This window comes from Brevundimonas diminuta (genome assembly GCF_039673845.1).
Taxonomy (GTDB): Bacteria; Pseudomonadota; Alphaproteobacteria; order Caulobacterales; family Caulobacteraceae; genus Brevundimonas; species Brevundimonas diminuta_E.
On sequence record NZ_JBDJMK010000002.1, the window covers coordinates 279,840 to 324,614 of the forward strand.

The following is a 44,775-nucleotide window of genomic DNA, read 5'->3' on the forward strand; positions in this document are numbered from 1 at the left end:
ACGCCGTCGTCGGCGGCCTTCTTGACCGCCTGCATGATCGGGGCCTGCGCGGCCATCGCGCCGCAACGCAGATAGTCGCCATAGGAGAAACCGCCCGGCAGCACGATCAGATCGAGGCCCTTGGGCAGTTCGGTCTCGGCGTGCCAGACCATCTGGACCTGCTCGCCAGTGGAACGTTCGACGGCGACCTTGCAGTCGCGATCGCAGTTGGAACCGGGGAATACAATGACGGCTGCGCTCATGGCCGGGCCTCCTAGCACCCTTCGGCGGGAATGTCAGGCATCGCTTTGCGGCGCCTTGCGTCCGGTCGCCCACGCCACGACCCAGACCGCGAAACCGGCCAGCGACAGCGCCACCCCGACCCAGCCGGTCGAGGTCCAGCCCCAGCCCGCCGCCACGGCCATGCCCGCCAGCAGGGGGCCGATGGCGTTGGCCGTGTTGAAGGCCGAGTGGTTCAGGGCCGCGGCCAGGGTCTGGGCGTCGCCGGCCACGTCCATCAGCCGGGTCTGCAGCACTGAGCCCAGTCCGCCGCCGCCGCCGATCAGCAGCACCACGATCATCACCGCCCACAGATGAGGCGCGGCGAAGGGATAGAGCGCCAGCGCCGCCGCGCTCCATAGCAACAGACCGCCCGCCGCCGCCATGCCGAATCGGTCGGCGGCCCAGGCGCCCAGCAGATTGCCCGCCATCATCCCTACGCCGAACAGGGCGAAGACCCACGGCATGACTTCCGGTCCCACGCCCGTCACAGCCTTCAGCGTCGAGGCCAGATAGGCGTAGACCGCGAACATGCCGCCGAAGCCGACGGCGCCGACGCCCAGCGTCAGCCACACCTGACCGCGCTTCAGGGCGCCCAGTTCACGCCACGGGCTGGCGTCGGGATGGGCCGGATCGCGTGGCGCGAACAGGGCGACCAGCGCCATGGTCAGCACCGCCAGCACGCTGACGACGGCGAAGGTCCAGCGCCAGCCGAAATGGTGGCTGACGGCGTTGGCGACCGGCACCCCGATCACCGTGGCGACCGTCAGGCCCAGCAGAATGGTCGAGACGGCGCGCGTCCTGAGCCGCAGCGGCACCAGCGACGCCGCCACCAACGCCGCCACGCCGAAATAGGCCCCGTGCGGAATGCCGCTGAGGAAACGGAAGACCAGCATCCACTCATAGGTCGGGGCCAGGGCGCTGAGGGCGTTGCCGACGGCGAACAGGGCCATGAAGCCGATCAGCAGCAACCAGCGCGGCAGGCGCGCGCCCAGCACGGCCAGAATCGGCGCCCCGATCACCACGCCGGCGGCATAGGCGCTGATGACATGGCCGGCCTTCGGCTCGCTGACGCCCAGACCGGCCGCGAAGTCGGGCAGGACGCTCATGGCGGCGAACTCGGTCACACCGATGGCGAAACCGCCCATGGCCAGCGCCAGCAGCACCAGCGCCACCTTGCCCGGCTCGGCGACCCGCTCGACGGCAGGGGCGGGCGCGGCGCAGCGCGGATCGTCGATGCAGGGAGCGTCGGCAGGGGGCATGAATTGTCGCGATGCAGCAAGGGGAGGTTGGGCTGCAAAATAGGAACGCCGCCCGCGGCATCAACCGGGGGCGGCGTCGAAGCGGTCATCACGCTTTGTATCGGGCGATCAGCCCCGGTTCTCATAGGTCGCGGTGATCGACGCCTTGGCCAGCGTGTGGAAGTGCAGGTTGAAGCCGAACACGGCGCCTGAGTTGTCCGGCGTCACGTCCAGCTGCTCCACGTCCACGGCGAAGACGGTGAAGATATAGCGGTGCGGACCGTGGCCCGGCGGCGGGGCGGCGCCGCCGAAACCGGCGTCGCCATAGTCGGTGCGGCCCTGAACGGCGCCCCTGGGCAGGCCTGCGCCCCCGACGGCGCCCGCGCCTGCGGCCAGTTCGGCGACATCGGCCGGGATGTTGGCGACGGTCCAGTGCCAGAAACCCGAACCGGTCGGGGCGTCTGGATCATAGCAGGTGACGGCGAAGCTCTTGGTCCCCTCGGGCGCGCCCGACCACGACAGTTGCGGCGAGGTGTTTCCCAGCGCCTTGACCTGGGCGTCAGGCAGGACGCCGCCGTCGGAAAAGTCGGCGGAAGTGACGGTGAAGCTCATGGCGGGGCTCTCTGTTTGGCGAAGGTCGATCGGCTTTAAATGAACGTAAGACACGTCGCAGGTGTTGCGTCGCGACATTCTGTCCTTAGCTTGAGGTCAAGCTGTCTTGATGAGCGGAGGAACGGGATGCTGCAAGCCCTGTTGGACCGAACCTTTCAGACACGGTCGATCCGGGTGCGATTGCCGGACGGTCGTGAACTGAAGGCAGGGCCCGGCGAGCCGGAGTTGACGGCCGTGCTGACGGACATGAAGACCGCCGTCGCCATCGCCGCCAACCCCGATCTGGCGCTGGGCGAAGCCTTCATGGACGGCGCGTTCCGCATCGAGGGCGGCAGCATCTATGACTTCCTGCAACTGACGACCTCGCAGATGGCGCTGCGCCCGCGCGCGCCGAAAATGACCTGGATGCAGCGGCTCAAGCGCGGCGCCGAACAGGCCAACGACCGCCTGAACGCCCGCAGCAACGTCAGCCACCACTATGATCTGACGGTGGATTTCTATCGCCTGTTCCTCGACGACGACCTGCAATATTCCTGCGCCTTCTTCGAGCGACCGGACGCCAGCCTGGAAGAGGCGCAGGTCGCCAAAAAGCGCCGCCTGATCGACAAGCTGCTGCTGAGGCCGGGCCACAACGCGCTGGACATCGGCGCCGGATGGGGCGGTCTGGGCCTGTCGATGGTCGAGCGCGGGGCGCAGGTGACCGGCGTCACCCTGTCCACCGAACAGCACCGCACGGCCAATGAGCGGGCGACGGCGCTGGGCGTCACCGACCGGGTCGATTTCCGGCTTCAGGACTATCGTGATCTGAACCAGACCTTCGACCGCATCATCTCGGTCGGGATGTTCGAGCATGTCGGCGTGCCGAATTATCAGGAGTATTTCGACACGATCGCCCGGCTGCTGGATGACGACGGGGTGGCGGTGATCCACTCCATCGGCCGCAACTCGCCGCCCAACCGCACCCAGCCGTGGGTCCGCAAATACATCTTCCCCGGCGGCTATATCCCGGCCCTGTCCGAGGTGCTGCCCGCCATCGAGCGCGCGGGCCTTTGGGTCACGGACATGGAGGTGCTGCGGCTGCATTACGCCGAGACGCTGCGGCACTGGCGCGAGCGGTTTATGGCCCGGCGCGGCGAGGCGCTGGCCATGTATGACGAACGCTTCTGCCGGATGTGGGAGTTCTATCTCGCCGCCAGCGAGGTCGCTTTCCGCGAACTGGGCCATATGGTGTTCCAGCTGCAACTGACGAAGAAGCAGACGGCCGTGCCGCTGAGCCGGGACTATCTGTGCGGCTGACTTTCCTCCCTATGCAATGGGGAGGTGGCATGGCGCCGTCAGGCGACGTGACGGAGGGGGCGTCTCGACGGCGCGCCTGTGCGTCGCCCCCTCCACCGCTACGCGGTCCCCCTCCCCACAAGGTGGGGAGGAAATGAAAAAGGCCGCTCTTTCGAGCGGCCCTGATCGTCTGAACCATCATCGCCCTCAGGCGATCTCGATCCGGTAGCTTTCGATGACCGTATTGGCCAGCAGGGTCTCGCACATGCGCTTGACCTCGGCCTCCTTGTCGGCGACGGCGTCGTCGAGGTCGAACTCGATCAGCTTGCCGACGCGGGCGCCCGAGACGCCGTTCCAGCCCAGACCCTGCAGGGCGCCTTCGACGGCCTTGCCCTGGACGTCCAGAACGCCGGGCTTGAGGAAGACGTGAACTTTAACCTTGGCCATTAATGCAGCCCTCCCTGAATCACGGTCGGCATGTCCTTCATGATGCCGAGGCGGCGGGCCACCTCGGTGTAGCTTTCGATGACGTCGCCCATGTCGCGGCGGAAGCGGTCCTTGTCCAGCTTCTCGCCCGTGGTCGAATCCCACAGGCGGCACGAGTCGGGGCTGATTTCGTCGGCCAGGATGACGCGGGCGAAGTCGTTCTCCCACACGCGGCCGAATTCGATCTTGAAGTCGACCAGGGTGATGCCGACGGCGCCGAACATGCCGCACAGATAGTCGTTCACCCGCACCGTCATGGCCAGGATGTCGTCCAGTTCCTGCGTCGTGGCCCAGTTGAACGCGGTGATGTGCTCTTCCGTCACCATCGGGTCGTTCAACTCATCCTTCTTGTAGTAGAATTCGATGATCGAACGGGGCAGGGGCGTGCCTTCTTCCTGACCCAGACGCTGGGCCAGCGAGCCGGCGACGACGTTGCGGCAGACGACTTCCAGCGGAATGATCTCGACTTCGCGGATCAGCTGCTCGCGCAGGTTCAGACGCTTGATGAAGTGGTTGGTCACGCCGATCGAGTTCAGGCGCGACATGATGAATTCGCTGATGCGGTTGTTGATGACGCCCTTGCCCTCAAGCGTCGCCTTCTTCTGGGCGTTGAAGGCGGTGGCGTCGTCCTTGAAATACTGGATCAACGTGCCCGGCTCAGGCCCCTCGTAAAGGATCTTGGCCTTGCCCTCATAGAGCTTCTTGCGCTTGGTGTTCATCTTCGGGTCCCGGGCGGGAAGGAAAAGGACGGGCTCAAAACGAAAAACGCGCGGCCCGAAGGTCGGGGCGGCGCGGTCCCTGAATTGATAGCGGCCATATAGGGCCACGCGCCCTTTAACCGAAGGGCGTCTGTGACACAAATATCCTGAACCGCCCCCTGCGTCGGCGCCGACGATCGAAGTCTGGTTGCGTTCGCCCGCGCCGGGGGCCATAGAGCCGTTTGCGGACAGGACTTGGTCCGTGACTGGAGTTACGACGCGCATGACGACCTTCGACGATCGGGAACGGGCCTATGAGGCCAAGTTCGCCCTCGATCAGGAACAGGAATTCAAGGCCATTGCGCGTCGCAACAAGATGCTGGGCCTGTGGGCGGCCGAGAAGATGGGCCTGTCGCCGGAAAGCGCCGAGCAATACGCCGCCGCCGTCGTGCGCGCCGATTTCGAACAGCCGGGCGACGAGGACGTCTTCCGCAAGGTGGCGGGCGACTTCAAGGCCTCGGGCCTGACGGTGTCCGAGGGCGAGCTGCGCTCCAAGATGGACGAGTTCGCCTCCATCGCGCGTGAGCAGATCCGCGCGGGCGAGTGATCACCGCCTGACCGGCGAATCCTATTGCTGAAACGACATAAGGGCCGCGACCTGCGAAGGTTGCGGCCCTTATTCGATCGACGTTCCGCCGGGGGAAACAGAACGGACCGGCCGGGCGTCACACGCCCTGATTGCGCAATGCCCCGGCCGTTGAAAGGTTCCTCAGGGCCTATTTGGGCGCCAGGACCGTGTCGATGACGTGGATCATGCCGTTCGACTGGGCCACATCGGCCTGTTTGATGGTGGCGGTTCCGCCCTTGGCGTCGGTGATGCGCCATTGGCCGCCGCCTGCATCGGCGATGGTCAGCTTCTCGCCCTGAACCGTGGTCAGCGTCGCCTTGCCGCCGTTCGACTGGGCCTGTGCGGCGATGTCGGCGGCCGTCAGGCGGCCGGGCACCACATGATAGGTCAGCACCTTGACCAGATCGGCCTTGCGGGCGGGTTGCATCCAGCCTTCACGCGTGGCCACCGGAATCTTGTCGAAAGCCGCATTGTCAGGGGCGAAGACGGTGAAGGGGCCGGGTCCCTGCAGCCGCGTCGTCAGATCGGCGGCCTGAATGGCGCTGACCAGGGTGGTCAGGTTCGACGCCTTGGAGGCATTGGCCACGATATTGTCGGACGGGTTCATGGCGACGCCGCCTACGGTCGGCTCGGTCGTGGCGGGCGCGACGGAAGGGGCGGGCGTTTCGATGGGCGCCGGTTCCTTCTTCGGCTCATTCTGTCCGCAGGCGGCCAGGGCCATGACGGCCGCGGCGGAAGCGGCCGGTAATGCAAAGACGCGGGTGATCTTCATGGCTGTCTCTCCTTCGACGGCGCGCGTGGGGCGAGCCTTCCAACCGGAGAATTACGACTCAGGGCCGCAAAGGATGCGAACGGCCGCTGATTTTTCCGCCCGCACCCTTTCGATTCCAGAACCAGCCGGGATCAGTCCGCGAAGACGATGGTCTTGCCGTCGTGCATCAGGATGCGGTCGTTCAGGTGGTGTGACACGGCCCGCGCCAGCACGCGACGCTCGATGTCGCGGCCCTTGCGGATCAGGTTTTCGGGGGCGTCGCGGTGGCTGATGCGCTCGACGTCCTGCTCGATGATGGGGCCTTCATCCAGATCGGCGGTGACATAGTGGGCCGTGGCGCCGATCACCTTCACCCCGCGCGCATGGGCCTGATGATAGGGCTTGGCGCCCTTGAAGCCCGGCAGGAAGGAGTGGTGAATGTTGATGCAGCGCCCCGCCAGCTGCGCCGACAGGTCGTCGGACAGGATCTGCATATAGCGCGCCAGCACCACCAACTCCGTGCCCGTCTCTTCGATCAGGGCCAGCAGTTTGGCTTCCTGCGCGGGCTTGTCGCCGTTCATGGGCAGGTGGTGGAAGGGCAGGTCGCCCAGATCGACGTGGCCGATCATGTCGCGCGGGTGGTTGGAGACGATGGCCGTCACCTGCATGGGCAGTTCGTCGATGCGCCAGCGATACAGCAGGTCCGCCAGACAGTGATCGAACCGCGAGGTCAGGATCATCACCTTGCGCGGTTCCGGCCCGCGCAGCGTCCACTCCATCTCGAACTGCGCGCCGAGGGCGGCGAAGGCGTCGCGGATGGCCTGTTCGGAATCGCGTTCGGACGGCTCGAACACCACGCGCATGAAGAACTGGCCGCTCTGGGCGTCGCCGAACTGCTGGGCGTCGGAGATGTTGGCGTCCCGTTGCAGCAGGAAGGCGGAGACGGCCGCCACAATGCCGTGGCGGTCGGGGCAGGACAGGGTCAGGATCATCAGGTCGTCGGCTTAGTCAGGGAGGAAGTCGCCCAGTATGGCCCAGCTTTGCGCCTTTGCCGACAAGGATATTGCGTGCGCCGGGCTGGAAGACGGCAAATCGACCAGAGAAAGCCCCTCTCGCCCGCCCAGAATGCGCCGCCCCAGCCGTGCCGCCAGCCCGCCGTTGAAGGCGACGGCGCGCAGGTCGGGGAGGCTGTCGGCCAGACGGACCAGATCGGCCGCTTCGGGCGAGCGTATGGCGGCGTCCAGACTGCCCGACCGTTCCGCCGAGGCGATGACGTCCCACAGGCCCACGCCGCGCGCCCGCAGCCGCGCCAGCCGGGCGTCATAGTCCAGCGCCGGCAGATCCTCGCCCAGAACGCCGCCGACCAGAGGCCAGAACCCGTTGCGCGGATGGGCGTAATACTGGGCCGCCTTCAGCGAGGCGTCGCCGGGCAGGCTGCCCAGGATCAGCAGCCGGGTGCGCGCGTCGACAACAGGATCGAAGCCGACGCTGCGCATGGGGTCAGCCTCGCCTGTGCGGCGGGTCGTCGCGCAGCCAGCCGGTGACCGTCAGACGTGGTTTGGCTGCGTAGTTGGCGACCTGGGACACGGAATGCAGTTGCGGCGTCCGGAACAGCGTCCAGGCGTTGAAACGCGGTTTGAAGCCGCGCAAAACGTCGCCGCCTTCATCATGAAACAGAAGCTGGCCGCCCCAGTCGGCGCGCCACTCTCGTGTCAGGCCAAGAGTATAGGCGGCGCGTCGCTCTCCATCCCCGGTGTCGTCGTGCAGGGTCAGGAAATTACCTGGCTGGAAACAGGTCGCCTGGGCGTCGATCTTCGTCAGTCCGCTTTCGCCGGTCACGGTTCGGGCGAAGGCGATAAACGCCGGACTGTTGAAAAATTCGACCAGAAGGTGGGTCGGATGGCCGGCGTCTTCGCCATCCAGCATGGCGCTGATGATCGGATAGGCCTGATAGACGAAGGCGAAACCGGCGGCGGCTTCAGCCGCTGCGGCGCCGACCCGTCTTTGCATCTCGGCGGCGCCCAGAGCGCGGGCCTCGTCCGCCTTCAGTATCTGGCCCTTGCCCTGCTGCGATAAAGCCAGCCGCCAGGGCGTGGCCCGTTCCAGGGTTGTCGCCAGCCATTCGGCGCTTTCCTCGGTCAGGAAGTCGCTGATCTGCACCATGCCGTCGCGGGCGTAGACCTCCGCGTAGTCGGCGGCGACCAGCGCGGGGTTGAGCGCCAGGCCGCCTGCCGGAATCATGCCCCGAACACCCGGTCGAAGATCACGTCGACGTTCTTGGTGTGGTAGCCGAGGTCGAACAGGGCTTCGAGCTGGTCGTGGGGCAGGGTGACGCGGGCGTCGGCCTTCAGGAAGTTGATGAAGGCGCCTTCGCCGCGCCAGACCTTCATGGCGTTCTCCTGAACCGCCGCATAGGCGTCTTCACGCGAGACGCCCGCCTGGGTCAGGGCCAGCATGACCCGTTGCGAGAAGACCAGGCCGCCCAGACGGTCGAGGTTCTTCTGCATGTTTTCAGGATAGACGTTCAGGCGCTCGATCACGTTCGCCAGACGGTGCAGGGCGAAATCCAGATGGATGGTGGCGTCCGGGCCGATGCCGCGCTCGACCGAGGAATGGCTGATGTCCCGCTCGTGCCACAGGGCGACGTTCTCCATCGCCGGGGTCACGGCCGAGCGGACCAGACGGGCGAGGCCCGTCAGGTTCTCGGTCAGGATCGGGTTGCGCTTGTGCGGCATGGCCGACGAGCCCTTCTGGCCCTTGTCGAAGAACTCCTCGGCTTCGAGGACCTCGGTGCGCTGAAGGTGGCGGATCTCGACGGCTAGGCGCTCGACCGAGGAGGCGACGACGCCGAGGGCGGCGAAATAGGCGGCGTGACGGTCACGCGGGATGACCTGGGTCGAGACGGGCTCGACGGCGAGGCCCATCTGGTCGGCGACGTATTGCTCGACCGCCGGATCGACGTTGGCGAAGGTGCCGACGGCGCCCGAGATGGCGCAGGTGGCGATCTCTTCACGGGCGACAGTCAGGCGGCGCTTGGCGCGCTGGAACTCGGCGTGATAGCCGGCCAGCTTCAGGCCGAAGGTGACGGGCTCGGCGTGGATGCCATGCGAGCGGCCGACGGTCGGGGTGTATTTGTGCTCCTTGGCGCGGGTCTCCAGCGCGGCCAGAACCCGGTCGACGCCGCCCAGCAGCAGGTCGGTCGAGCGCGCCAACTGCACCGCGAAACAGGTGTCCAGAACGTCCGAAGAGGTCATGCCCTGGTGCAGGAAGCGGGCTTCCTCGCCGACGATTTCAGCGACGTGGGTCAGGAAGGCGATGACGTCGTGCTTGGTGGTGCGCTCGATCTCGTCGATGCGGTCGGCGTCGAAGGTCGCATCCTTGCCGTTGGCCCAGATGGCCTCGGCCGATTCCTTCGGAATCACGCCCAGCTCGGCCATCTTGGTGGCGGCGTGGGCCTCGATCTCGAACCAGATCTTGTACTTGGTCTCTTGCGACCAGATGGCGACGGCGTCGGGGCGGGAATAGCGCGTGATCATGGTTGGGTCGTGTCGGTCCAGAGGGGCGGGGAGTCAAGACGGCGGGCGGCGATGTCGGTGTTTAAGCCCTTCTCCCCTTGTGGGAGAAGGTGGGCGCCGGAGGCGCTCGGATGAGGGGGGGCGACGCGGTGGTGCGAAAAAGAGGCGCGGGCGGCTGAGGCGAGAAATTCGGCTGTGGCGCTGACACCCCCTCATCCGTCTGGCTCCGCCAGCCACCTTCTCCCACAAGGGGAGAAGGAGAAAAAAGAGAGTCCAATTCGTCTGAAACGTCTGAAATCCCCTGTGGCGGACAGGGCAGTCTGGCACAGGCGCAGGGGCAGGCTGGCCGATTGTCGGAAAAATCAGAGCGCGCGCATCAGGAAGGCGGTGAAGCCCGCCTCGTCCTCGAACCGGGCGGCGACAGGCCAGGCGGCGATGGCGGCGCGCTGTTCGGGCGTCAGGCGCACCCAGTCCTTTTCGGTGGTGACGAGGCCCGCCTCATAGACGGCGGCGCGGTCCTTCAGGAAGGCGTAGTCGCGGTCGGACAGGGCGGCGTGGTCGGGGAAGGGGACGAAATCCTTCAGGTCGCAGCCGGCGGCGATCAGGGATCGCTCGACCTTCCACGGCTTGGCGATGCCGGCGAAGCCGACCTGAGGGCCGGGCGGGGGCGGGGCGGCGGGTTCCAGCCGGGCGATGAAGACGGGCAGGTCGCCGAAGACCTCCAACAGCTCGGGATCGGCGGCGTCCATGTCGGTCGGCAGCATGACGATCACGCCGTCGGCGCGCGCCAGCCCGGCCTTCAGCGGCTCGCGCATCGGGCCGGAGGGGAAGACCGAGCCGTCGCCGAAGGGCCATTCGTCGCCGCGCGTCTCGCCATCGACCACGATCAGGCTGAGGGTCTTTTTCAGCGCCGGGTTCTGATGGCCGTCGTCCAGAACGAGGGCGGCGGCGCCGTCAGCCGCGGCGGCGCGGGCGCCCGCCACGCGGTCCCGCGCGATCCATGCGGGGGCGTTTTGCGCCAGCATCAGGGGTTCGTCGCCGACGTCGGCGGCTGTGTGTTGGGTCAGGTCGACGCGGACAGGGCCTTCCAGCCTGCCGCCATAGCCGCGCGACAGGGCGGCGGCCTCGACGCCTTGAGCGCGCAGCAGGCGCAGCGTTTCGCGCGCGACCGGAGTCTTGCCCGAGCCGCCAACCGTCAGATTGCCGATGGAGATGACCGCCGCGCCCGGATCGACCGGCGTGGCGCGGGCGATCTTGCGCGCCGTGACGCTCGCCCACAGCCATGAGGCGGGCTTGAGCATCATTCGCGTCATCGGGGCGTGGCGGCGGTCGCGACTATACCACCAGCGGGGGGTGTTCAGTTTCATGGGCGCCTGCGTGAAGGAGCGGCGGGCAGGTGGGTCTGAAGCGCCAGCCACAGGCGGTCCAGCCCGGCGGCGGCGGCCTCGGCGGAGCGGCGGGCGCGCTCGCCCATGTCGCGGGCGGCCTCGGGGTCGGCCAGCATGGGACCGACGACCGAGGGCAGTTCGGCGGGCGACAGGACGGAGACGAGGCCGCCCGCCTGTTTCAGCATCCGGGTCACGGCCTGCCAGTTGCTGGCGTCGGGGCCGGTGACGATAGGCTTGGCGAGGCGGGCAGGCTCCAGCGGATTGTGGCCGCCGACCGAACCGCCGCCCAGCGCCGGGGCGAAGGAGCCGCCCATGACCACCACATCGGCCAGCCGAAGGAACAGGCCCAGTTCGCCCAGCGTATCGGCCAGATAGATGTCGGTCTGGTCGCAGATCGGCTGGCCCTGACTGCGCCGTGCGAAGCCGTAGCCGTCGCGGGTCAGGGCGTCGGCGATGGCGTCGCCGCGTTCCGGGTGGCGCGGCGCGACGATCAGGAACAGGCGGTCGGCCAGATGGTCCAGCGCGCCGACGATGGCCATTTCCTCATGCTCATGGGTGCTGGCGGCGACGACGACGGGGCGGTCGTCGATCAGGGCCGACAGGCGGGCGAACTCGCCCTTGTCATAGGGCAGGGGCTCGCCGGACAGCTTCAGGTTCACCTGACCGTCGACGCGGGCGCCCAGCGCCGTCAGGCGGTCGGCGCTGTCCTGATCCTGGGGCCAGACGTGCTGGAAACCGTTCATCAGGGCGCGGGCCATGCCGGGGGCCTTCTTCCAGCCCTGCGCCGTCTTGTCGGTGATGCGGGCGCTGACCAAGGCGAGAGGCACGCCGCGTTTGCGGGCTGTGGTCAGAAGGTTGGGCCACAGCTCGCTCTCGACGAAGACGCCGACGTTGGGTCGCCAGTGGTCGAGGAAGGCCGCGACCGCCGAGGGGGCGTCCACCGGGGCGAACTGATGGATGACGCCGCGCGGCAGGCGCGTCGCCAGCACCTGAGCCGAGGTCAGCGTGCCGGTGGTGACCAGCACGGTCACGTCGGGGCGGTCCTTACGGATGCGCTCGGCCAGCGGAAGGATGGACAGGGCCTCGCCGACGCTGACGCCGTGGATCCAGACCAGAGGCCCGTCGGGGCGCGCCATGCCGGGCAGGCCCAGCCGTTCGTCGACGCGGGCGGGGTCTTCCTTGCCCTTCTTGACGCGGGCGTCCAGCAGGCGCGGGGCCAGCGGCTCCAGCAGCCGGGTCAACAGCTGATAGACGATCAGGGCGGGGCTGAAGGACACGCTCAGACGCGCTCCAGCCCGGTGAGGGCGTCGGCGCGGGCCTCGACGGCGGTCAGGCGTTCGCCCCATTCGGCGGCGACCTCGGCCAGATCGCCGCCTTCAGGCCAGTCGACCCGGTCCCAGACGACGGCGCCCTTGCCGAAGGGCAGGGGCAGCAGGGCGCGGTCCCAGCTTTTCAGCCGGATCGCCGGATTGCACGACATGCCGATCAGCAGCACGGGCGCGCCCGAAATCTTGGCCATCAGGGGCAGGCCCTCGGCCATCTGGCGGGCGGGGCCGCGCGGGCCGTCGGGAGTCAGGGCCAGGGCGCCGACCTTCAACTGTTTCAGCCCGTCGCGCAGGGCCTGGGTGCCGCCCTTGGCCTTTTCCGCCTTGTCCTTGTTGGTCGAGGAGCCGCGCACGGCTGGGAAGCCCTGACGCGAAACGGCCTTGGCGATGAACTCGCCATCGGCGGACAGGGAGATCAGCACCTTGGCGGGCTGGGCGCGGTCGCGCGGCCAGCAGGACGGCGCCAGAGCAATGCGCGAGTGCCAGAAGGCGCACAGCACCCCGCCGCCGTCGCGCCAGATCTCTTCGGGTAGGTGCTGGTTCTCATGGGTCCAGCGGGTGGTGGCGATGCAGAAGCGCATCCACTGGGCCAGGGTCCAGGCCAGGGCGTTCTGGATGGCGGGGTTGCGCAGGGGCCTCATGCGCCCGTCTCGTCAGGCAGTTCGGCCAGAGGGGGCAGGCTGTTGAAACCGGGCAGGGCGGCCGCCCGATCACTGGCCCGATCACTGGCCTGCTCGCCGTCCAGCGACTGTTGGCGGGCCAGACGGGCGTAGAGGCCGCCGCGCGCGACAAGGGCGTCGTGGGTTCCTTCCTCGACCACGCGGCCGCCGTCGATGACATAGATGCGGTCGGCGTTCTTCACCGTCGACAGGCGGTGGGCGATCATCAGGGTGGCGCGGCCGTCCATAAGCCGCTCCAGCGCCGCCTGCACGACGGCCTCGCTCTCGGTGTCCAGCGCGCTGGTGGCTTCGTCCAGCAGCAGGATGGGGGCGTCCTTCAGGAAGGCGCGGGCGATGGCGATGCGCTGGCGCTGGCCGCCGGACAGCCGCAGCCCGGCTTCGCCGACGCGGGTGGCGTAGCCTTCGGGCAGGGCGGCGATGAAGTCGTGGGCGGCGGCGGCGCGGGCAGCGGCCACGATGTCCTCGGCCGAGGCGCCGGGGCGGCCATAGGCGATGTTGGCGGCGATGGTGTCGTCGAACAGGAAGGGCTCCTGCGTCACCAGTCCGATATGGTCGCGCAAGGACGGCAGGCTCAGCTCGCGGATGTCGCGGCCGTTCAGCGTCACACGCCCCGCCGTCACATCATAGAAACGCGGCAGCAGGCTGAGGATGGTCGACTTGCCGCCGCCCGACGGGCCGACAAGGGCGATGGTCTCGCCCGGCCCGACGTGCAGGCTGACGTCCGACAGGGTCGGGGCGGCGCCGTCCTCGCCCGCATGATAGGCGAAGCTGACGTGATCCAGCGCAATGGTGACGGGGCCGGGGGCGACGACGGCGGCGTCGTTGGCCTCGCGGATCTCCGGCTCGATATCCAGGGCGGCGAACAGGCGACGCGCGGCGGCGAAGCCTTCGCTGAGCACCGTGGTCAGGTTCGTCACCTGACGCAGGGCCTGACCGGCCAGCAGCAACATGCCGATGAAGGAGGCGAAGGCGCCGACCGTCATCCGCCCCTGACTGGCGTTCCAGCCCGCATAGGCCATGACGGCGGCGACGATGGCGTAGGCGACGATGTCGCTGGCCGGACCGGCGAAGGCGCGGCTGTCGGCGCCCTTGATGATGTGACGCTGGCGGCGGTCGATGACGGTGGAGACGCGGGCTTCCTCGGCCGTTTCGCGGTTCTCGATCTTGATGACGCGGACGCCGTCGAGGTTTTCCATCAGGGCGCTGGACAGGGCTTCGGTCTCGACCATGGCGCCGTGGGCGGCCTTGCGCGACTTCTTGCCGAAGCGGCCGATGATCCAGCTGACCAGCGGCACGCCCAGCAGAACGATCAGCGTCAGCGGCAGGTCGATGAAGCCCATGGCTACGACGACGCCCAGCAGCATCAGGGCGTTCTGGGTGTAGTTGACCACGCCCGAGGTGAAGGCCTCGCGCACCAGATTGGCGTCGAACAGGACGGAAGAGATAAACGTCCCCGAATGCTGGCTGCGCAGGCGCGACAGGTCGGCCCGGATCATGCCCGAGAACAGCTGTTTCTGGATGTCGCCGACAATGCCGTGACCCAGCCGGTTCACCAGCGCCGCCTGACCCGCCATGGCCAGCGACCGGATCACCGCCACGACGATGATGAACAGGGGAATGGCGATCAGCACCTTGTCCGCCGGAAGGGTGACGGTGTTCCAGATCGTCACCGGCCCGTCGTGCCGGCCGAACAGCAGGTCGATGGCCGGTTCCAGGAACTTCAGCAGCAGGGCCGTCAGACCGCCTGATACGCCCGCCAGCAGCATGGAGCTGAAGAAGGCCGGCTTGTGCCGTGACAGATATTCCCGCCAGATGCGGGCGAGCAGGGGCCGCAGCGGCTCGCGGGCGTCGTCATGGGGTGCGGGAACAGTCATCGGCCTTCGGTCGAACGGCTTGGGCGTCAAGTCAAGCGGCCCCACGCAACCGGGACGGCGCCGGACGGGTGACGCCGGAGGCAAACGGCGCTATCCCCGCCGTCATGGGGCGCTACGATCTGACTACGCCATTCGGCCGTTTCAAGGCGCACTGGTCCTATTTCTGGGCGGATCACGCCTTCCTGCGCACGGCGTTCACCAACGCCCACTGGCTGGACCCGGACCTGGTGCGGACCAATCAGCCGTCGCCGCGCCAGCTGGCCTGGTGGAAGCGGCAGGGGATCAAAACCATCGTCAACCTGCGCGGCGAGAGGGACGAGGCCTATTACTGGCTGGAGAAGGACGCCTGCGCGCGGCTGGGCCTGACGCTGATCGACGCGCCGCTGGATTCACGCGATGCACCCGGCAAGGACCGGGTGCGCCGGGCCAGGGAACTGTTCCAGACGATGGAGTATCCCGCCCTGATCCACTGCAAGTCGGGGGCGGACCGGGCGGGGATGATGGCGGTCTTCTATCGCCACTTTCATCTGGGCGAACCGATTTCGGCGGCCATGTCGGAGCTAAGCAAGCGCACCCTGCACAGCCGCGAGGGCATGACCGGCGTGCTGGACTATACGCTGGAAAAATACGTCGATGAGATCGAGCCGACGGGCGTCAGCTTCGAGGACTGGGTCGAGAGCGACGCCTATGACCCCAAGGCGATCCGCGAAGAGTTCAAGTCGGGCTGGTGGGGCAGGCTGATCGTCGACCGGCTGCTGAAACGCGAATAGGACGGTTCAGCCCCAGGGGCCGGTTCCGGGTGAAGGGGGCGTGGCGGCGGCGGCTTCGCGCGCGGCCTGTTCCTGTTGCAGGCGTTTCAGGTCGCGGGCGTGGCGGCGCTGGCGCGACAGGACGGCCAGCCACAGCCCCAGCATGGCGATCAGCGAGATCAGGCTGAACAGCTGCTGGGCGTCGATCGTCTGGCCGAACAGGGTCAAGGTCCGGGTTTCCTGTCGGATGAGGCCATCGGGTCGTTCCACGCCGTGTCCCGGTCATGGGGGCGGCGGTCGATATGCGTCGGCCCCTTGCGCACGACCCAGACGATGGCGGCGATGGCGACGACCACCAGAAGCAGGACGATGAGCGATGGCAGCATGGCTGATCCTGTTCATGACAAAGGCGACTGATACGAAAGCGCATCAGCCGCCCCTGCGGTTCCGGAACGGCGGCGTGACCCTGCCGTGATCGGACGATCAGACGTCGGTGCGCGGGTCGATCAGCTTGTGCGCATGCAGGATGAAATAGCGCATGTGGGCGTTGTCGACGGTCGCCTGGGCGCGGGCCTTCCACGCCTTCTTGGCTTCGTCATAGCTGCCGAAGGCGCCGACGAACTCGACCTGCGACAGGTCGCGGAAGACGGGCTCGGCCGGGTGGCGCATTTCGCCGCCGATGACGAGGTGAAGCAGTTGGGGGTCGTGAGAGTCGGCCATGGAGAGGGGGTCCATTGCGGGAGGAATGTCAGATGGCCAGCGGGATAGGCGCTGTGCGCCTCACGATCAACGGGTGAAGGGCCGGTGCGGCGCATATCAGGCTGGTTTGACGCGGATCGGGGCGATTAAAGCGCCACGGACGGCCCATATGGTCGCTGACCTTCGCCCCTGCCTCCTCGGCGATCAGGCATCCGGCGCAGACGTCCCAGTCCCATTTGGGGCTGATGGCGATGGCCGCATCGAAGGCCCCGGCCGCCACCAGCGCCATGCGATAGGCCAGGGCGTTGCGCTTTGAGAAACGCATCGGCGGCCACGGCTCGTCCCATTCGCGCGCCTCCATCAGCCGGGCGTCGGCCAGAAGCTCGGCGTCCTCCAGATCGTCGGTGTCGGAGGCGCTGATGGGGCGGCCCTGAAGGCGGGCGCCGCCGCCCAACGTGGCCTCGAACACCTCGTCCATCATCGGGGCGTGGATGACGGCGGCGACGGGGCGACCGTCCTCGACCACGGCGATGGGCACGCACCACCACGGCTTGTTCTTCATGAAGGCGACGGTGCCGTCGATCGGGTCGACGACGAAGATGCGCTTCTTCGACAGGCGGTCGGTGCTGTCGGCCGTTTCCTCGGACAGCCAGCCGTAGTCGGGGCGGGCGGTCAGCAGAGCGTCGCGCAGCAGTTCGTCCACCGCCAGATCGGCGCTGGTGACGGGCGAGCCGCCATCCTTGGACCAGACCTTCAGCCCGGCCTCGCGGTGTTCGAGCGCCAGCCGACCGGCGGCCAGGGCCGCGTCGCGGATCAGGGCGAGGTCGGCGGCCCAGAGCGCTGAAGAAGCATCGCTCATTTGCCTGCGATCGCCACCTTGTCGAACAGCAGGGAGGGGCTGTTGAACGAGCCCCGGAACTCCAGATCCCCGGCGCGCTGCAGGCGGGCGTAGAGCTCGATCAGATTGCCCGCGACGGTGACTTCGCTGACCGGATAGGCGCGCTGACCGTTCTCGAACCAGAAGCCGGACACGCCCGCCGACCAGTCGCCGGTGTTGCCGTTCAGCGAGGGGCCGAACATGGAGGTGATCAAAAGGCCCGTCCCGGCCTGCGCCATCAGGGCGTCCAGATCGCCTTCGCCCGGCGTCAGGTGCAGGTTGTGGGTCGAGACGCCTGACGGTCCGGCCAGCCCGCGCGAGGCGTGGCCGGTGGTCTGAAGACCCAACTGGGCCGCCGAGGCCGTGTTCAGCAGCCAGGTGGTCAGGACGCCGTTGCTGACGATCTCGCGCCGTTCGACGGCTACGCCTTCATCGTCGAAGGGGGTGGAGCCGAGGCCGCGCGGGCGGAACGGGTCGTCGACCAGATCAACGCCGGTCGGCAGGATGCTCTGGTTCAGCTTGTCCTTCAGGAAGGAGCTGCCGCGCGCGATCGACGGGCCGGAAATGGCGCCCAGCAGCGGCGACAGCACCTGCGTCGCCACGCGGTTCTCGAAGATGACGGGGGCGGTGGTCGAGGCGATCTTGCGCGGGCCGACGCGGGCGACGGCGCGCTCGCCCGCCTTCAGGCCGATGGAGGCGGCGTCGGGCAGGTCGGACAGGTGGCGGACGGCGCGGCTTTCGCCGCCGCGCTCCATGGCGCCGTCCTTCTCGGCGATGACGCCGACGCCTAGCGAGAAGGCGCTGCCGCGATGGCGGCCGTCGAAGCCGTGCGAGGTGACGAGGCGCCATTCGCTGGCCGACCATGAGGCGTGGCCGCCCTCGGATTTGGAAACGCCCGATACAGCCAGGGCGGCGGCTTCCGCCTCGGCGGCGGCGGCCTCCAGCGCCTCGGCCGAGCGTTCGGAGGGATCATAGAGGTCGAGGTCCGCGTGCGGCGCGGCGGCCAGACGGTCCTGCGGCGCGAGGGCGGCGTAGGGGTCTTCGGGCGCCAGCTTCGCCATCGCCACGGCGCGCTCGACCAGACGGGCGCGGGTCGCGTCAGACAGGTCGGAGGCGGACACCGTCGCCTGACGCCGCCCGATGAAGACGCGCAGGCCCAGATCGCGGGCCTCTTCACGCTCGACGTCTTCCAGCGCGCCGTTGCGCACGCCGACGGACAGGGAGGCGCGATGGGCGGACACGGCCTCGGCCGCATCAGCGCCGGCCTTCAGCGCGGCGGAGATCAGATCGTTCAGGATGTCGGGGGATGGCGTCTTATCGGACATGCCCCGATATGGCGGACGGAAGGGCTGGCTGCAACCGTTGTCGCCCTCTCCTGATGGGAGAGGGCTTGAGCCTCCAAGAGCGTAGCGATTGGCTAAGGCGAAAGGGTGAGGGTTCGCGAGTGAAGTCGGCCGTAAGGCCGTGGCGCGACGGCTTACGCCGACTGACGGGACAAGCCCCTCACCCTTTCGCGCCAGAACGACGGCTGCGCCGCCGTGCGCTCAAGCCCTCTCCCGCCGGGAGAGGGTCGGCTTCTTTGGTCGCCTCTCTTACAAAATCGACCAAGCGATCAGGCTCAGCGCCGCCACCAGAAGCGCCAGCCACGTCAGGATCATGCCGATCGACCGGCCCAGCGACGGTCCGTCCTGAAACAGCAGGCCCAGCGCATGGATCACCCGTCCGGCGAAAAGCATGCCGCCGACCGCATGGATCAGCATGGCCGGGGCCCCGAGGAAGGCCAGCAGGATCAGGCCGCCTATCCCGGCGGGAATGTACTCGGTCGCATTGGCGAAGGCGCGGCTGGCGCAGACCAGTTCACGCACGCCGCCGTCGCCGAACTCGACCAGATGCTGACGGCGTCGCCGCACCACCACGCCCGACAGGACGATCAGCAGAAGGATCAGCAGACCGCCCCACAGGGCGGCGGCCTGAATGGTCGGGATCAGGCTCAATTCTCGCGCCCCACCGGATAGAGGCGATAGCGCTGGTCGTAGAAGGGGGTGCGCTCATAGAACCAGGCCAGACGCGCGTCGCCGTCGGCGGCGAAGGCGGGATCGGCGGCCAGCTTGGCCTCGAACGCGGCCTTCAGCGCCGGATCAGCGGCCAGCATCTTTTCGGCCAGAGGCGCGATGGCGTAGGCCTCGATGTATTCGACGCGGTTCAGCACCTCGGGGAACATGCCCCAGGCGAAGAAGCTCTCGTTCGACTGCGGCTCCAGCAGCAGGATGGCGACGTCGCCCATCGGCTGATCGGTCGGCACGCGGACGGAGCCGATGGGGAAGGCCCAGTCGTGGGCCTCGGCCCGGACTGCGCTGACCGAGATCGGCACATGGCCTTCATTGGTGCGGGCCGACACCTTGGGATCGACGAGACGCAGCATGTCGACGGCGACGGTGCGCGGGGCGTCCAGCACCTCCATCTGCACGCCGTGGACGCGCAGGCGCTCGATCACGTCCTGACGATAGGACGGCACCCAATAGGCGCTCGGCCGCTTCAGCGTCAGCGTCGGGTGGGAGCCATAGAAGGGCATGGGCCACAGTTCGGCGTCCGGCTGGCCCAGCCAGCGGATTTCGGGGCGGCCTGAGGCGATGCTGTCGAACGTCTCATAGCGGATGCCCTTGAAGGGGCGGGTGTGCGAGGGCGTCTCGTCGCTGTCGAAATTGGCGGGCAGTTCGGCGGGGCGCAGGGCGCGGTCGGCGGCGATGGCGGCGCGCAGGTCGCCTGACTTTTCGGCCAGCAGCTTCAGCGCCTGTTCGAGGAAGACGTAGGTGCCCAGCACCCGCTGTTCGTGCGGCTTCAGGCTGTGGTTTTCGATCAGAATGGTCGGGATATGGGCCGCCGAACCCCAGCCGTTGGAGAAACGCTCGCCCAGACCGCCGTCGTTCAGCCCCTTCTTCGGGTCGCGGTCGTCGATGGCGAAGACCAGTTCGCCGGGGATGTGCCCTTGCGTCTCCAGCGCCTCATACATGGCGGGCTTGAAGGCGGCGTCCAGCCATGAGGCGATGGCCGGGCTGCGGCTCCAGACGCCGTCTTCGCCGTTGTAGCCGAAGGTGACATCATACTGATAATCGATGCCGTCGGTGACGTGGATGTCGACGTAGAGGTCCGGCTGATATTTGTGGATCAGGCCCATGACGGCCTGCATCTCGGCCTGATCCAGCTTCATGAAGTCGCGGTTCAGGTTCTGGTTCGTCGCCGTGTGGCGCCAGCCCTGATTGCGCGGCCCGCGCTGGTTGGGGCGGGAGTAGGGGCCGGTCCGCTCATGCCCGTCCACGCTGAGGATCGGGATCAGGATCAGGTTGGCCCCGTCCAGCAGGCTGTCTTTTCCGTAAAAGGCGATGTCGCGCAGCAGCATCATGCCCGCGTCCTTGCCGTCGATCTCGCCCGGGTGGATGCCGGCCTGGGCCAGCAGGACGGGTTTGGACGGATCGAAGGTCGCGCCGTCCTTGGACGCGATCACCGCGTAGATCGGGCGGCCTTCCGGCGAGGTTCCGAACTGTTCGATGCGGATCAGGTCGCTGGCGGCGTCCAGTTTGTCGAACCAGGCGCGGGTGTCGGCGTAGTTGGGCGAGAAGTCATGCGCCGCATCGGCCTCGAACCCCGTGACCCAAGGATCAGAGGCGCCTCGCAGCAGGGCGCGGCTGGCGCCCTGCCACGCCGGGGCGGGCGGCAGGAAGGCCTGATCCCACGGGGCGGTGTTGGACAGGGCGGACGGCGACTGGGACATGGCGGGACTCGAGACAAGGGCCGCGATGACGGCGATGGCTAAGGCTGAGCGCATCAGGCTTCGTGAGCCGATCAGCGCCCGCTGGCAAGCCCGCACCTGTCCGGCGTCTGTGTCGCCGTGTTTAGAATTCCTCCCAGTCATCAGCGGCGACGGCGCTGGATACGCCGCGTCCGCCGACGGTCTTCAGGGCCACGACCGGGGCGGAGGGCGCCTCCGGGCGGGCGGTCGGCGCAGGTGCGTCGACGGCGCTGTCGCCGGTGCGGAAGCGGGCCATCAGCTCGCCCAGGCTGGCGGTTTCCTGCGCCAGGGCATGGGCGGCGGCGGTGGATTCCTCGACCATGGCGGCGTTCTGCTGGGTCATCTGGTCCATCTGGGCGACGGCGACGTTGATCTGGCCCAGGCCAACGGCCTGTTCGCGGGCCGAGGCGGCGATGTCGGAGACAAGGCCGCTGATTTCCGTGACCTCGGTGATGATGCGCGCCAGGGCGCCGCCGGTGTCGTCGACCAGACGGACGCCCTGATTGACCCGTTCGGTGCTGGCGCCGATCAGGGCGCGGATTTCCTTGGCCGCCTCGCCCGAGCGCTGGGCCAGGGCGCGCACTTCGGAGGCCACGACGGCGAAGCCGCGCCCGGCGTCGCCCGCGCGCGCCGCCTCGACGCCCGCGTTCAGCGCCAGCAGATTGGTCTGGAAGGCGATTTCGTCGATGACGCCGGTGATCTGGGCGATCTGGCTGGACGACTGTTCGATGGCGGTCATGGCGGCGACCGTTTCCTGCACCACGGCGCCGCTGCGTTCGGCGTTGCCGCGCGTCGTCTCGACGATGTCGCGGGCGCGCTCGGCGCCGTCCGAGGCGTGGCGGATGGTGGTCGTCACCTGTTCAAGCGCGGCGGCTGTTTCTTCGAGGCTGGCGGCCTGCTGTTCGGTGCGGCGCGACAGGTCGTCGGACGCCTGGCTGATCTCTGACGTGGTCGAGCCGATGCCGCGGGCGCTGCCGATGATGACGGTCATCGTCTGTTCCAACTGCTGCATGGCGGCGTTGAAGTCCTGATGCAGCTTGCGGTAGTCGGCGGGGAATTCGGCGCGCAGGCGATAGGTCAGGTCGCCGGTCGACAGACGCTCCAAGCCCTCGCCCAGAGAGGCGACGACGAGGCGCTGTTCTTCCTCGGCCGTGCGGCGGATGGCGTCGTTGCGTTCGCGGTCCGCCTCGGCGGCGGTGCGGTTCTGTTCCTGTTCGGCGCGCAGGCGCACGGTTTCGGCCAGATCGTGACGGAAGCCGTCCAGGGCGCGGGCGATGCCGCCGACCTCGTCACCGCTGTCGACGCCCTGAACCGCGACGTCATAACGGCCCTGATTCAGCGTGTTGACCGAGGCGGTCAGCCGCGCCAGCGGACGGCGCACCACCCGGTCGCTGGCCACGAACAGACAGGCCAGAACCATGCCCAGAATGACCAGTCCGCCCACCATCATGGCGATGGCCAGCCGGTCCGAGGGGCCGTTGATGGCACTGGTGGGAATGTCCGTCACCAGCCCCCAGGTCGCGCCCAGCCCCTTCAGCGGAACGGGCGTGACCAGACGCTCGATCTTCTGGCCCGACAGGTCGCGCAGGTCGTTCAGCTCTGCGGGCTTGCCCGCGCTCAACACGGTGCGCACAGCGTCGGCGCCCGCCTCGGCATAGGGTTTGGTGCGCAGGGCGGCGTTGGGGTGGGACGCCCAGTTTCCGGCGGCGGTCAGCAGCATGGTCCGGCCCGATCCGAATGGCTTCATCCGGCCCAGCACGGTCGAGATGTCGTCCAGCGCCAGATCCAGACCGGCGACGCCGATCATCTTTCCGCCCGACATGACCGGATAGGCGATGGAGGTCATCAGCACCGACTTGCCGCCGACATCATAGGCGTAGGGTTCGATGATGGCGGGTTTGCCGGTGCGGGTGGGCTGGGTGAAATAGGCCTGGTCGTAGTCCGAGCCGGTATCCAGCGGCTGCAGGGTGATCTTTCCGGTCTCATTGACCCAATAGGGCAGGAAGCGGCCTTCGGTGTTCGAGCCGGTGGCGGTGCGCCCGGCCATTTCGGCGTCGCGTCCGTCAAAGGCGTCGGGCGAGGCCATGAACCAGCTGCCCATGACCAGAGGCGTCGCGGTGGCGGCGGGCTTCAGCATCGCCATGACGGCGGTGCGGTCGCGGATGCCCGAGGCGTGGGCCTGACCCACGGTGTCGGCCAGGGTGCGGGCGACGGCCGAGGCCTCGGCGATCTGGCCGTCGACGCTGGCGACGGCGCTCTGGCTCAGGGCCTGGGCGTAGTCGTGGGACAGGCCGCGTGCGATGGTGCGTGTGTATTGGGATACCGCAAAGGCGGCGATCAGCAGCAGAATGCCGGTTACGGCGCCGCCCGCCAGAAGCATTTTTCCGGCGACCGACATGTTTCGAATGGCGCGCATGGCTCTATTTTTCCCCCATCTTCCCCCAGACATAACGACGATAGTCTTAGAAGAATCTTAGCGGGGAGAGCGGCGCCGGGGCGTCAGCGCCAGCTGGGGTCCAGCGGGGCGCCGGGCTGGTCCAGAGGGCCGACGGGCAGGTCGTGCTCACGGCGCATGGCGGCGATGTCTCCGGCGTCGAAACTGGCGAAGACCTGACGGAAATCGCGGGCATAGGTCGCGCGGCCGCGCTCGACCCGGTCCTGCCATTCAGCGGCGTCCAGCCCTTCGGGCCGGTCGCTCCATAGGGGTTGCGCCGCCTCATAGGCGATGGCGCGTTCGGCCAGGTCTTCCCAGGCCTCTATGTCCGAGGCCAGCCATTCATTGACCGTGCGGCCAAGGCTGTCGTTGATCGAACCGCGCAGGGGCAGCAGGTCCGGCTGCGCCTCGGCCCAGGGGGCGGTGCGGATCTGGAAGACGTAGAACCAGAAGGCCGCCTGCAACCGGTCGCCGCGCGCCCACATGGCCTTTGACGTTTCGGCCAGTTCAAACGGAGAGGCGGCGGCGATGTCGATGCTAGTCGCTGAGGACACGGCGGCCGGGGCCTCGGCGCGGGCGGCGGAGGCGCCGGGCAGGGCGAGGCCGCAAAGGGCGATGGCGCCGCCCAGCGCCAGCAGGGCGCGGCGGGCGCCGTTGCGCGTCATGGCGGCGTCGGAAGCGGAGGCGGACAGGATCGACATGGCGGAACTCGCGAAACAGGCAGTGCGGCGACGGCGGCAGTGACCGAACGGTCAAGGCTGGCCCTTCGTGATCGGATCACGGCCGTCTGGCAACCCCGTCCTGGTGATCCCGAAGCCTGTTCGCGAGAAGCGCGCCCGGCCGCGCGTGACGGCCGGACGCAGGGGCGTTACGCGGGCAGTTCCACGCGGTTCATATTGCCGATGGCGCTGTTGTAGCGATCCACGACCCGCTCGCGATAGCTGTCCGAGTTGGACTGCTTGAGGTCGCGATAGGCGCCGACCATGCCGGTCAGGTTGTCGGCGATGCTGGACAGGTAGGACTTGTTGCTGTTGTCCGCAGGCAGCTTGGCCTGTTCTTCGCGCAGCGTGGCGATGGCGGCTTCCATCGCGGGCAGTTGGGCGTCGGCCTCGGCCTTGTTGTCTTCCATCACCGCATTGGTGAACAGGTCGGCCTTCTGCATGGCGTCCAGCAGGCTGGCTTCGGCGGTGTGGCCGCCCTTGCGCATGACTTCCAGCTTGGCCGCGTTGCTGGCGCGCTGATATTCGCTCAGGGCGACGTCGAGCTGTTCGATGCCGGCGACGCTGCCCTGATAGGCCTGCATCAGGGCGGGGTGGGCTTCCTTGGCCTTGGCCAGGGAGTCGTCGCGATAGGCGCGGGATTCGAAATAGGGGTCCAGCGCCTGCCACTGGGCCAGCAGGGCCTCCAGCTGCGGGATCAGCTTGTCAGCGGCTTCGTCCGCCTTCTTGCCCTGATTGCCGCCGTTCAGCGCGCGGCCTTCCTTCAGCTTGGCGATCGCGCGCTCAAGGTGGGAGATGTTCTCGGGGAAGTAGAGGTTCGCCGAGGCCGAGGCGCCCGGGATGTTCAGCTTCTGATATTCCTCGAACTTCTTCGACACGCCCCAGTGATCGTGGATCAGCGCGTTGAAGGCGTCGATGTACAGGCTCATCTTCTCCTGCGTCGCCTCATTGCCGGCGGCCTGGGCGACCGACTTGGGCGCCGGATTGCCGTCGTTGCCCTTGCTGTCGCCGCAGGCGGACAGGCTGAGTGCGGCGGCGAGCATGAGCGTCGCGGCGCCCGCGCTGGTGCGTGAAATCATCTGAATACCCCTAGCCGATCAGCGCGCCCCAAGCGCCGCTGTTCTTTTCGGCCGGGCCAGTTAACGCCGATCCGTCGATAGGGTTCTAACAGAAGACAGGTTTTTGCAATTCGCTCACAAAAACCGCGTCAGGCCTTCCAGATCGGCGCGCCGTCGCCCGGCAGGCCCAGCGAGGCCCATTTCTCGGATACGCGGTCAATCACGTCCTGCTCCATGCGGATTTCCTCGCCCCATTCGCGCTTGGTCTCGGGCTCCCATTTGTCGGTGGCGTCCAGGCCGATCTTGGAGCCCAGCCCGCTTTCGGGAGAGGCGAAGTCCAGATAGTCGATGGGGGTGTTCTCTATGACGGTGATGTCGCGCGCGGGGTCCATCTTGGTCGAGACGGCCCACATGACGTCCTTCCAGTCGCGGGCGTTGATGTCGTCGTCCACGACGATGATCCACTTGGTGTACATGAACTGGCGCAGATAGCTCCAGCAGCCCATCATCACGCGCTTGGCGTGGCCCGGATAGGCCTTCTTCATAGACACCACGGCGATGCGGTAGCTGCACCCCTCGGGCGGCAGCCAGAAGTCGGTGATCTCGGGAAACTGCTGACGGATCAGGGGGATGAAGACCTCGTTCAAGGCCTCGCCCAGCACGGACGGCTCATCCGGCGGGCGGCCGGTGAAGGTGGTCAGATAGATGGGGTCCTTGCGCATGGTGATGGCGCTGACCTGGAAGACCGGGAACTTCTCGACCGAGTTGTAGTAGCCGGTGTGGTCGCCGTAGGGGCCTTCGTCCTCGAACTCGTCCAGCAAAACGTGGCCTTCCAGCACGATCTCGGCCTGAGCCGGGACCATCAGCGGCACGGTCTTGCACGGGACCAGTTCGGCCTTGGCGCCGCGCATCAGCCCGGCGAATTGATACTCCGACAGGGTTTCCGGCACCGGGGTCACGGCGGCGAGAATCGTCCCCGGATCGGCGCCCAGAACGACGGCGCAGGGCAGGGGCTCTCGCTTTCCGGCCTTCTTGTGCCGGGCGTAGTGCTGGGCGCCGCCGCGATGGGCCAGCCAGCGCATGATGGCCTTGTCCTTGCCCAGCACCTGCATCCGATAGATGCCCAGGTTGAAGTCGTCTTCGCGGTCGTCCGACGGCCCCTTGGTCACGACCAGACCCCAGGTGATCAGGGGCGCGGGCTCGCCGGGCCAGCAGCCCTGAATGGGCAGGGCGGTCAGGTCGATCTGATCGCCCTTCAGCACCACCTCCTGCACCGGGGCCTTCTTCACTGTCTTGGGCCGCATCGACATGACGGTCTGGGCCAGCGGCAGCATCTCCATCGCGTCGCTTAAGCCCCGCGGCGGCGTCGGATTGCGCAGGAATGCCAGCAGTTCGCCGACCTCGCGCAGTTCGCCCGCCGTGGTGCGCGGCCTGCCTTCCAGCGTCACGCCCATGGCGACGCGCTTCACCGTGCCGAACAGGTTGGCCAGGCAGGGGATGGGGCTGATCGTGCCGTCGGGCATGACCGGCTTTTCGAACAGGACCGCCGGGCCGCCGTTGCGAAGAAGGCGGGTCTGGATCTCGGTCATCTCCAGATGGGTGGAGACGGGCTCCGACACGCGGACCAGTTCGCCGTCGGCTTCGAGGGTCGCAAGAAAATCGCGCAGGGACTTGTAGGCCATGTGCTGACGCTTAGGCGGACGCGAGCCGTCTGTCACGCCGTCCCAGCGTGCGATCAATCGCCACGACGATCAGGCCCAGCAGCAGGAAGAAGACCAGCAGACCCGCGAAGTTCGCCGCCGCCCGCGCCGCGCCCAGCTGATCCATGTCGACGAACCAATAGGGCCACCAGCCGGTCATCGCTCCGTGGCCCAGCGTCCAGACCCCGTAAAGCAGCGGAAAGATCAGCCATTTGACCGCGTCGATCCAGCGCAGCCGCCCCTTGGTCGTGAACAGCAGCCAGTCGCCGACGAAGGCCAGCGGCATGACGGTGTGCAACAGGATGTCGGCGATCTTCTGCCACCCTTGCGGGTTCCAACTGCCCGCCAGCAGCAGGTGATAAACGACGCCGACCACGACGATGTACATGGCGGCGGCGGCGCGCACGCCTTCGCTGCGGCTCCACCGGCCCAGGGCGCTGTCGGGGGCCAGCGCCGGCCCCGTCAGGGCCAGCGCCGCCAGCAGATTGGTCAGTATGGTGAAGAAGCTGAAGAATCTCAGCGTCAGAGCGCCCGGCCCGGCGGTGAAGCCGCCGCCCATCAGCACCGCATACTGCAGGCCCAGCGCGCCCCAGCCGATCAGGGCGAACAGCGCCCGATAAGGTCTTGCCGCCATCAATAGGCCGGGGCGTCGGACACCAGCGCCCACACCGGCAGGCGCAGGGCGCGGGTCGCGGCGTCCAACTGAGCGGAATCCAGATGCTCCCGGCCCGCCTCGACCCGACGCAGCGCCTCGGGCGTCAGGTTGATGGCGGCGGCCAGATCGTTGAAGGTCATGCCGCGCTGGTCGCGCCAGCGGCGGATGCGGGCGCCGACAACGGCGTCGACGGGATCAACCCCCGGAAATCCAAGAACCGAACCCATGACGTCCTCCTGTGCGCAGGCGCCCGAATGGCTCAGGCATCCTGATCCCATTGGAAGGCTTCGTCCAGCCAGTCGCCGATGCGGCCGTCGGGGCCGGCCAGGGCGCTGATCCGGGCCATTTCGTCGGCCGACAGCTCAAAGTCGAAGACGCCGAAATTCTCGGCCGCGCGGCTTTCCCTGGCGGTGCGCGGAATGGCGATGACGCCCTGCTGGATGATCCAGCGCAGGGTGATCTGGCCGTTGGTCTTGCCGTGCGCTTTTGCGATCTCGCCGATCACGGCGTCATCGGCGATCTTGCCCTGCGCCAGCGGCGACCAGGCGGTGATGGACGATCCCAGTTCGCGGGCGGTGTCGATCAGCGTCTTCTGCGACAGATAGGGGTGGTATTCGACCTGATTGGTGATCAGCGGCGCGCTCGACAGCGCCGCCGCCTCGCGGAACAGGCTTGAGGGGAAGTTGGACAGGCCGATGTTCTTGGTGAAGCCCTTTTCCAGCGCCGCGTTCAGGGCGCCGATGGTTTCCTCCAGCGCGGGCGTCGGCTTGGGCCAGTGCAGCAGCAGCAGGTCGGGCGTCAGGCCCAGGCTGAGCGCCGATTCCTCGGCCTGACGCAGCAGGGCCTCATGATGGAAATGGTCGACCCAGATCTTGGTGGTGACGAAGATGTCGTCGCGCGTGACGATGCCTTCGGCCACGGCGTCGGCGATGCCGTCGCCGACCGCCTTCTCATTCTTGTAGATCCAGGCGGTGTCGATGTGGCGATAGCCGATGCGCAGGGCCTCGCGCACCATGCGGCGGGCGTCATCGCCTTCCAGCCGCCAGGTGCCGAAGCCGAGCAGGGGGATCTCGACGCCCGAGGCGGTCACGGTCGGCTGGCCGGAGAAGGAAGACGAATGGGGCATGGGGAGTGCCTCTGTAAGGATGGGGAGCTCTGGATATAGGCGCCCGCTCAGGCCTCGCCATCGTCCAGCCAGTGGAAAATCCGGTCCCACAGAGGCTCCATGCCTTTGCGGAAGGCGCCCTCGTGGCCGATGCGCCGTGCGCCGAAATCGCCGGGCGCATGGACGGCTATGTCCGATGGGGCATGGGGATAGACGCTCAACAGATCGCGCGCGGTCATCGGCGTGGCGATGGGATCGTCGGTGAAGATCCATGAGCGGATCGGGGCGGTCACGGCCTCATAATGATGGGGGCGCAGGCTGGTCTCCAGCTCTTTGGAGAAGTACTCGCGCTTCATGCACCAGCGCCGCCAGGTGGTGAAGACGCGCGGCGGCAGGTCGGTCCCCGGCCACAGGGCGCCGTTCCGAACGTAGCCATGCCGCATCAGGCTGAACGGCCCGATGCCCAGCCAGAAGAACAGCTCCTGCAGATTATAGCTGCGGTGGTGGCCGCCCCACCAGCCGGTCCCGACCGAGACGAAGGCGTGCCGCGCGATCCGGTCGTGATTGGGCATGAAGCCGACGAAGTGGCCGCCGACGCTGTGGCCGACATGGACGACACGCAGACCCGGCGCCGCCTCGATCAGGGCGTCCAGCGCGGCGGGCATGTCCAGCCGCCCCCAGTCGGGATAGTCGATGGTCGAGCCCTTCAGCTCATCGGGCCGCGACCCGGCGATGCCGCGGAAGTCATAGGTCAGCACCGCCGCGCCCCGACCCGCCAGATAGCGGGCGAAGCGTTCGTAGAAGCCCTTGGGGAAGCCGGTGCCGGATGAAACCAGCACGGCGATGCGCGGCTCTGCAGCCGACACCAGCCGCATCGACAGCGGATAGCCGTCGGCGGCCGGAGCGATGAAGTCGCGCGTGACGAGATCGTTCATAGGTCCGTCCTGTTTGGAAACGAACCTTAGCCGGTTGACGCCGCGTCAGGTCAAGCGGTCGCGGCGACCTCAAGCGCTGCGTTAACCGGTGCTGGCTTACGCTGCATCCGGAAGGTGCCCGACCAGTCTCCATGGATCACCCAGCGTCCGGCGATGCTGTTCCCGTCCGTCGATATCGAGCCGATATAGTCGATGGAATGGGTCTGGCCGCCGCCGTCAGGAAACTTGGTGAAGACCAGCTGGCCGTCAAAATGATGGCCTTCCAGCCGTGCAGGGATCGGCGGAGCACCGGGAGGGCCGAGTGTGTCGGGTTCCAGAGTGGAGCCTGTGACCTCTCCGCCCGCATCACGAATCTGCGCTTCGAACGGGGTCGGCGGCAGGTCGTCGTAAGGATTGAACTCAGCGTCCACCGGATAGAAGTAAACGCCGGCCCAACGCCCGGAGAGGTCGGTCATGTCCCATTCTCAATAGGCCAGGGCGTTGCCGTCCTTGCGCATTTCGGTGGCGGCGCCGTAGGTCCAGCGGCCCTGTTCGTTGATCTGCTTCATCACGTTCTGATAGCCGCCGAAGCCGCCGTCGGGCGGGCCGAGGTCCCAGCCCATCGCGGTCAGCTGTTGCTTGGTCGCTTCGGGCACGCCGGATTCGAGGTGCAGCTTGCCAACGCCCTCGGCCGGTTGGCCGGTCGGTTCGGACGAGCCGTAGTGCTGCCAGCGCGGGCTGTCGCCGGCTTCCTGCGGGTCGAGGCCGTAGTCGACCATGTTGATGATGATCTGGGCCTGCCCCTGCGGCTGCATTCCGCCGCCCATGACGCCATAGGCCAGCCACGGCTCTCCGTCCTTGCAGGCGAAGCCGGGGATGATGGTGTGGAAGGGGCGCTTGCCCGGCGCATAGACGTTGGGGTGGCCGTCGGTCAGGGCGAACAGTTCGCCGCGGTTCTGGAACATGAAGCCCAGCGTCCGGCCGTCCGGGCCGTCGGCAACCAGACCGCCGCCCATGCCGCGATAGTTGGACTGGATCCAACTGACCATCATGCCGTCGCTGTCAGCGACGCTGAAATAGGTGGTGTCGCCCTGCGTCGGGGCGTCGCCGGGGAAGACGCGGTCCATGACGCGGTTCGGGTTGATCAGCCTGGCCCGTTCGGCGGCGTAGGCCTTGGAGTTCAGCCAGGCGGTCGGGGCCTTGGCGAAGCGTTCGTCGGCGAAGTAGCGGGCGCGGTCCTCGAAGGCCAGGCGCTTGGCCTCGGCCTGAACGTGGATCGAGGCGGCGGACTGGAAGCCCATGGCCTTGAGGTCGAACTGTTCGCAGATGTTCAGGATCTGGTTGGTCGACAGGCCTTGGGTGTTCGGGCCCAGCGAATAGACCTCGACCCCGCGATAGGTGGTCATCAGCGGCTCGACCCATTCGGTGCGGTGGGCGGCCAGGTCGGCGCGGGTCATCCAGCCGCCGATGCGCTTGAAATAGCGCTCGATGTGGTCGGCGATTACGCCGTCATAGAAGGCGTCGCGGCCGCCTTCGGCGATCAGGCGATAGGTGCGGCCCAGATCCGGGTTGGCGAAGATCTCGCCCGTCTTCGGCGTGCGGCCGCCGGTCAGCCAGACCTTCTTGCGGTTGTCGTTTTCTTCGATCGTCGCGGCGCTCTTGTCGAAGTTGGCCATGCCGCGTTCCATGTACCAAGCGATGACCTGAGGGACCGGCACGCCCTGTTCGCACAGTTCGGCGACGGGCAGCAGGACGTCCTTCCACGGCAGCTTGCCATAGCGCTGGTGCGCGCTCCACCAGGCGTCGACGGCGCCGGGGACGTTGACCGTCACCGCGCCGTATTTGGGCAGGTAGCCGTCCGGCCCGGCCTTGGTGCGCGCGGTTTCCAGCGACAGGCCGCGCGGGCTGGGGCCCGAACCGTTGAAGCCGACGACCTTCTTCTGGGCCGGGTCCCACATCAGGCAGAAGGCGTCGCCGCCGATGCCGTTGGCGGTCGGCTCAAGGAAGCCCAGGGCGGCGTTGATGGCGATGGCCGCGTCGATGGCCGAGCCGCCGCGACGCAGGGTGTCCAGACCGATCATGGTCGCGGCCGGGTGGGCGGTGGCGGCGGCGCCGTTCGCGCCCCAGACGGTCGAGCGGCCGACGAAGCCCGGCCCGGTGATGCGGTCGCCGATGCCGATTCCTGCATAGGGATCGGACGCCGGGGCGGCTGGGGCGGCCGGGGCGGCGCCCTTGGCGGCCTGTGCCGTTGATTGGGCGTTGGCGGAGCCCGCCATCAGGGCTCCGGCGGGCAGGGCGGACAGGAATGTACGGCGACGCATGGTGTTACTCCCCCTCGTTCGAGGCGCGCATTGACCCCGGAACGGGGCAGGGGCGCAAGCGCCGAACCGGTCGACGCGCAAAGAAAAAGGGCCGCCCGGAGGCGACCCTTTTCCGTATCTGGCTGGAAAGCCGGATCAGGTGATGTCTTCGTTCAGAAGGCCGATCTTGTAGAAGCCGTTTTCCTGAAGCTTGTTCATGACTTCCATGAACTGGTTGTACTTCACTTCCGGCTGGGCGCGGACGAAGACGCGCTCTTCGCGGCAGTCGGTCGTCACGTCCTGAGCGGCGCAGACATCGGTCGTCAGCGAGGCGATGCTGGTCTTCTTCTCGGCCAGGAACAGAGCGCCGTCTTCCTGAATCGTGATGTAGACCGGCTCTTTCGGCTTCTCGTTCGTGTCCTTCGGCGGCGTCGCCGGCGGCAGGTCAAGCTTGATCGACACGGTGGCCATCGGCGCCGCGACCATGAAGATGATCAGCAGCACAAGCATGATGTCCACGAACGGCGTGACGTTGATGTCCGCGTTCTGTTTCGCCAGCTTGCCGCCGCCGCCACCGCTTGAGGAAAGTTTCGCGCCCATTACGCCCTCGTCTCCATCAAGGCCCGCACCCTCCGGCGGACCACACTGAAAGTCTGGCTCGTCTCTTGGCGTCCCTGAGCGGCCTTGTAAAGCCATCGAAGGCGAGGAAATGACGTCACAGGGGAATAAGATTGCGAATTCGGTCGAAGCCGGACCTGAGCGCGATCAATTCAGCCCCCGTTGAAGCCGCTTCGCCGGTCCCCCGGCGCCGCACGGACGCGCTTCGGGATCAGCCTCGGGCCAGTTTGAGGAATCGCTCGGCCAGGGCCGGGTCGTTCTTGAAGGCGCCGGTGAAGCGGGTGGTGATGGTCGAGACGTGGCGGTGATGCACGCCGCGCGTCGTCATGCACTGGTGCGCCGCATCGACCAGCACGGCCACGCCGCGCGGCTGCAGGTGCGATTCGATGGCGTCGATGATGTCGTTGGTCAGCGTCTCCTGGTTCTGGAGGCGGCGGGCGAAGATCTCGACCACGCGCGCCAGCTTGGAGATGCCCACCACCTTCTCGCCCGGCAAATAGGCGACGTAGGCCTTGCCCAGGAAGGGGGCCAGATGGTGCTCGCAGTGGCTCTCGACCTCGATGTCGCGCAGGATGACCATGTCGTCATAGCCGGTCACGTCCTCGAAGGTGCGCGACAGCTCCTTGCCCGCATCGGCCTCATAGCCGTCGAACCATTCGCCATAGGCGTCGACCACCCGCTTGGGCGTGTCCAGCAGGCCGGGGCGCTGGGGATCGTCGCCGGCCCAGGCGATCAGTGTGCGCACGGCCTCCAGAGCCTGCTCGCGGGTCGGGCGCTGGCGCGCTTCATCGGCGACGAGGACGGGCTTGACGGGGGTGCTGCTCATGAAACGATCCGGCGGCGGCGAGAGCGCCTGTTCAGAATACTAATTATATGGACTTGGGCGCGCGGCCCTGACTGTCTATCAGGCCGCTATATGGGACACCTCGTCCGTCCCGCAAGAAAACTCGCAAAAGACCTGACCCATGGCCCTGCACATCCACGACACCCTGCGCCGTGAAAAGCGCCTGTTCGCGCCGCGTGATCCGAACCGGGTGAGCCTCTATGTCTGCGGCCCGACGGTCTATGACTACGCCCATATCGGCAACGCCCGCCCGCCGGTGGTGTTCGACGTTCTGGTGCGTCTGCTGCGCCGCACCTATGGCGCCGACAAGGTGATCTACGCCCGCAACGTCACCGACGTGGACGACAAGATCAACGCCAAGGCCGCCAAGGAAGGCGTCGCCATCGGCGAGATCACCGCCCGCTATGAGGCCGCCTATCTGGCTGACATGGGCCTGCTGAACGTCAGCCCGCCCGACATCGCCCCGCATGTCACCGATTATATCGAGGCGATCACCAAGCAGATTCAGGCCATCATCGACGCTGGCTGCGCCTATGCGGCCGAGGGCCATGTGCTGTTCGACGTGTCGTCCTATCCGTCCTACGGCGCGCTGTCGGGGCGCAATCTGGACGACATGATCGCGGGCGCCCGCGTCGAGGTGGCCCCCTATAAGAAGAACCCGCACGACTTCGTGCTGTGGAAGCCGTCCAAGGCGGACGAGCCGTCATGGCCGTCGCCCTGGGGCGAAGGGCGGCCGGGCTGGCACATCGAATGCTCGGCCATGATCGAGGAGACGCTGGGCCTGCCCATCGACATCCACGGCGGCGGCATCGATCTGGTCTTCCCGCACCATGAGAATGAGATCGCCCAGGGCGTCTGCGCCCACGGCCACGCCCACGGCGACGCGGCGCACGACGAATACGCCCGCTACTGGATGCACAACGGTTTCCTGACCGTGGACGCCGAGAAGATGTCCAAGTCGATCGGCAACGTCCTGCTGTTGCACGATCTGGTGCAGGCCATGCCGGGCGAGGTGGTGCGCTGGGCCTTGCTGAGCGCCCACTATCGTCAGCCGCTGGACTGGAACCAGACCCTGCTGGAGCAGAGCCGCAAGAATCTGGACCGCCTCTACGGCGCCCTGCACCGCGCGGCCGGGATTGAGGCGGCGGACGTCGAACCGCCGGTGGAGTTCATGAAGTCCATCGAGGACGATCTGAACACGCCGGGCGCCATGGCGGCCCTGTTCGCCCTGTCCAGCGACATCGAGCGCGGCATGACGGCGGGCGACGAAGGCGCTGTGGCCGAGGCCAAGGGCCAGTTGATCGCCGCGGCCTCGATCCTGGGCGTGCTTCAGGCCGATCCGGCGGAGTGGTTCTCGGGCGTCGACGAGGGGCTGAAGGCTGAGGTCGAGGGTTTGCTGGAACAGCGCGCCGCCGCCCGCACGGCCAAGAACTGGGCCGAGGCCGACCGCATCCGCGACCGGCTGAATGAACTGAACGTCGTCGTCATGGACGGCCCGCAAGGCGCGACCTGGCGGATGAAGGGGTAGGCGGAATTTTCCCGCTCACTGTTCGTTGAGCGGCAATATATTCCGGGCAGTTTGAGGAGGCGATGCTGTCGCCTCCTCATTTGTTTACGCCGTGCGCCTGTTCACAGCACTCCGATCATGCTGGCGACCAGCGGGTGGCGCACGATGTCGCGTTCGGCCAGGCGGACAACGGCGATCTCGGGCACGGCTTCCAGCCGCTCGGCGATGTCGGACAGGCCCGAGACGCCGGGCAGCAGGTCGGATTGCTGCGGGTCGCCCGTGACCACCATGGTCGAGTGCCAGCCCAGACGGGTCAGCAGCATCTTCAGCTGGACGTAGGTGCAGTTCTGCGCCTCATCGACGACGATGAAGGCGTTATTCAGGGTGCGGCCGCGCATGTAGCCGATGGGGGCGATCTCGATCAGGCCCTCGGCCATCAGGGCCTTGACCCGCTTCATCGACAGGCGGTCCGACAGGGCGTCGTAGAGCGGGCGCAGATAGGGGGCCAGCTTGTCCTCCATGTCGCCGGGCAGGAAGCCGATCGATTCCCCGGCCTCGACCGCCGGGCGGCTCAGGACGATGCGGCCGACCTTGCCCGCCTCCAGCGCCTCGACCGCCTTGGCCACGGCCAGATAGGTCTTGCCGGTGCCCGCCGGGCCCAGCGCCAGCACCAGATTGGCGTGGTCGACGGCCTCCATCAGTTCGGCCTGGCCGTCGGACTTGGGCTTCAGCGTCTTCATATAGCTCTGGTCGCGCTCGTCGTTCGAGGGCAGAGGCGACCAGCCGCCGACGCGGGCGGGCAATCGCCGCACCTTGGCGTCCTGGATGAATTCGGGCGAATCCAGCACGCCTTCGCGCAGCTGACGCTTGATGGCCGATCGTTTGCTCATGGACGCCTCCAGGGCATGAAAAAAGGCGAGCCCGGCAGGGTCTCGCCTTGGTCGTCGGTGGGGGAGGTGGGGGCCGAAGTCGCGCAGCCGTCCCGAACGGTCGCAGGGTCTTCGCCGCAGCAGGTGCGTCGCCGTCCCCGGACGGGTCGTGAACACGCCAAGCGTATTCTCCAGCATCTGACCGGACCGGGCTTGATCCGGCTTCGGATCCGGGGGCGAATGGGGCCTGCCGAATCGCATCAACAGATTGATGCTAACGTGGTTTCTGAAGGGTTAAAGCCCTCGTTTTGTAAAGAACAGGCGGTGTACGGATGAGTGTTTACAGTCTGGACGACAGCAGGCCGCAACTGCCGGCCGAAGGCGAATACTGGATCGCGCCCAATGCAACGGTTCTGGGCAATGTGATCCTGCATCCGGGCGCCAGCATCTGGTTCAACGCCGTGCTGCGCGGGGACAATGATCCGATCACCATCGGGGCGGATACCAATATTCAGGACGGCAGCATCCTGCACACCGACGTCGGCTCGCCCCTGACCATCGGCGCGGGCGTGACGGTGGGACACAAGGTGATGCTGCACGGGTGCGAGATCGGCGACAACAGCCTGATCGGCATCGGCGCCGTCATCCTGAACGGGGCAAAGATCGGCAGAAATTGCCTGATCGGCGCCAACGCCCTGATCACCGAGGGCAAGGTCATTCCCGACAATAGTCTGGTGATGGGTCAGCCCGGCAAGGTGGTGCGGGAATTGGATGAGGGGCAGATCGAGGCTCTGCGCATCTCGGCGCAGCACTATGTGCAGAACTGGCGCCGCTATGTGACGGGCCTGAAGCCGGTCGGTTGAGCCTTCGCCCCACAATGGCACGGTTCACAATGAGACAGGGGCGGCCAAACCGGCTGAAAGCGGCCGGAAAGGCTTTGAATCCGCCCAATGTCGGACGCTGGAAACGGCCCGGCGCTTGCATCGGTCCTGCCGACGATCAATGCAGGAGTCCGATCCCATGCGGATAGGGATTACGAAAATGCTGGCGGGCGCTGCGGCCTTTGTGGGGCTGATGGCGGTCGCCGATGCGGCTGCGGCGCAGTGTGGGCCGTCCAGCTGCCTTCCGCCTCCGGCGCCGAATCCGCCGATCTTGCCGCCGCCGACGCCGATCACGCCGCCCGTGACGCCGCCGGGCGGCGGGGGCTGCGGCCCCAGCGGCTGCCTGCCGCCGCGTCCGCCGGTGACGCCGCCCTGTGGCGGCGGCGGTTGCCTGCCGCCCCCTCCGCCGGTGTGCTGCGGCGGTGGCGGAGGCAATGTGAACGTCAATGTGAACGTGAACGCCAACGCCAATGCGACCGCCAACGCCACGGCGCGCGCCTGGTCCGGATCGCGCGCCAACTCGACCATCATCTACAGCGGCGGCGGCGCCTATTTTAACGTCGACCAGCCCTATCCGACGACGATCCAGGGCCTGAACGTCCAGGGCGGGATGCAGTCGGTGCGCGTGCCCTTCACCGCTACGCGCCGCATCGAGAAGCAGGTCGTGCTGCAGGCCGTCTGCATCGACGACCGCAATGTGCCGCACCCTGCGTCGCAGGTGACGCCGGGCCGGGACGTGGCCAACAGCTATGACGGCGAACTGTTCCGCTGTCTGGCGGGCACCAAGCTGCAGTGGACCATCAGCGACGCCGAAGGCGCGCCGGGTGAAACCACGGCCTGCAACAAGGGCGACGCCCTGTGGCACGGCGCGGGCGGCCGTCTGGAATGCCGCCCTGAAAAGCAGGCGCGTCAGTGCAACGAGCGCTCGCTGCTGCGCCGCTATGGCGCGGGCGTGAAGGTGCTGACCATGATCCGTGAAGAGTCCTACACCGAATATCGTGAGGAAATGGTCGAAGGCGCCGCCTCGACCGGCATGATCATGATGGACGGCGGGGTCGGCGGCCGGGTGTTCTGATCCGGCAGCAAAGCCTGAAACAAGAAGGGCCCCGTTCCGCTCGGAACGGGGCCCTTTGTCTGTCCGGCGTGCGCCTTATTGAGGGGCGGTCAGCGGGGCGACTTCAGCCTTCCATGCCGTGTCCGGCTTCAGATAGCGGCGGGCCGCTTCCTGAATGTCGGCGACGGTGAAGGATTCCAGCACGCTGATCTGGTTGACGATCTGGTCGACCACGGCGGGCCTGGCGGCCAGGTCTTCCAGCTGGCCCAGCCAGTACTCATTCCCGGCCTGACTGCGGCGCAGGGTTTCGATCAGCGGCAGGCGGGCGCGGGTCAGCTCGTCCTCGCTGATCGGCTTGTCGCGCAGATCGGCGGTGATGCCGTCGACGGCGGTGAAGAAGGCGTCGAACTTCTCAGGCGCCGTATCGGCCGTGATCGAGATGGAGCCGAAGTTTTTGAACACGTCAGAGGAGGATGCGCGCACGCCGGGCGAATAGGCCAGGGCCTGCTTCTCGCGGATTTCCTCCATGACGCGCAGCTTCAGAACCTCAGCCAGCACGATGACCTTGCGCGATTCGGTGCGGTCATCGACAGCGTCGACCGTGGGCCAGGCGACATAGGCCAGACCCTGATCGGTCGGACCGGCGTGGTTCAGGCGCACGGGCTGGGCGGTCGGGGCCGGGAAGCGGCGCTGGTCCGAACCGGGCAGGGGCTGGGCCGCTGCTGCGCGGGCGGGCAGGGCGGCGAAGGTCGAGGCGACCGAGGCGACAGCGTCCTCGACCTTGACGTCGCCGACCATGACGATGTCGATCGGGCCGGTGGACAGGCCCTGCACGACGCCCTGCTTCAGTTCGTCCAGGGTGAAGGCGGCGATCTCGGCGGGCGAAGGCATGGATTCGCGCTTGTCGCCGCTGGCCAGCAGGCCGCTGGCCTGAAGGCCGAAGGCGCCGCCGGGCGTGGCCATCTGCTGGGCCATGAACTGGGGCAGGACGGCCTTGATCTGCTCGAACGGCGCTGCACGCAGGCCGGGGTCGGTCAGATAGGCGGCCAGCACCTGCATCTGCAGCTGAAGATCGGCCGGACGGGTGGCGCCCGACAGCTCATAGGCGTCGCCGTCGATGGCGAAACCGGCGCCGTAGATCTTGCCGGTCAGGACGCGGTTCATCTCATCGGCGGTCAGCTTGCCCAGTCCGCCCGCCGTAAAGACCATCGGCGCCAGCGATTGCGCCGTGAAGCGGTCGGTCGGCAGGCTCTTTTCGCCGATGCCGGTGCGGACGGTGATCAGGATCTGCTGATCCTTGAACGTCGTCGGCTTGACCGTCAGGCGCACGCCATTGGCGAAGGTGACGACCGTGGCGCCGACGGCGGCGACCTGGGTGGTCGAGGCGGGAGCAGCGACAGCGCCGAAGTCGGCATAGGGCCAGTCCAGCTGGGCCTGTTCGGCGGGCGGCGTGACGGGGGTGGCGCGGCTGGCTTCCAGCAGGGCGGTCACGCCCGCCTCTCCGCCCTCGATCGGTTCGGGGGTGATGACCAGGGCCAGCGGGCCCTGTCCTTCAAAGGCGCGTTTGACCTGGGCGTTGACCTGTTCGGCCTTCAGATCCTTCACCGTCGCCTCGAACAGGGCGAGGTCGGTGGCGGGGGAGGAAAAGACCTTGTCGTCGTTGGTTGCGTCCAGCAGGGCGGAGGCCAGGGCGGGCGTGCTGCGGGTCGCGGCGGCCTGGACGGCGTTTTCCAGACCGGTGCGGCCGTTGGCGATTTCGCGGTCCAGTTCGATCTGGGAGACGCCGAACTGCACCAGACGGCGCTGTTCCTGCTCGATGGTTTCCAGCGCGCGCTTGATTCCGCCGGGGTTGAAGGCGGCCGAGACGCTGCCGAGGTCCAGCGTCTTGAACAGCGTCCCTTGTCCGCCGCCGGCGCCGATGAAGGGCGGGTTGTCGGCGCGGGCCAGCTCGCCCAGACGGCGGTTCAGAACCGCCATGCCGAGGTTCTGCAGCAGGGCGTCGCGGCGTTCCGACGCCGTGTCGGGATCAAGGTCGGGGTTGCGGATCCAGTTCAGCTGAACCGAGGATTGCACGCCCGGCTCGACCAGGATGCGTGTCTCGGGCTGGCGCGGCGCGACCTGTCCCAGATCGGGCTCGGGACCGTCGGCGGCCCTGGGCGTCCAGTCCGAGAAGTTCGCCTTGATCTTGGCTTCCATCTGGTCGACGTCGAAGTCGCCGACCGCGATCATGGTGGCGCGTTCGGGACGGTAATAGGCTTCGTAGAATTCGACGAAACGTTCGCGCGGGGCGCTGCGGATGATTTTGAGGTCGCCGATCGGCAGCCGGTTCGACAGGCGTTGGCCGGGCGCCAGCAGGGCGATCTGCGCCTTCAGCGAGCGCAGGGCCGGGGTGTTGCGCAGGCGTTCTTCACCCTCGATCACGCCGCGTTCGGAATCGATGTCCTCCGCCTTCATCAGGGCTTCGGAGACCTGTTCGCGCATGATGTGCAGCGCGGTGTCGACCGTCTCGTCGTTGGTGCGCGGCAGCTCCAGCATATAGGCGGTCTGGTCGAAGCTGGTGAAGGCGTTGGTGTCGGCGCCGAAGGCGAGACCCAGACGCTCCAGAATCCGCAGCAATTCGTTCTCGGGCACGTTCGTCGTGCCGTTGAAGGCCATGTGCTCCATGAAGTGGGCCAGACCCAGCTGGTCTTCGTTCTCCATCAGCGACCCGGCCGCGATTCGCAGGCGCAGCGACGCCTGACCCGGCGGAGTGGCGTTCTTCATGATGGCGTAGCGCATGCCGTTGGGCAGGACGCCGAAACGCACGGCTGGGTCGGCGGGAATGTCGCTGGCGCTCTGGGCCCAGGGGCTGGAAGGGGGCGTGTTCTGCGCCGCGGTCGCCGCTGGCGGCGTCATCGCCAGGGCGGGAAGGGCCAGGGCGGGAAGGGCCGCGCCGCCCATCAGGGCGAGACTGGAGGCGGCAAGAAGTAAGAGGCGACGGGGGGATCGCATTCAGGGGTGTCTCCGCAGCGTGCGAGCCGACGGCTTCCGGGACTGAAAGCCGCCCTGCACAAGCATGACAGGCGTCAGGGGGTTTAACCCTGACGCCTGTTGACGGTGACAAAGGAACTTGACTGCCTCAAGTTACCAAAAATTAATGAAGCCGGTCGGCTTCGGAGCCGGTTAGGGACGGGTGACGTAGAAGGTCGCCGTATTGCCGACGGCGTTCGATCCGGCCACGACATTGCGGCCCCAGCCGTTGACGGTGGTCGTGGCGGTCGCCCGCACATCGCCCATATTGGTCTGGCTGTTGCGCACGTTCAGGTCGCCGCCGCAGGTCGAGCAGGCGAAGCCGGTGACGGCGTTGCCCGCGGCATTGGCCCCGACATAGGCGTCATAACCGTTCTGGCCCGTGAACCCGGCGCTGGCGGTGACGCCGCCCGTGTTCATCTGGGTGTTGTCGATGCTGACGTAGATGTCGTTGTTGCCCGCGTGGACCTCATTGCCCACGGCTTCGGCGGTCGAATAGGCGGCGCCGAAGTCATAGGAGCTGAGTTCGGAGCGCGACAGCACTTCTGCGCTGTTCTGCTGATCCACCTCGACCACCATGGCGCCGCCCTGGTTGTAGAAGGCGGCCTGGTTCGAGGCGGCGCGGCTGCGCGCGGCGATGTCCCAGGCATTGCCCGCCCAGACCCCGGTCCAGGCGGTGACGCCTGCGCCCGAGGCGCTCTGGCTGACGGACAGGTTCTGGTGCGCGTTCGGCGTCGAGTTCGCCTGCACCGCATTGGCCGAGGCCTGGCTGGAGAAGACGGCGGGCGCCGGGGCGTAGGTGAAGCGGGCCTCGTTCTCGGCATAGATGGCGCCGGTCGAATTCTGGTCCGTGCGGCCGGTGATGGCGGCGCGCTGTTCGCCCGTGCCGCTGGCCCCCAGGGCGATCGTGTTGCCGATGGCGTCGGCCGAGACATGGGCACCGTGAATCAGGCGTGCGCCGGTCTCTTCGATCCGGGTGCGGGCGGTGACGTCGCCGTCCAGATTCTGGCCTGCGTCGACATCAATGCCGGTGTTGACGGCGGTCCCGGCCAGATAGTTGCCGCGCGCCTGGGTGGCGCTGTTCACATAGCCCGTCTCGCCGCGCAGGGTCAGGGAGGTGTCCGCCTCGGCGGCGCCCTGCATGTCCTGGGTCGAGCGAACGTCGGCGGCGCGGCCTTCGGCGCCGCCGGACAGGGCGTTGCCCATGGCGGCGTTCGAGACGGCGACGTTGTCGCTGACGTTGACGACGTTCAGGCGTTGGCCGCTGATGACGTCGCCCAGGTTGATCTGCTCATTGAGGACCAGACCGCGATCCTGGGCGTGCGAAACCTCAGCGGTTGCCGCTACGCACAGCGCTGTCACGGCGATCGTGCCAGCGAGACGGGTCAGCGCGGGTTTGGCCATTGTTCGTGTCCGTATTAGCGTAAGCAGGATAGTAGCCGCCGGTGGCGCCGACCGGGCTGTCGCCCAGCGGGTCATTGGCGGGGTTGAGGCAGATTTCCGGGCCGGGGGCGCCGTACAGATTGGCCATGAACTCGACCGTGGCGCGTTCGACCAGGGCGCGGACCGCCAACTGGACCGGCTCCAGGCCGCTGGTGCCGGCCGAGATGTCGAAGACGTTGCCGTTCAGGAAGTCGAACACACCCGCCGACACTTCACGGCCGACGATCTGCTTCTGATAGGAGACGACATCCACGACCTCTAGGGTGGTGGTCTGCACCAGGCGCAGGTCGATGGCGACGTTCATCACGAAGACCTTGCCGGTGAACAGGCCCGAACCGCCGTTCTGCTTCACCTCGCCGCCGGCGATGTCGAAGCCGCCTGAGCGGATGTTGTAGTTCACCTCGGTGATGCCGCCGACGACATAGAAGTCCGAACCCGGCACCTGACCGGCCAGGATGCGGCGGAAGGCGGCGTCCTGAGCGGCGCCGTTCGGCACGTCGTCGCCGATCAGCTTGTTGTTGGCGTAGCGCAGCTCAAGCTCGGACACCGAGGTGTCGTAACGCTCGACGATGCGGGCGCCGGCCTTGGCCAGGGCGGTGTTGGCCATCAGGGACGCTCCCTGGGTGATCTGGCGGCCGCCGTCCGAAGAGATGGAGCCGGTGTAGTCGCTGATCCGGCCAACAGCCATGCGCGGCGAAGGCAGGTTGTAGCGGCGCGCATAGTCGGCCAGGCAATACAGTGCGGTCGAATAGGGCGTCGGGTTCGACGTGACTGGGGCGTTGCCGATCGGCTTGGCGTACTGGCCCGAGGGACCGGCCGAGGTGGCGCAGCCGCTCAGAAGAGCAGCGGCGGCGGCGACGCAGCCGAAGGCGCGCACGGGCGAGCGACGGATGGCGGAGATCTTCATGGACGGGGCCCGTTCAGGGTGGTGCCGGCGTTGATATTGCCGTTGTTGGTCTGGTTGGAGTTGACGACGACCGTGTTGCGGTTGCCCTGGACGACCACATTCAGGTTGTTGCCGATGGCGGTCGAGCCGCCGATGCTGGTCCCGGCGCCCGAGCCGACGCCGCCGCTGAAGTGGCTGGACGAAGAGCTGCTGTCGCTGCGCGAATAGGCGCTGCCGTTCTGCTGGATGATGCCGTCGACGACCAGACGGTTGCCGTTGGCGTCGCGGGTCGTGCCGCGGCTGGCCTGGGCGGTGGTGTAGCGCGAGCCGCCGTAGCCCGCTTGGAACTGACCCGCGCCGGCCGAGCCGGTGGACTGCGCCGCGGCCGAACCGGCGGACAGGGCCGACAGCGCGGCGATGATCGCCGCTGCGGCCAGGGGTGTCAGGCTATGAGACGACATGAAGGCGCTCCCGAGAACTTCTGGAACCGCCCTCGCAATGAACGTGCCACACGGTTTCAGTGTCGTATTGGCGCAAAACGGCGTCTTGAGATCGTGCGCGACACACACCATCAAGAGCGGATGTCCCAATCTGACGCCCGTTCGCCGCGGCCGCCGCGCGAAAAGATCTTCAACGCGCCCTTCCTGCCGGTGCTGATCGCAGCATCCATGCCGGTGCTCTTCTATCTGCAGGAGCGGCTTCCCGATCAGGGACTCTCGATGGCCTTCGTCCCGGCGCAGATGTGGCGGGGCGAGTGGCAGGGGCTGTTCACCTCCATGCTGCTGCACGGCAACTGGCCGCATGTGGCGATGAATGCGGTGGGGGCGCTGGCCTTCGGCGCGCCGGTCGCCCGTTTGATGGAGCGCGGGCCGGGGCCGCTGGTCTTTATCCTCTTCTATATAGCGGCAGGCGTGATCGCGGCGTTCGGCTACGGGCTGGTGCATCCGCACAGCATGGGGCCGCTGGTCGGCGCATCGGGGGCCGTCTTCGGCCTGATCGGCGCAGCGACCCGGCTGATGGGCGGGCAGGGGCGGGTGCTGCCGCTGTTTCACCCGATGGTGCTGAAGGCGGCGGCAGGCTGGATGGCGGCGAATCTGGTCGTCGGCCTGATCGGCCTGGCCCCCGGCGCAGACGGCGCCCGCATCGCATGGGAGGCGCACGCCTTCGGCTTCATCTTCGGCATTCTGGCGATCGGGCCGATCGGCGGCTGGTTCGTCCGGCGCCGTGATTTGCCTGTGGGCGCAGTCTGAGCGAACCTGTCTTCCTTGCGGCCGGTCCGCGACGCCCGCGGATGACGGCCTGCCCATGAAGGAGGAAGTCGCCATGCTGGTCGCCGGGATTCTCAAGGGCAAGGGAGATGCGGTCTTCACCCTGACGCCGGACGCTGCGCTGAATGAAGCCTGCGCCGAACTGGAACGCCGTCAGGTCGGAGCGCTGATCGTCTGTCAGGGCGACGAGGTGAAGGGCGTCCTGTCCGAACGCGACATCGTGCGGGCGGTCTCTCGAGACGGGGCAGGGGCGCTGAAGCGGCCGGTTTCCCATTATATGACGAGCGAAGTGGTCTTCGCCGATCCAGCCGAAACGATCGAGGCCGTGATGGCGCGCATGACAGATCGCCGGATCCGTCATCTGCCGGTGCTGGCGGGCCAGCGGCTGGCCGGCGTGATCTCGATCGGCGACGTCGTCAAATGCCAGATCGCACAGGCGACGCAGGAAGCCGAAAGCCTGCGCACCTATATAGCGGCGGGTTAGGGCAGGGCGGTCCTGTGCATAAGCGCCCGATCTGTGGATAGATCGTAAAAGCCGTTTTTGCCTGTTGCCAGCCGAAAGGGGCCGACGTATATCGCCGCCTCGCTCGGAGACGGGCTGGGCCGACGGGCTTCGGAGACATGGTTTTCGGGGTTTGGTTCGGGGCAAGGGTTTGAAAAAGCGTCTT

46 protein-coding genes (1 of these 46 cut by a window edge) are annotated in these 44,775 nt (G+C 67.4%); 8 read left to right on the top strand and 38 right to left on the bottom strand.

Annotated elements, in window-relative coordinates:
- The 3 genes from purQ to ABE454_RS03285 form a co-directional block, all read right to left on the bottom strand.
- Positions 1-242, bottom strand: the 5' portion of a protein-coding gene (gene purQ / locus ABE454_RS03275; protein WP_087141086.1) for a phosphoribosylformylglycinamidine synthase subunit PurQ. The gene continues 421 nt to the left of window position 1, outside the view; the window shows 242 of its 663 coding nt (coding positions 1-242); the start codon lies at positions 240-242; its stop codon lies off the left edge, out of view.
- Positions 243-275: 33 nt separating this feature from the next.
- Entirely contained in the window at positions 276-1,520 is a 1,245-nt protein-coding gene (locus tag ABE454_RS03280) for an MFS transporter (RefSeq protein ID WP_346528987.1), read from the bottom strand.
- A 108-nt stretch (positions 1,521-1,628) separates the two neighbouring features.
- Positions 1,629-2,111, bottom strand: coding sequence for a YbhB/YbcL family Raf kinase inhibitor-like protein (locus ABE454_RS03285; protein WP_346528989.1), 483 nt, complete (start codon positions 2,109-2,111; stop codon positions 1,629-1,631).
- A 126-nt stretch (positions 2,112-2,237) separates the two neighbouring features.
- Here ABE454_RS03285 and ABE454_RS03290 point away from each other — a divergent pair, with 126 nt between their 5' ends.
- Positions 2,238-3,407: a cyclopropane-fatty-acyl-phospholipid synthase family protein gene (locus ABE454_RS03290; protein WP_346528991.1), complete on the top strand. Its 1,170-nt coding sequence runs from the start codon at positions 2,238-2,240 to the stop codon at positions 3,405-3,407.
- 186 nt (positions 3,408-3,593) lie between these two features.
- Here the strand turns inward: ABE454_RS03290 and purS are convergent, their stop codons facing one another.
- Both purS and purC read right to left on the bottom strand, forming a co-directional pair.
- Positions 3,594-3,833, bottom strand: coding sequence for a phosphoribosylformylglycinamidine synthase subunit PurS (gene purS, locus ABE454_RS03295; RefSeq protein ID WP_125901729.1), 240 nt, complete (start codon positions 3,831-3,833; stop codon positions 3,594-3,596).
- On the bottom strand, positions 3,833-4,591 hold the full coding sequence (gene purC / locus ABE454_RS03300) for a phosphoribosylaminoimidazolesuccinocarboxamide synthase (RefSeq protein WP_003165779.1): 759 nt from the start codon (positions 4,589-4,591) through the stop codon (positions 3,833-3,835). The genes purS and purC overlap by 1 nt, the downstream gene beginning before the upstream one ends.
- 262 nt (positions 4,592-4,853) lie before the next feature.
- Here purC and ABE454_RS03305 point away from each other — a divergent pair, with 262 nt between their 5' ends.
- Entirely contained in the window at positions 4,854-5,177 is a 324-nt protein-coding gene (locus ABE454_RS03305) for a DUF1476 domain-containing protein (RefSeq protein ID WP_346528995.1), read from the top strand.
- Positions 5,178-5,346: 169 nt separating this feature from the next.
- Here the strand turns inward: ABE454_RS03305 and ABE454_RS03310 are convergent, their stop codons facing one another.
- From ABE454_RS03310 to ABE454_RS03350, 9 genes are all read right to left on the bottom strand, one after another.
- Complete coding sequence (locus ABE454_RS03310) at positions 5,347-5,970, bottom strand: fasciclin domain-containing protein (protein ID WP_346528996.1); 624 nt, start codon at positions 5,968-5,970, stop codon at positions 5,347-5,349.
- Between the two features lie 131 nt (positions 5,971-6,101).
- Complete coding sequence (gene purU, locus ABE454_RS03315; RefSeq protein ID WP_346528998.1) at positions 6,102-6,941, bottom strand: formyltetrahydrofolate deformylase; 840 nt, start codon at positions 6,939-6,941, stop codon at positions 6,102-6,104.
- Positions 6,942-6,953: 12 nt separating this feature from the next.
- The gene (locus tag ABE454_RS03320; RefSeq protein ID WP_346529000.1) at positions 6,954-7,445 is read right to left on the bottom strand and encodes a DNA-deoxyinosine glycosylase; all 492 of its coding nucleotides are present in this window, start codon (positions 7,443-7,445) and stop codon (positions 6,954-6,956) included.
- Between the two features lie 4 nt (positions 7,446-7,449).
- Positions 7,450-8,190: a 2OG-Fe(II) oxygenase family protein gene (locus ABE454_RS03325; protein ID WP_346529002.1), complete on the bottom strand. Its 741-nt coding sequence runs from the start codon at positions 8,188-8,190 to the stop codon at positions 7,450-7,452.
- Positions 8,187-9,485 (bottom strand): adenylosuccinate lyase, encoded by a 1,299-nt coding sequence (gene purB / locus ABE454_RS03330; RefSeq protein WP_346529003.1) that lies wholly within the window; start codon positions 9,483-9,485, stop codon positions 8,187-8,189. The genes ABE454_RS03325 and purB overlap by 4 nt, the downstream gene beginning before the upstream one ends.
- Positions 9,486-9,826: 341 nt before the next feature.
- Positions 9,827-10,831: a tetraacyldisaccharide 4'-kinase gene (gene lpxK, locus ABE454_RS03335; protein WP_346529005.1), complete on the bottom strand. Its 1,005-nt coding sequence runs from the start codon at positions 10,829-10,831 to the stop codon at positions 9,827-9,829.
- Positions 10,828-12,129 carry a 3-deoxy-D-manno-octulosonic acid transferase gene (locus tag ABE454_RS03340; protein WP_346529007.1) on the bottom strand — a complete coding sequence of 434 codons (1,302 nt, stop codon included), beginning with the start codon at positions 12,127-12,129 and terminating at the stop codon, positions 10,828-10,830. Before ABE454_RS03340 ends, lpxK begins: the two co-directional genes overlap by 4 nt.
- A 2-nt stretch (positions 12,130-12,131) precedes the next feature.
- Complete coding sequence (locus ABE454_RS03345) at positions 12,132-12,818, bottom strand: lysophospholipid acyltransferase family protein (RefSeq protein ID WP_346529011.1); 687 nt, start codon at positions 12,816-12,818, stop codon at positions 12,132-12,134.
- A complete protein-coding gene (locus ABE454_RS03350; RefSeq protein WP_346529013.1) occupies positions 12,815-14,731 on the bottom strand; it encodes an ABC transporter ATP-binding protein in 1,917 nt (638 codons plus the stop codon). Before ABE454_RS03350 ends, ABE454_RS03345 begins: the two co-directional genes overlap by 4 nt.
- 104 nt (positions 14,732-14,835) lie before the next feature.
- On the opposite strand from ABE454_RS03350, the gene ABE454_RS03355 reads away from it, so the two are divergent.
- Positions 14,836-15,501, top strand: a complete 666-nt coding sequence (locus ABE454_RS03355) for a fused DSP-PTPase phosphatase/NAD kinase-like protein (RefSeq protein WP_346529103.1) — start codon at positions 14,836-14,838, stop codon at positions 15,499-15,501.
- 6 nt (positions 15,502-15,507) lie between these two features.
- Here the strand turns inward: ABE454_RS03355 and ABE454_RS03360 are convergent, their stop codons facing one another.
- The 19 genes from ABE454_RS03360 to folE all read right to left on the bottom strand — a co-directional run bounded on the left by ABE454_RS03360 (position 15,508) and on the right by folE (position 33,172).
- Positions 15,508-15,708, bottom strand: coding sequence for a hypothetical protein (locus ABE454_RS03360; protein ID WP_346529015.1), 201 nt, complete (start codon positions 15,706-15,708; stop codon positions 15,508-15,510).
- Positions 15,705-15,866 carry a hypothetical protein gene (locus ABE454_RS03365; protein WP_346529017.1) on the bottom strand — a complete coding sequence of 54 codons (162 nt, stop codon included), beginning with the start codon at positions 15,864-15,866 and terminating at the stop codon, positions 15,705-15,707. Before ABE454_RS03365 ends, ABE454_RS03360 begins: the two co-directional genes overlap by 4 nt.
- 97 nt (positions 15,867-15,963) lie before the next feature.
- Positions 15,964-16,215, bottom strand: coding sequence for a DUF4170 domain-containing protein (locus ABE454_RS03370; protein WP_346529019.1), 252 nt, complete (start codon positions 16,213-16,215; stop codon positions 15,964-15,966).
- A 13-nt stretch (positions 16,216-16,228) separates the two neighbouring features.
- Positions 16,229-17,038, bottom strand: a complete 810-nt coding sequence (locus ABE454_RS03375; RefSeq protein WP_346529022.1) for a 3'(2'),5'-bisphosphate nucleotidase CysQ — start codon at positions 17,036-17,038, stop codon at positions 16,229-16,231.
- Entirely contained in the window at positions 17,035-18,381 is a 1,347-nt protein-coding gene (locus ABE454_RS03380; RefSeq protein WP_346529024.1) for a TldD/PmbA family protein, read from the bottom strand. Before ABE454_RS03380 ends, ABE454_RS03375 begins: the two co-directional genes overlap by 4 nt.
- Positions 18,382-18,648: 267 nt before the next feature.
- Positions 18,649-19,050: an MAPEG family protein gene (locus ABE454_RS03385; RefSeq protein WP_346529027.1), complete on the bottom strand. Its 402-nt coding sequence runs from the start codon at positions 19,048-19,050 to the stop codon at positions 18,649-18,651.
- The gene (locus ABE454_RS03390) at positions 19,047-20,825 is read right to left on the bottom strand and encodes a M14 family metallopeptidase (RefSeq protein ID WP_346529105.1); all 1,779 of its coding nucleotides are present in this window, start codon (positions 20,823-20,825) and stop codon (positions 19,047-19,049) included. Before ABE454_RS03390 ends, ABE454_RS03385 begins: the two co-directional genes overlap by 4 nt.
- Positions 20,826-20,946: 121 nt before the next feature.
- The gene (locus ABE454_RS03395) at positions 20,947-23,259 is read right to left on the bottom strand and encodes a methyl-accepting chemotaxis protein (protein ID WP_346529030.1); all 2,313 of its coding nucleotides are present in this window, start codon (positions 23,257-23,259) and stop codon (positions 20,947-20,949) included.
- A gap of 83 nt (positions 23,260-23,342) precedes the next feature.
- The gene (locus tag ABE454_RS03400; protein ID WP_346529032.1) at positions 23,343-23,978 is read right to left on the bottom strand and encodes a hypothetical protein; all 636 of its coding nucleotides are present in this window, start codon (positions 23,976-23,978) and stop codon (positions 23,343-23,345) included.
- Between the two features lie 167 nt (positions 23,979-24,145).
- Positions 24,146-25,075 carry a DUF3829 domain-containing protein gene (locus tag ABE454_RS03405; RefSeq protein ID WP_346529034.1) on the bottom strand — a complete coding sequence of 310 codons (930 nt, stop codon included), beginning with the start codon at positions 25,073-25,075 and terminating at the stop codon, positions 24,146-24,148.
- A 128-nt stretch (positions 25,076-25,203) separates the two neighbouring features.
- The gene (locus tag ABE454_RS03410; protein ID WP_346529038.1) at positions 25,204-26,736 is read right to left on the bottom strand and encodes a UbiD family decarboxylase; all 1,533 of its coding nucleotides are present in this window, start codon (positions 26,734-26,736) and stop codon (positions 25,204-25,206) included.
- Between the two features lie 10 nt (positions 26,737-26,746).
- Complete coding sequence (locus ABE454_RS03415; protein WP_346529040.1) at positions 26,747-27,388, bottom strand: Pr6Pr family membrane protein; 642 nt, start codon at positions 27,386-27,388, stop codon at positions 26,747-26,749.
- Positions 27,388-27,636, bottom strand: coding sequence for a helix-turn-helix domain-containing protein (locus ABE454_RS03420; RefSeq protein ID WP_346529043.1), 249 nt, complete (start codon positions 27,634-27,636; stop codon positions 27,388-27,390). Before ABE454_RS03420 ends, ABE454_RS03415 begins: the two co-directional genes overlap by 1 nt.
- A gap of 32 nt (positions 27,637-27,668) precedes the next feature.
- The gene (locus ABE454_RS03425) at positions 27,669-28,535 is read right to left on the bottom strand and encodes an aldo/keto reductase (protein ID WP_346529045.1); all 867 of its coding nucleotides are present in this window, start codon (positions 28,533-28,535) and stop codon (positions 27,669-27,671) included.
- Between the two features lie 47 nt (positions 28,536-28,582).
- Complete coding sequence (locus tag ABE454_RS03430) at positions 28,583-29,449, bottom strand: alpha/beta hydrolase family protein (RefSeq protein WP_346529047.1); 867 nt, start codon at positions 29,447-29,449, stop codon at positions 28,583-28,585.
- 50 nt (positions 29,450-29,499) lie between these two features.
- Entirely contained in the window at positions 29,500-29,904 is a 405-nt protein-coding gene (locus tag ABE454_RS03435) for a hypothetical protein (RefSeq protein ID WP_346529050.1), read from the bottom strand.
- A 9-nt stretch (positions 29,905-29,913) separates the two neighbouring features.
- Positions 29,914-31,749: a gamma-glutamyltransferase family protein gene (locus tag ABE454_RS03440; RefSeq protein WP_346529053.1), complete on the bottom strand. Its 1,836-nt coding sequence runs from the start codon at positions 31,747-31,749 to the stop codon at positions 29,914-29,916.
- 135 nt (positions 31,750-31,884) lie between these two features.
- Positions 31,885-32,328, bottom strand: a complete 444-nt coding sequence (locus ABE454_RS03445) for a biopolymer transporter ExbD (protein ID WP_346529056.1) — start codon at positions 32,326-32,328, stop codon at positions 31,885-31,887.
- A 229-nt stretch (positions 32,329-32,557) separates the two neighbouring features.
- Complete coding sequence (gene folE, locus ABE454_RS03450; protein ID WP_346529059.1) at positions 32,558-33,172, bottom strand: GTP cyclohydrolase I FolE; 615 nt, start codon at positions 33,170-33,172, stop codon at positions 32,558-32,560.
- A 139-nt stretch (positions 33,173-33,311) separates the two neighbouring features.
- On the opposite strand from folE, the gene cysS reads away from it, so the two are divergent.
- Positions 33,312-34,718 (top strand): cysteine--tRNA ligase, encoded by a 1,407-nt coding sequence (gene cysS, locus ABE454_RS03455; RefSeq protein ID WP_346529061.1) that lies wholly within the window; start codon positions 33,312-33,314, stop codon positions 34,716-34,718.
- Between the two features lie 101 nt (positions 34,719-34,819).
- Here the strand turns inward: cysS and ABE454_RS03460 are convergent, their stop codons facing one another.
- Positions 34,820-35,599 carry a PhoH family protein gene (locus tag ABE454_RS03460; RefSeq protein ID WP_346529107.1) on the bottom strand — a complete coding sequence of 260 codons (780 nt, stop codon included), beginning with the start codon at positions 35,597-35,599 and terminating at the stop codon, positions 34,820-34,822.
- A 299-nt stretch (positions 35,600-35,898) separates the two neighbouring features.
- Between ABE454_RS03460 and ABE454_RS03465 the strand changes: the two genes are divergently transcribed.
- On the top strand, positions 35,899-36,429 hold the full coding sequence (locus ABE454_RS03465; RefSeq protein ID WP_346529064.1) for a gamma carbonic anhydrase family protein: 531 nt from the start codon (positions 35,899-35,901) through the stop codon (positions 36,427-36,429).
- A 157-nt stretch (positions 36,430-36,586) separates the two neighbouring features.
- Positions 36,587-37,522 carry a hypothetical protein gene (locus tag ABE454_RS03470; protein ID WP_346529066.1) on the top strand — a complete coding sequence of 312 codons (936 nt, stop codon included), beginning with the start codon at positions 36,587-36,589 and terminating at the stop codon, positions 37,520-37,522.
- A gap of 75 nt (positions 37,523-37,597) precedes the next feature.
- On the opposite strand, the gene ABE454_RS03475 is transcribed toward ABE454_RS03470, so the two are convergent.
- From ABE454_RS03475 to hfaA, 4 genes are all read right to left on the bottom strand, one after another.
- Positions 37,598-40,492 (bottom strand): M16 family metallopeptidase, encoded by a 2,895-nt coding sequence (locus tag ABE454_RS03475; RefSeq protein ID WP_346529069.1) that lies wholly within the window; start codon positions 40,490-40,492, stop codon positions 37,598-37,600.
- 171 nt (positions 40,493-40,663) lie between these two features.
- Positions 40,664-41,914 carry a holdfast anchor protein HfaD gene (gene hfaD, locus ABE454_RS03480; protein ID WP_346529071.1) on the bottom strand — a complete coding sequence of 417 codons (1,251 nt, stop codon included), beginning with the start codon at positions 41,912-41,914 and terminating at the stop codon, positions 40,664-40,666.
- Positions 41,841-42,860, bottom strand: a complete 1,020-nt coding sequence (gene hfaB, locus ABE454_RS03485) for a holdfast anchoring protein HfaB (protein ID WP_346529073.1) — start codon at positions 42,858-42,860, stop codon at positions 41,841-41,843. The genes hfaD and hfaB overlap by 74 nt, the downstream gene beginning before the upstream one ends.
- Positions 42,857-43,300: a holdfast anchoring protein HfaA gene (gene hfaA / locus ABE454_RS03490; protein ID WP_346529075.1), complete on the bottom strand. Its 444-nt coding sequence runs from the start codon at positions 43,298-43,300 to the stop codon at positions 42,857-42,859. The genes hfaB and hfaA overlap by 4 nt, the downstream gene beginning before the upstream one ends.
- Before the next feature lie 120 nt (positions 43,301-43,420).
- On the opposite strand from hfaA, the gene ABE454_RS03495 reads away from it, so the two are divergent.
- On the top strand, positions 43,421-44,089 hold the full coding sequence (locus tag ABE454_RS03495; RefSeq protein WP_346529076.1) for a rhomboid family intramembrane serine protease: 669 nt from the start codon (positions 43,421-43,423) through the stop codon (positions 44,087-44,089).
- A gap of 73 nt (positions 44,090-44,162) precedes the next feature.
- Complete coding sequence (locus ABE454_RS03500) at positions 44,163-44,591, top strand: CBS domain-containing protein (protein ID WP_346529110.1); 429 nt, start codon at positions 44,163-44,165, stop codon at positions 44,589-44,591.
- Positions 44,592-44,775: the final 184 nt, after the last annotated feature.

Excerpts from the sequence above, each read along its gene's own strand:
- ABE454_RS03280 (WP_346528987.1), bottom strand. The coding sequence starts at position 1,520 with ATGCCCCCTGCCGACGCTCCCTGCATCGACGATCCGCGCTGCGCCGCG.
- ABE454_RS03285 (WP_346528989.1), bottom strand. The coding sequence starts at position 2,111 with ATGAGCTTCACCGTCACTTCCGCCGACTTTTCCGACGGCGGCGTCCTG.
- ABE454_RS03290 (WP_346528991.1), top strand. The coding sequence starts at position 2,238 with ATGCTGCAAGCCCTGTTGGACCGAACCTTTCAGACACGGTCGATCCGG.
- purS (WP_125901729.1), bottom strand. The coding sequence starts at position 3,833 with ATGGCCAAGGTTAAAGTTCACGTCTTCCTCAAGCCCGGCGTTCTGGAC.
- purC (WP_003165779.1), bottom strand. The coding sequence starts at position 4,591 with ATGAACACCAAGCGCAAGAAGCTCTATGAGGGCAAGGCCAAGATCCTT.
- ABE454_RS03305 (WP_346528995.1), top strand. The coding sequence starts at position 4,854 with ATGACGACCTTCGACGATCGGGAACGGGCCTATGAGGCCAAGTTCGCC.
- ABE454_RS03310 (WP_346528996.1), bottom strand. The coding sequence starts at position 5,970 with ATGAAGATCACCCGCGTCTTTGCATTACCGGCCGCTTCCGCCGCGGCC.
- purU (WP_346528998.1), bottom strand. The coding sequence starts at position 6,941 with ATGATCCTGACCCTGTCCTGCCCCGACCGCCACGGCATTGTGGCGGCC.
- ABE454_RS03320 (WP_346529000.1), bottom strand. The coding sequence starts at position 7,445 with ATGCGCAGCGTCGGCTTCGATCCTGTTGTCGACGCGCGCACCCGGCTG.
- ABE454_RS03325 (WP_346529002.1), bottom strand. The coding sequence starts at position 8,190 with ATGATTCCGGCAGGCGGCCTGGCGCTCAACCCCGCGCTGGTCGCCGCC.
- purB (WP_346529003.1), bottom strand. The coding sequence starts at position 9,485 with ATGATCACGCGCTATTCCCGCCCCGACGCCGTCGCCATCTGGTCGCAA.
- lpxK (WP_346529005.1), bottom strand. The coding sequence starts at position 10,831 with ATGAAACTGAACACCCCCCGCTGGTGGTATAGTCGCGACCGCCGCCAC.
- ABE454_RS03345 (WP_346529011.1), bottom strand. The coding sequence starts at position 12,818 with ATGAGGCCCCTGCGCAACCCCGCCATCCAGAACGCCCTGGCCTGGACC.
- ABE454_RS03350 (WP_346529013.1), bottom strand. The coding sequence starts at position 14,731 with ATGACTGTTCCCGCACCCCATGACGACGCCCGCGAGCCGCTGCGGCCC.
- ABE454_RS03355 (WP_346529103.1), top strand. The coding sequence starts at position 14,836 with ATGGGGCGCTACGATCTGACTACGCCATTCGGCCGTTTCAAGGCGCAC.
- ABE454_RS03365 (WP_346529017.1), bottom strand. The coding sequence starts at position 15,866 with ATGCTGCCATCGCTCATCGTCCTGCTTCTGGTGGTCGTCGCCATCGCC.
- ABE454_RS03370 (WP_346529019.1), bottom strand. The coding sequence starts at position 16,215 with ATGGACCCCCTCTCCATGGCCGACTCTCACGACCCCCAACTGCTTCAC.
- ABE454_RS03375 (WP_346529022.1), bottom strand. The coding sequence starts at position 17,038 with ATGAGCGATGCTTCTTCAGCGCTCTGGGCCGCCGACCTCGCCCTGATC.
- ABE454_RS03380 (WP_346529024.1), bottom strand. The coding sequence starts at position 18,381 with ATGTCCGATAAGACGCCATCCCCCGACATCCTGAACGATCTGATCTCC.
- ABE454_RS03390 (WP_346529105.1), bottom strand. The coding sequence starts at position 20,825 with ATGTCCCAGTCGCCGTCCGCCCTGTCCAACACCGCCCCGTGGGATCAG.
- ABE454_RS03395 (WP_346529030.1), bottom strand. The coding sequence starts at position 23,259 with ATGCGCGCCATTCGAAACATGTCGGTCGCCGGAAAAATGCTTCTGGCG.
- ABE454_RS03400 (WP_346529032.1), bottom strand. The coding sequence starts at position 23,978 with ATGTCGATCCTGTCCGCCTCCGCTTCCGACGCCGCCATGACGCGCAAC.
- ABE454_RS03405 (WP_346529034.1), bottom strand. The coding sequence starts at position 25,075 with ATGATTTCACGCACCAGCGCGGGCGCCGCGACGCTCATGCTCGCCGCC.
- ABE454_RS03410 (WP_346529038.1), bottom strand. The coding sequence starts at position 26,736 with ATGGCCTACAAGTCCCTGCGCGATTTTCTTGCGACCCTCGAAGCCGAC.
- ABE454_RS03415 (WP_346529040.1), bottom strand. The coding sequence starts at position 27,388 with ATGGCGGCAAGACCTTATCGGGCGCTGTTCGCCCTGATCGGCTGGGGC.
- ABE454_RS03420 (WP_346529043.1), bottom strand. The coding sequence starts at position 27,636 with ATGGGTTCGGTTCTTGGATTTCCGGGGGTTGATCCCGTCGACGCCGTT.
- ABE454_RS03425 (WP_346529045.1), bottom strand. The coding sequence starts at position 28,535 with ATGCCCCATTCGTCTTCCTTCTCCGGCCAGCCGACCGTGACCGCCTCG.
- ABE454_RS03430 (WP_346529047.1), bottom strand. The coding sequence starts at position 29,449 with ATGAACGATCTCGTCACGCGCGACTTCATCGCTCCGGCCGCCGACGGC.
- ABE454_RS03435 (WP_346529050.1), bottom strand. The coding sequence starts at position 29,904 with ATGACCGACCTCTCCGGGCGTTGGGCCGGCGTTTACTTCTATCCGGTG.
- ABE454_RS03440 (WP_346529053.1), bottom strand. The coding sequence starts at position 31,749 with ATGCGTCGCCGTACATTCCTGTCCGCCCTGCCCGCCGGAGCCCTGATG.
- ABE454_RS03445 (WP_346529056.1), bottom strand. The coding sequence starts at position 32,328 with ATGGGCGCGAAACTTTCCTCAAGCGGTGGCGGCGGCGGCAAGCTGGCG.
- folE (WP_346529059.1), bottom strand. The coding sequence starts at position 33,172 with ATGAGCAGCACCCCCGTCAAGCCCGTCCTCGTCGCCGATGAAGCGCGC.
- cysS (WP_346529061.1), top strand. The coding sequence starts at position 33,312 with ATGGCCCTGCACATCCACGACACCCTGCGCCGTGAAAAGCGCCTGTTC.
- ABE454_RS03465 (WP_346529064.1), top strand. The coding sequence starts at position 35,899 with ATGAGTGTTTACAGTCTGGACGACAGCAGGCCGCAACTGCCGGCCGAA.
- ABE454_RS03470 (WP_346529066.1), top strand. The coding sequence starts at position 36,587 with ATGCGGATAGGGATTACGAAAATGCTGGCGGGCGCTGCGGCCTTTGTG.
- ABE454_RS03475 (WP_346529069.1), bottom strand. The coding sequence starts at position 40,492 with ATGCGATCCCCCCGTCGCCTCTTACTTCTTGCCGCCTCCAGTCTCGCC.
- hfaD (WP_346529071.1), bottom strand. The coding sequence starts at position 41,914 with ATGGCCAAACCCGCGCTGACCCGTCTCGCTGGCACGATCGCCGTGACA.
- hfaB (WP_346529073.1), bottom strand. The coding sequence starts at position 42,860 with ATGAAGATCTCCGCCATCCGTCGCTCGCCCGTGCGCGCCTTCGGCTGC.
- hfaA (WP_346529075.1), bottom strand. The coding sequence starts at position 43,300 with ATGTCGTCTCATAGCCTGACACCCCTGGCCGCAGCGGCGATCATCGCC.
- ABE454_RS03495 (WP_346529076.1), top strand. The coding sequence starts at position 43,421 with ATGTCCCAATCTGACGCCCGTTCGCCGCGGCCGCCGCGCGAAAAGATC.
- ABE454_RS03500 (WP_346529110.1), top strand. The coding sequence starts at position 44,163 with ATGCTGGTCGCCGGGATTCTCAAGGGCAAGGGAGATGCGGTCTTCACC.